The organism is Rhodopseudomonas parapalustris, from assembly GCF_053772255.1.
Genome location: NZ_JAMKBZ010000003.1, coordinates 168,999 through 225,775, shown reverse-complemented (window position 1 = coordinate 225,775; position 56,777 = coordinate 168,999). Strand labels below are relative to the sequence as shown.

51 protein-coding genes (2 of these 51 cut by a window edge) are annotated in these 56,777 nt (G+C 65.6%); 28 read left to right on the top strand and 23 right to left on the bottom strand.

All coding sequences use genetic code 11. The annotated features are described in order from the left end of the window. On the bottom strand, positions 1-1,201 hold the 5' portion of the coding sequence (locus M9H71_RS04535; RefSeq protein ID WP_455403894.1) for an FUSC family protein. Its footprint begins 812 nt before the window's first position; only the first 1,201 of its 2,013 coding nucleotides appear in the window; its start codon is at positions 1,199-1,201; the stop codon falls past the left edge of the window. Positions 1,202-1,365: 164 nt separating this feature from the next. Here M9H71_RS04535 and M9H71_RS04530 point away from each other — a divergent pair, with 164 nt between their 5' ends. After that, positions 1,366-2,052: a TetR/AcrR family transcriptional regulator gene (locus M9H71_RS04530; RefSeq protein WP_455403893.1), complete on the top strand. Its 687-nt coding sequence runs from the start codon at positions 1,366-1,368 to the stop codon at positions 2,050-2,052. Positions 2,053-2,322: 270 nt separating this feature from the next. On the opposite strand, the gene M9H71_RS04525 is transcribed toward M9H71_RS04530, so the two are convergent. The 4 genes from M9H71_RS04525 to M9H71_RS04510 form a co-directional block, all read right to left on the bottom strand. Continuing rightward, positions 2,323-3,432, bottom strand: coding sequence for an S-(hydroxymethyl)glutathione dehydrogenase/class III alcohol dehydrogenase (locus M9H71_RS04525; protein WP_455403892.1), 1,110 nt, complete (start codon positions 3,430-3,432; stop codon positions 2,323-2,325). A gap of 98 nt (positions 3,433-3,530) precedes the next feature. Continuing rightward, a complete protein-coding gene (locus M9H71_RS04520) occupies positions 3,531-5,054 on the bottom strand; it encodes a helicase HerA domain-containing protein (protein WP_455403891.1) in 1,524 nt (507 codons plus the stop codon). Between the two features lie 126 nt (positions 5,055-5,180). After that, positions 5,181-6,197 (bottom strand): LLM class flavin-dependent oxidoreductase, encoded by a 1,017-nt coding sequence (locus M9H71_RS04515; RefSeq protein WP_455403890.1) that lies wholly within the window; start codon positions 6,195-6,197, stop codon positions 5,181-5,183. Between the two features lie 104 nt (positions 6,198-6,301). Further along, positions 6,302-6,925: a TetR/AcrR family transcriptional regulator gene (locus M9H71_RS04510; protein WP_455403889.1), complete on the bottom strand. Its 624-nt coding sequence runs from the start codon at positions 6,923-6,925 to the stop codon at positions 6,302-6,304. Between the two features lie 78 nt (positions 6,926-7,003). On the opposite strand from M9H71_RS04510, the gene M9H71_RS04505 reads away from it, so the two are divergent. The 6 genes from M9H71_RS04505 to M9H71_RS04480 are packed head-to-tail and all read left to right on the top strand — an operon-like array spanning position 7,004 to position 14,325. Beyond that, positions 7,004-8,092 (top strand): efflux RND transporter periplasmic adaptor subunit, encoded by a 1,089-nt coding sequence (locus tag M9H71_RS04505; protein ID WP_455403888.1) that lies wholly within the window; start codon positions 7,004-7,006, stop codon positions 8,090-8,092. Further along, positions 8,089-9,162: an efflux RND transporter periplasmic adaptor subunit gene (locus M9H71_RS04500; protein WP_455403887.1), complete on the top strand. Its 1,074-nt coding sequence runs from the start codon at positions 8,089-8,091 to the stop codon at positions 9,160-9,162. The genes M9H71_RS04505 and M9H71_RS04500 overlap by 4 nt, the downstream gene beginning before the upstream one ends. Then, a complete protein-coding gene (locus M9H71_RS04495; RefSeq protein WP_455403886.1) occupies positions 9,159-12,209 on the top strand; it encodes an efflux RND transporter permease subunit in 3,051 nt (1,016 codons plus the stop codon). The genes M9H71_RS04500 and M9H71_RS04495 overlap by 4 nt, the downstream gene beginning before the upstream one ends. A 1-nt stretch (position 12,210) precedes the next feature. Further along, a complete protein-coding gene (locus tag M9H71_RS04490; protein WP_455403885.1) occupies positions 12,211-12,492 on the top strand; it encodes a hypothetical protein in 282 nt (93 codons plus the stop codon). Between the two features lie 31 nt (positions 12,493-12,523). After that, positions 12,524-13,720 (top strand): patatin-like phospholipase family protein, encoded by a 1,197-nt coding sequence (locus M9H71_RS04485; protein WP_455403884.1) that lies wholly within the window; start codon positions 12,524-12,526, stop codon positions 13,718-13,720. 47 nt (positions 13,721-13,767) lie between these two features. Then, complete coding sequence (locus tag M9H71_RS04480) at positions 13,768-14,325, top strand: PepSY domain-containing protein (protein ID WP_455403883.1); 558 nt, start codon at positions 13,768-13,770, stop codon at positions 14,323-14,325. 19 nt (positions 14,326-14,344) lie between these two features. On the opposite strand, the gene M9H71_RS04475 is transcribed toward M9H71_RS04480, so the two are convergent. Beyond that, the gene (locus tag M9H71_RS04475; RefSeq protein ID WP_455403882.1) at positions 14,345-16,333 is read right to left on the bottom strand and encodes an adenylate/guanylate cyclase domain-containing protein; all 1,989 of its coding nucleotides are present in this window, start codon (positions 16,331-16,333) and stop codon (positions 14,345-14,347) included. A gap of 316 nt (positions 16,334-16,649) precedes the next feature. Between M9H71_RS04475 and dusA the strand changes: the two genes are divergently transcribed. Then, positions 16,650-17,642, top strand: a complete 993-nt coding sequence (gene dusA, locus M9H71_RS04470; RefSeq protein WP_455403881.1) for a tRNA dihydrouridine(20/20a) synthase DusA — start codon at positions 16,650-16,652, stop codon at positions 17,640-17,642. A gap of 22 nt (positions 17,643-17,664) precedes the next feature. Here the strand turns inward: dusA and M9H71_RS04465 are convergent, their stop codons facing one another. The 6 genes from M9H71_RS04465 to M9H71_RS04440 form a co-directional block, all read right to left on the bottom strand. Further along, entirely contained in the window at positions 17,665-17,991 is a 327-nt protein-coding gene (locus tag M9H71_RS04465) for a helix-turn-helix domain-containing protein (RefSeq protein WP_455403880.1), read from the bottom strand. Further along, a complete protein-coding gene (locus M9H71_RS04460) occupies positions 17,988-18,362 on the bottom strand; it encodes a type II toxin-antitoxin system RelE/ParE family toxin (protein ID WP_455403879.1) in 375 nt (124 codons plus the stop codon). Before M9H71_RS04460 ends, M9H71_RS04465 begins: the two co-directional genes overlap by 4 nt. A 189-nt stretch (positions 18,363-18,551) precedes the next feature. Continuing rightward, positions 18,552-19,088: a TIGR02281 family clan AA aspartic protease gene (locus M9H71_RS04455; protein WP_455403878.1), complete on the bottom strand. Its 537-nt coding sequence runs from the start codon at positions 19,086-19,088 to the stop codon at positions 18,552-18,554. Positions 19,089-19,110: 22 nt separating this feature from the next. Continuing rightward, positions 19,111-19,335, bottom strand: a complete 225-nt coding sequence (locus M9H71_RS04450; RefSeq protein WP_455403877.1) for a DUF1289 domain-containing protein — start codon at positions 19,333-19,335, stop codon at positions 19,111-19,113. Between the two features lie 44 nt (positions 19,336-19,379). After that, positions 19,380-20,975 (bottom strand): sensor histidine kinase, encoded by a 1,596-nt coding sequence (locus M9H71_RS04445; RefSeq protein WP_455403876.1) that lies wholly within the window; start codon positions 20,973-20,975, stop codon positions 19,380-19,382. Positions 20,976-21,141: 166 nt separating this feature from the next. Then, positions 21,142-22,011 carry an NAD(P)-dependent oxidoreductase gene (locus M9H71_RS04440; RefSeq protein ID WP_455403875.1) on the bottom strand — a complete coding sequence of 290 codons (870 nt, stop codon included), beginning with the start codon at positions 22,009-22,011 and terminating at the stop codon, positions 21,142-21,144. A 297-nt stretch (positions 22,012-22,308) separates the two neighbouring features. Between M9H71_RS04440 and M9H71_RS04435 the strand changes: the two genes are divergently transcribed. Continuing rightward, the gene (locus tag M9H71_RS04435) at positions 22,309-23,424 is read left to right on the top strand and encodes a P-loop NTPase (protein ID WP_455403874.1); all 1,116 of its coding nucleotides are present in this window, start codon (positions 22,309-22,311) and stop codon (positions 23,422-23,424) included. Positions 23,425-23,669: 245 nt separating this feature from the next. Then, on the top strand, positions 23,670-24,761 hold the full coding sequence (locus tag M9H71_RS04430) for a TRAP transporter substrate-binding protein (protein WP_455403873.1): 1,092 nt from the start codon (positions 23,670-23,672) through the stop codon (positions 24,759-24,761). 176 nt (positions 24,762-24,937) lie between these two features. On the opposite strand, the gene M9H71_RS04425 is transcribed toward M9H71_RS04430, so the two are convergent. From M9H71_RS04425 to M9H71_RS04405, 5 genes are all read right to left on the bottom strand, one after another. Then, the gene (locus M9H71_RS04425) at positions 24,938-26,779 is read right to left on the bottom strand and encodes a TRAP transporter large permease (RefSeq protein ID WP_455403872.1); all 1,842 of its coding nucleotides are present in this window, start codon (positions 26,777-26,779) and stop codon (positions 24,938-24,940) included. A 37-nt stretch (positions 26,780-26,816) separates the two neighbouring features. Beyond that, positions 26,817-27,413, bottom strand: coding sequence for a TRAP transporter small permease subunit (locus M9H71_RS04420; RefSeq protein ID WP_455403871.1), 597 nt, complete (start codon positions 27,411-27,413; stop codon positions 26,817-26,819). Between the two features lie 173 nt (positions 27,414-27,586). Then, positions 27,587-28,621 (bottom strand): GTP 3',8-cyclase MoaA, encoded by a 1,035-nt coding sequence (moaA, locus tag M9H71_RS04415; protein WP_455403870.1) that lies wholly within the window; start codon positions 28,619-28,621, stop codon positions 27,587-27,589. Between the two features lie 105 nt (positions 28,622-28,726). Continuing rightward, complete coding sequence (locus M9H71_RS04410) at positions 28,727-29,173, bottom strand: hypothetical protein (RefSeq protein WP_455403869.1); 447 nt, start codon at positions 29,171-29,173, stop codon at positions 28,727-28,729. A 161-nt stretch (positions 29,174-29,334) separates the two neighbouring features. Continuing rightward, positions 29,335-30,012 (bottom strand): HAD-IA family hydrolase, encoded by a 678-nt coding sequence (locus M9H71_RS04405; RefSeq protein WP_455403868.1) that lies wholly within the window; start codon positions 30,010-30,012, stop codon positions 29,335-29,337. A gap of 150 nt (positions 30,013-30,162) precedes the next feature. Here M9H71_RS04405 and rpiA point away from each other — a divergent pair, with 150 nt between their 5' ends. The 6 genes from rpiA (at position 30,163) to M9H71_RS04375 (ending at position 36,669) form a co-directional block, all read left to right on the top strand. After that, a complete protein-coding gene (gene rpiA / locus M9H71_RS04400) occupies positions 30,163-30,861 on the top strand; it encodes a ribose-5-phosphate isomerase RpiA (protein WP_455403867.1) in 699 nt (232 codons plus the stop codon). A 32-nt stretch (positions 30,862-30,893) separates the two neighbouring features. Next, a complete protein-coding gene (locus tag M9H71_RS04395) occupies positions 30,894-31,403 on the top strand; it encodes a DUF2059 domain-containing protein (RefSeq protein WP_455403866.1) in 510 nt (169 codons plus the stop codon). A 17-nt stretch (positions 31,404-31,420) separates the two neighbouring features. Then, positions 31,421-32,806, top strand: coding sequence for a glutathione-disulfide reductase (gene gor, locus M9H71_RS04390; RefSeq protein WP_455403865.1), 1,386 nt, complete (start codon positions 31,421-31,423; stop codon positions 32,804-32,806). 186 nt (positions 32,807-32,992) lie between these two features. Beyond that, positions 32,993-34,381: a class II 3-deoxy-7-phosphoheptulonate synthase gene (locus M9H71_RS04385; protein ID WP_110785306.1), complete on the top strand. Its 1,389-nt coding sequence runs from the start codon at positions 32,993-32,995 to the stop codon at positions 34,379-34,381. Positions 34,382-34,511: 130 nt separating this feature from the next. Then, the gene (locus M9H71_RS04380) at positions 34,512-34,865 is read left to right on the top strand and encodes a diacylglycerol kinase (RefSeq protein WP_455403864.1); all 354 of its coding nucleotides are present in this window, start codon (positions 34,512-34,514) and stop codon (positions 34,863-34,865) included. A 46-nt stretch (positions 34,866-34,911) separates the two neighbouring features. Further along, positions 34,912-36,669, top strand: coding sequence for an NAD+ synthase (locus tag M9H71_RS04375; RefSeq protein ID WP_455403863.1), 1,758 nt, complete (start codon positions 34,912-34,914; stop codon positions 36,667-36,669). 139 nt (positions 36,670-36,808) lie between these two features. Here the strand turns inward: M9H71_RS04375 and M9H71_RS04370 are convergent, their stop codons facing one another. Next, on the bottom strand, positions 36,809-37,450 hold the full coding sequence (locus M9H71_RS04370; protein ID WP_455403862.1) for an HD domain-containing protein: 642 nt from the start codon (positions 37,448-37,450) through the stop codon (positions 36,809-36,811). 308 nt (positions 37,451-37,758) lie between these two features. Here M9H71_RS04370 and M9H71_RS04365 point away from each other — a divergent pair, with 308 nt between their 5' ends. Beyond that, positions 37,759-38,499: a helix-turn-helix transcriptional regulator gene (locus tag M9H71_RS04365; RefSeq protein ID WP_455403861.1), complete on the top strand. Its 741-nt coding sequence runs from the start codon at positions 37,759-37,761 to the stop codon at positions 38,497-38,499. 24 nt (positions 38,500-38,523) lie between these two features. On the opposite strand, the gene M9H71_RS04360 is transcribed toward M9H71_RS04365, so the two are convergent. The 3 genes from M9H71_RS04360 to M9H71_RS04350 all read right to left on the bottom strand — a co-directional run bounded on the left by M9H71_RS04360 (position 38,524) and on the right by M9H71_RS04350 (position 41,642). After that, positions 38,524-39,858, bottom strand: coding sequence for an FAD-dependent oxidoreductase (locus M9H71_RS04360; RefSeq protein ID WP_455403860.1), 1,335 nt, complete (start codon positions 39,856-39,858; stop codon positions 38,524-38,526). Between the two features lie 97 nt (positions 39,859-39,955). Next, positions 39,956-41,137, bottom strand: a complete 1,182-nt coding sequence (locus M9H71_RS04355; RefSeq protein WP_455403859.1) for a DUF2865 domain-containing protein — start codon at positions 41,135-41,137, stop codon at positions 39,956-39,958. A gap of 196 nt (positions 41,138-41,333) precedes the next feature. Further along, positions 41,334-41,642 (bottom strand): hypothetical protein, encoded by a 309-nt coding sequence (locus tag M9H71_RS04350; RefSeq protein ID WP_455403858.1) that lies wholly within the window; start codon positions 41,640-41,642, stop codon positions 41,334-41,336. Positions 41,643-41,945: 303 nt separating this feature from the next. Here M9H71_RS04350 and cysS point away from each other — a divergent pair, with 303 nt between their 5' ends. The 6 genes from cysS (at position 41,946) to M9H71_RS04320 (ending at position 48,895) form a co-directional block, all read left to right on the top strand. Beyond that, positions 41,946-43,337 carry a cysteine--tRNA ligase gene (cysS, locus tag M9H71_RS04345; protein ID WP_455403857.1) on the top strand — a complete coding sequence of 464 codons (1,392 nt, stop codon included), beginning with the start codon at positions 41,946-41,948 and terminating at the stop codon, positions 43,335-43,337. Between the two features lie 163 nt (positions 43,338-43,500). Further along, a complete protein-coding gene (locus M9H71_RS04340; protein WP_455403856.1) occupies positions 43,501-43,632 on the top strand; it encodes a hypothetical protein in 132 nt (43 codons plus the stop codon). Next, entirely contained in the window at positions 43,632-44,141 is a 510-nt protein-coding gene (locus M9H71_RS04335; RefSeq protein ID WP_455403855.1) for a GNAT family N-acetyltransferase, read from the top strand. The genes M9H71_RS04340 and M9H71_RS04335 overlap by 1 nt, the downstream gene beginning before the upstream one ends. Next, complete coding sequence (cimA, locus tag M9H71_RS04330; RefSeq protein WP_455403854.1) at positions 44,138-45,736, top strand: citramalate synthase; 1,599 nt, start codon at positions 44,138-44,140, stop codon at positions 45,734-45,736. The genes M9H71_RS04335 and cimA overlap by 4 nt, the downstream gene beginning before the upstream one ends. Before the next feature lie 181 nt (positions 45,737-45,917). Further along, positions 45,918-47,474, top strand: a complete 1,557-nt coding sequence (locus M9H71_RS04325; protein ID WP_455403853.1) for an acetolactate synthase large subunit — start codon at positions 45,918-45,920, stop codon at positions 47,472-47,474. Positions 47,475-47,485: 11 nt separating this feature from the next. Continuing rightward, complete coding sequence (locus M9H71_RS04320) at positions 47,486-48,895, top strand: FAD-binding oxidoreductase (RefSeq protein WP_455403852.1); 1,410 nt, start codon at positions 47,486-47,488, stop codon at positions 48,893-48,895. A gap of 22 nt (positions 48,896-48,917) precedes the next feature. Here the strand turns inward: M9H71_RS04320 and M9H71_RS04315 are convergent, their stop codons facing one another. Together M9H71_RS04315 and M9H71_RS04310 are read right to left on the bottom strand one after the other, a co-directional pair. Beyond that, positions 48,918-50,987, bottom strand: a complete 2,070-nt coding sequence (locus M9H71_RS04315) for a c-type cytochrome (protein ID WP_455403851.1) — start codon at positions 50,985-50,987, stop codon at positions 48,918-48,920. Between the two features lie 188 nt (positions 50,988-51,175). After that, positions 51,176-51,775, bottom strand: coding sequence for an LOG family protein (locus tag M9H71_RS04310; protein ID WP_455403964.1), 600 nt, complete (start codon positions 51,773-51,775; stop codon positions 51,176-51,178). A gap of 194 nt (positions 51,776-51,969) precedes the next feature. Between M9H71_RS04310 and M9H71_RS04305 the strand changes: the two genes are divergently transcribed. From M9H71_RS04305 to M9H71_RS04285, 5 genes are all read left to right on the top strand, one after another. Continuing rightward, entirely contained in the window at positions 51,970-53,967 is a 1,998-nt protein-coding gene (locus M9H71_RS04305; protein ID WP_455403850.1) for an ABCB family ABC transporter ATP-binding protein/permease, read from the top strand. Positions 53,968-54,016: 49 nt separating this feature from the next. Then, the gene (locus tag M9H71_RS04300; RefSeq protein WP_455403849.1) at positions 54,017-54,715 is read left to right on the top strand and encodes a phosphatidylserine decarboxylase; all 699 of its coding nucleotides are present in this window, start codon (positions 54,017-54,019) and stop codon (positions 54,713-54,715) included. Positions 54,716-54,789: 74 nt separating this feature from the next. Further along, positions 54,790-55,659 carry a CDP-diacylglycerol--serine O-phosphatidyltransferase gene (gene pssA, locus M9H71_RS04295; RefSeq protein WP_455403848.1) on the top strand — a complete coding sequence of 290 codons (870 nt, stop codon included), beginning with the start codon at positions 54,790-54,792 and terminating at the stop codon, positions 55,657-55,659. Positions 55,660-55,973: 314 nt separating this feature from the next. Further along, positions 55,974-56,747 (top strand): motility protein A, encoded by a 774-nt coding sequence (locus M9H71_RS04290; protein ID WP_114358274.1) that lies wholly within the window; start codon positions 55,974-55,976, stop codon positions 56,745-56,747. Between the two features lie 29 nt (positions 56,748-56,776). Further along, position 56,777, top strand: a 1-nt sliver of a protein-coding gene (locus M9H71_RS04285) for an OmpA/MotB family protein (RefSeq protein ID WP_455403847.1). Its footprint extends 821 nt past the window's final position; just 1 of its 822 coding nucleotides falls inside the window; its start codon straddles the right edge of the window (only 1 of its three bases is visible, at position 56,777); its stop codon lies off the right edge, out of view.

Genomic DNA, 56,777 nt, shown 5'->3' with positions numbered 1-56,777 from the left:
GGCTGGTGCCGATCGTCGCCATCATCGCCGCGATGCCGCCCGACGGCCAGGCACTGACGATCCAGAAGCTGCAGCACAGGATAACCGTGAACAGCGTGACGAACGCCGCGAGCAGGGCCATCCCGTGATCCTGATGCCTGACCACGGCGACGTGCTGTTCGATCGGGTAGTGCAGCGGCGCGTCGAGCGTGGTCACGTTGCCGGTGGTCGCTGCGGCGAGTGCGATGCAGTCGGACTGGATGTTGAGCAGGTCGCGCAGCCGCATCAGCAATCCGAGTTCGACGAGGTTGCGCCAAGCGGCGCGATGCGGCTGCCGATCGATCGCGGCCTGAACGTCGGTCAGCAGCGCGTCGCGGACCGCCGCATCGCCGGGCTCGTCGCCCTCCAGCCACACGCGGGTTCGCTCGACCAGCGCTGCCACCGGCGCCGACGGGCCGCCCAGCGGCTGGAGTTCGTCGAGGCGATCGGCGACCGACGACATCACCGGCAGCAGGAGCAGCATCCGTGGATGCAATTGCTTGATCCAACGCGTCGCGCTCTGGTCGAGATTGGTGTCGTAGCTGAGGAAGGTGACGAGGTTTTCGATGTCGGCGGAGTCGGCGGCGAGCTGCAGGCGGTGCGTCTCGGCGGCCGGGCTCTTGTTCAGGCTGACGGCGTCGCGGACGCTGGCATGGGCATGCTTGAACCAGGCCTTGACCCGCTGCGCCGCGAGCGGGCCGACCGAGCGCGGAAACACCACGCTGGAGACCACGGCCGCGCAGGTGATGCCGAGCACGATCTCCTCGGTTCGCGCCAGCGCGATGTCGAAGATCTGGTTCGGCGTATCGACGGTCGGAAAGCCGATCAGCGCGGTGGTGTAGCCTGCCAGCATTGCCACGTAGCTGCGCGGCGAACGGTCGAGCACCGAGACGTAGATGCACAGTGCCGACCACAGCGCGATCGTCAGTACCAGCAGCGGCGGCGCGCCAGCGAGATTGGGCACGATCGCCACCGCGACGCAGGCGCCGATCAGCGTGCCGATGACGCGGAACACCGCCTTCGACCGCGTCGTGCCGGAGAGCGGATGCGAGGTGATGTAGACCGTCGCCACCGCCCAATACGGCCGCGGCAGATCGAGCCACAGCCCGATCGCCATCGCCAGCATCGCAGCGGCGAACGTCTTGAACGCAAACAGCCATTGCTGCTCGTCGGGCAGCGACATCGGCGAAAAATCCCAAGATCCGGGTGAGGAGGGGCGTGCGGAGCCTTCCTGAAAGAGAAGGCTGGTGTCGCACGCGACCTTTACATAAATGACCATGGGGTCATTTTATGTCAAGATGACGGCCCGCCCGACATCGTGCCGTTTCGATCGCTCAGGACACCGCTATGCGTAAGCCGAAACAGACGCCCGGAAAAATGTCGACCAGCGATGCGCCGCATCGGTCCAAGCGGACTGTTCGCCCGCGCGGGCCGAGCCCGGACAAGACCGCGCAAACCAAAGCGAGCATCGTGCGGGCGGCACTCGCCGAGTTCCTCGATAAGGGCTTTGCCGATGCCACCATCGCGAGCGTGGCGCAGCGCGCCGGCGTCGCCAAGGGCACGCCATATCGTTACTTCGCGACCAAGGAAGAGCTGTTTGCCGGTGTGGTGCAGCAGGAGCTGGTCGGTGCGCTCGGCGATGTACTGGAGGAACGGCGTGGGCGGGACGAGAGCGTGCAGGCGTTCCTGCGCCGCACGCTGCTGATCGCGCTCGGCGAGATCGAACGCAAGGGTCGGGCGGCGATCGCGCGGCTGGTGATCGTCGAGGGCGTGCGGTTTCCGGCGCTGGTGGAGATCTATCGCCGTGAGATGTTCGATCCGGTGCTCGACCAGATCAAGCGCTTGGCGCCGGTGGCGCGCCGTCGCGGCGAGCTGCCCGACGATCGCCTGATCCGCCACCCGCATCTGCTGATCGCGCCGGTGTGGATGGGCATTCTCAATAACCAACTGATCGATCGCGAGCACCCGATCGACATTGCCGGACTGTTCGAGGCGCAGCTCGAACTGATGTTCTCGGGCAAGGCAGGGCGGTGAGGGGCGAACAGGACTTTGGCCGCTTTCGTCCCGCGAAAGCCAGCCGTCGTGAGTTCGGGCTGGCGGCAGGACAATGGCTCCGTCATTGCGAGGAGCGAAGCGACGAAGCAATCCAGCTCAGTGCATCGAGCCTCTGGATTGCTTCGCGGAGCCTGTCATCGGGCCGGCCAGAGGCCGGACCCGTTGGCTCGCAATGACTTGGAAGCGCTTCGCCCGATAACTAACTTTCGCCAGATGTGAGGGGTCGCTTCGATCGAGTGATGAACTGCTCTAGAACACCACCACCGAGCGGATCGATTTGCCTTCGTGCATCAGGTCGAAGCCCTTGTTGATGTCCTCGAGCTTCAGCACATGGGTGATCATCGGGTCGATCTCGATCTTGCCGTTCATGTACCAGTCGACGATCTTCGGCACGTCGGTGCGGCCGCGGGCGCCGCCGAACGCGCTGCCTTTCCACACCCGGCCGGTGACGAGCTGGAACGGGCGGGTCGAGATTTCTTTGCCGGCTTCCGCCACGCCGATCACCACCGAGACGCCCCAGCCGCGATGGCAGGCTTCCAGCGCCTGGCGCATCACATTGGTGTTGCCGGTGCAGTCGAAGGTGTAGTCGGCACCGCCGTCGGTGAGGCCGACGAGATGCTGGACGATGTCGCCCTCGATTTTCTTCGGGTTGACGAAATGGGTCATGCCGAAGCGACGGCCCCATTCTTCCTTGTCGTCGTTGATGTCGACGCCGACGATTCTATCGGCACCGACCATCTTGGCGCCCTGGATGACGTTGAGGCCGATGCCGCCGAGGCCGAACACCACGACGTTGGAGCCGGGCGTGACCTTGGCGGTGTTGACCACGGCGCCGACGCCGGTGGTGACGCCGCAGCCGATGTAGCAGCTCTTATCGAACGGCGCGTCGTCGCGGATCTTGGCGACCGCGATCTCCGGCAGCACGGTGAAGTTCGAGAACGTCGAGCAGCCCATGTAGTGATAGATGGTCTGGCCCTTGTAGGAAAAGCGCGAGGTGCCGTCCGGCATCAAGCCCTTGCCCTGTGTGGCGCGGATCGCGGTGCAGAGGTTGGTCTTCTGGCTCAGACAGCTTTTGCACTGCCGGCATTCCGGTGTGTACAGCGGAATGACGTGATCGCCCGGCTTCACCGAAGTCACGCCGGGGCCGACCTCGCGCACGATGCCCGCGCCTTCGTGGCCGAGGATCGAGGGGAAGATCCCTTCTGAGTCCAAGCCATCGAGCGTGTAGGCGTCGGTGTGGCAGATGCCGGTCGCCTTGATCTCGACCAGGACTTCGCCGGCCTTCGGCCCTTCGAGGTCGAGCTCGACGATTTCGAGCGGCTTCTTGGCCTCGAACGCGACGGCGGCCCGTGTCTTCATGGCGATCCTCCTGGCATCGGCAAAACTGCGATTGCCTCTCGTATCGCAAATCGGCGCGCCGACTTGAACCGTTTTCTGGCCTGACGGGGCGGCGAGGTTCACGCCGAGGCGGCGCGACGCTCTTCGTCTGCGGCCAAGTCTTCGTCCGCGTTCGGATCGCCGGGAGCGGTCGCCCAGGCGAGTTCGACCAGCGTCACGGTGCGGCGGCCGGCGCCGTCGAACTGGCAGACGATCAGGCCCTGTTCTTCGATGTAGGTCAGCAGCCGGCGGGCACGGCGCAGCGAGTGGGTGCCGTAGGCCCGCGCGATCGCGGCGTCGCCGGGGCAGGGCCAGCCTTCCTTGGCGGCGCGGGCGATGATCATGAACACGCCCTGCATATCGTCCGGCAGAGTGGAGGCGCGCAGCGTGACGTCCTGCCAGGCATCGTCCGCCGCCATCTCGGCGGTGAGGCCGGCGCGGGCGTGAGTCAGCATCCGGCGAAATTCGGTCATGTCCGGAATCGCGGTGGCGAGGCCTTCGATCCGGCAGCGGACCACGAACTCCTGATACAGCACGCCGATGGCGCGGAAGCCGGCGTCGGGTTCGGCGAGGATCGCGCGCAGGATCCGATCGAGCCGGTCGCGGCGCTCTGCGATCTGCTCGTCGCTCAGCGGCGGCGCCTCCGGCTCGGGCGCGGTCTCGATCGCGACGGACTTGGCCGCCATCAACTGGCTGAGCAAATCGGGCGCCGGCGTGCGGCGTTGCGACCGCGTGACCACGCTTTCCGGCGGTGGCGCGGCAAGGATCACGGCGCGCGCATCTTCGAGGCCCGCTTCCGGCAGCGGCATCAGGCGCGGCGTGGCGTTGCGCGGGTGCGTTTCGGTCGGCCCGATCCGCAGGCCGAGAGGACGCCGCGACAGCGCTGGTCCGAGCGCCATGAACTGGCCGCGCTCGAGATCGCGGAACGCTTCGGCTTGGCGCCGCTCCATGCCGAGCAGATCGGCGGCGCGCGCCATGTCGATATCGAGGAAGGTGCGGCCCATCAGGAAGTTCGAGGCTTCGGCCGCGACGTTCTTGGCGAGTTTGGCGAGGCGCTGGGTGGCGATGACGCCGGCGAGGCCGCGCTTGCGGCCGCGGCACATCAGATTGGTCATCGCGCCGAGCGACAGTTTGCGCGCTTCGTCGGAGACTTCGCCGGCGACCGCGGGCGCGAACAACTGTGCTTCGTCGACGACCACCAACATCGGATACCAATGGTCGCGCGCGGTGTTGAACATGCCGTCGAGATACGCCGCCGCGCGGCGCATCTGGTTCTCGGCGTCCAAGCCTTCGAGATTGAGCACCGCAGAGACGCGGTGGATGCGGGCGCGCTCGCCGGCGACCTGCAGGCCGCGCTCGGTGTGGTCCTCGGCATCGATCACGAGATGGCCGAAGCGTTCGGCCAGCGTGACGAAGTCGCCTTCCGGATCGATGATCGCCTGCTGCACCCACGGCGCGCTCTGCTCCAGCAGACGCCGCAGCAGATGCGACTTGCCCGAGCCGGAATTGCCCTGCACCAACAGCCGCGTCGCCAGCAGTTCCTCGAGATCGAGAGCCGCGGTTGCGCCTGAATTGGTTTGCCCCATTTCGATCGCAACGGTCATGGCTCGGCCCGAGGTCTCCTTTCGCGAGCAGGGGGCTTAACAACCTGGGCGCGCCGCGTCGAGCACCCGCGGCGGTTCCGTTCGGTGTTATGCACGCAGATCAGCGTTGCGGGCGCACTGTGCGAATCAGCGCCAGCCGAGCGCCGGCGCGATGTGGGTGAGGATGGCCTCGATCACATGGGCGTTGTAATCGACGCCGAGCTGATTGGGGATCGTCAGCAATAGCGTGTCGGCTTCGGCGATTGCCTCGTCCGCCTTGAGCTGTTCGATCAGCGCAGCCGGCTCGGCGGCGTAAGAGCGGCCGAAAATCGCGCGGGTCTGTTCGTCGAGATAGCCGATCTGATCCTGCTGCTCGCTCTCGCGGCCGAAATAGGCGCGGTCGCGGTCGTCGACCAGCGGGAAGATGCTGCGGCTGACTGAGACGCGCGGCGTCCGGGTGTGACCGGCTTCTTTCCAGGCTTCGCGATAGGCGCGGATCTGCGTCGCCTGCTGAACGTGAAATGGCTCGCCGGTCTCGTCGTTCTTCAGCGTCGAACTCTGCAGGTTCATGCCGAGCTTGGCGGCCCACACCGCGGTGGCGTTGGAGCCGGCGCCCCACCAGATCCGGTCGCGCAAGCCTTCCGAATACGGCTCGAGCCGCAACAGGCCCGGCGGATTGGGAAACATCGGCCGCGGGTTGGGTTGCGCGAAGCCCTGGCCGCGCAGCACGTCGAGCAGCACCTCGGCGTGGCGTCGGCCCATATCCGCATCGCTCTCGCCATCGGCGGGCTGATAGCCGAAATAGCGCCAGCCATCGATCACCTGCTCCGGCGAGCCGCGGCTGATGCCGAGCTGCAGCCGGCCGCCGGCGATCAGATCGGCGGCGCCGGCGTCCTCGGCCATGTACAGCGGATTCTCGTAGCGCATGTCGATCACGGCGGTGCCGATCTCGATGCGCTTGGTCCTGGCGCCGATCGCGGCGAGCAGCGGGAAGGGCGAGGCGAGTTGCCGGGCGAAATGATGCACGCGGACGTAAGCGCCGTCGGCGCCGAGCTGTTCGGCGGCTTGCGCCAGATCGATGGTCTCGAGCAGCGCATCGGCGGCCGAACGCGTGCGTGACTGCGGCGACCAATGGCCGAACGAAAGGAAACCGATCTTCTTCATGGAGGACAGCCTTGGGGATGTGAAGGCTGTAGATAGTGCATCCCGCGCCTCAGAAAAGCCTCGCGAGGCGCCAGAGTGTCAGCACGCGCGTCGCGGGTGGCGCGTCAGGGTTTCGCAAGACCGCGCAGCAGCAGATCGACGCTGGCTTCGGTGAAGGCGGCGAAATCGACTTCCTTGCGTGTACCGAACAGGAGCGACCACAGGCTGAGCAACACTGCCGGACTCATCACGATCTCGGTGAAGCCGGTCGCGGGCGCATCGCGGAATTCGCCAGCGGCGACGCCTTGTTCGATGACTTCCCTGAACTGATCGATGATCGGCGCCACAAATTCGTCGTGGTGGCGATCGACCAAGTCGGGGAAGCGGCCGCCCTCGGCGATCAGGAAGCGCAGGATTTCGCGCGACTCGCGGTTCTCCGCAATGTGGCCATAGGTGAAGGCGATCAGGCTGCGCAGCCGTTCGGTGGCCGAGCCGGGGAGGGTGAGTGCGTAGTCCTTCAGGCCCGGCAAGAACGATTGTGATTTGTGCCGGACCATTTCTTCGAACACCCGCTCCTTGGTGTCGAAATAGAAATAGATCGTGCCTTTAGTAACACCGGCACGCGCCGCGACGTCCTCGAGGCGGGTGGCCGCGTAGCCGTGCACGACGAACTCCTCGAACGCAGCGTCGAGGATTTCCGAGGGGCGCTCGGCCTTGCGGCGCGAGCGTTTGGTGGCGGCAAGGGACATGGGCGAACTCCGATCACGTAGTTTTACTATTGACTTTCGAGTCAGTCAATAATATTGTGCTGCAATGCGCTTGATCCAATGGGCGAATTTTTGATGCTTCGGCTGAGAACCGTGGTGCTGCTGCTAGTTGCTGCTTCCCTTGCCGGATGCGGCGAAGAGGCTCGGCGGGAACGCCCTGTCACGCTCGTGAAGACGGAGGTCGTTCACACCGAGCCCCGCCGCACGGTCATTCGGTTGACCGGCGACGTTCAGGCGCGCGTTTCGACTGAATTGTCGTTCCGGGTGAGCGGCCGGGTGGTCGAGCGGCTGGTGGACGTCGGGGCCCACGTCAAGGCGGGCGATATCTTGGCCCGGCTCGATCCGACCGAACAGCGCGCCGATCTGGTGGGCGCGCAGGCGGCGCTGACTGCCGCCGAGGCCCAGCTCCGTCTCTCCACCGCCACCTTCGAGCGCCAGAAGTCGCTGATGGCGTCGGGCTTCACCACCCGGGTCGCGTTCGATCAGGCGCAGGAGGGGCTGCGCGCGGCGGAAGGCTCGCTCGATACAGCCAAAGCTCAGCTCGGCATCGCCAAGGACGCGCTCGGCTACACCGAGCTGCGCGCCAGCGCTGCAGGGATCATCACGGCGCGCAACATCGAGGTCGGGCAGGTCGCGCAATCGGCGCAGGCCGCCTACACGCTCGCCGAAGACGGCGCGCGCGACGCGGTATTCGATGTTTACGAGGCGATTTTTCTGATTCCGGTCAGCAGCGATATGATCAAGGTGTGGCTGGTTTCCAATCCGGCGGTGAAAGCGGAGGCGAAGCTTCGCGAGGTTTCGCCGACCGTCGATCCGAAGACCGGCTCGGTCCGGGTCAAGCTGTCGATCGAGAATCCGCCCCCCGAGATGACGCTTGGCAGCGCGCTGGTCGGCGAGGGCTACAGCCGTGCCGTCGACAAGATCGTGCTGCCGTGGAGCGCGCTGACCGCCGACCAAAGCGGCGCCGCGGTTTGGTTGGTCGACCCCAATACCCATGAGGTGTCGCTGAAAAGCGTGGCGATCGAAAGCTACGAGACCGACTCGGTGGTGATCGGTGGCGGCCTAGCGGTCGGTGACCGCGTCGTGATCGACGGCGGTAAGATGCTGCGACCCGGCCAGATCGTCGCCGAAGCAGGAGGCGCCGCATGACCGCGCCACGGTTCCTTGCGGTGATCGCGGCGGCGCTCCTGGTCGCCGGCTGCGACGACAAGTCCGAAACCAAGCCGGTGGTCCGGCCGGTGCTGTCGATGGTGGTGGCGCCGCTGCAGGCGACCAATCTGGCGGTGGTCGGCACCGTCGAACCTCGGTTCAAGACCGACTACGGCTTTCGCATGCTCGGCCGCCTGATTGCGCGCCCGGTGAATGTCGGCGATCTGGTGGAGAAGGGCCAGACTTTGGCTGCGGTCGACCCATTCGCAGCCGAGCTGGCGGTGCGTTCGGCCCAGGCGGATCTTGCCACCGCGCAAGCCCAATTGGTCAATGCCAGCGGCACCGCCAACCGGCAGCGCACGCTGATCGAAACCGGTGCCACGACCAAGGCGACGCTGGACAGCGCCGAGCAAGGCGACGCGGCCGCGCAAGCCGCCGTGGTGCGGGCGCAGTCGGCGCTGACCAAGGCGCGCGAGCAGCTGAGCTACACCCAGGTCGAAGCGCAATATGCCGGCGTCGTCACGGCGGTCGGGGCGCAGGTCGGTCAGGTCGTCAATCCCGGCCAGATGGTCGCCACCGTTGCCCGGCCGGACGTCCGTGAGGCGGTGATCGACGTCGCCGAGGATCTGGTCGGCGTGCTGAAGATCGGCACGCCGCTGACCGTCGCGTTGCAGCTCGATCCGCGCGTGCGGGTCGAGGGCAAGGTGCGCGAGATTGCTCCGCAGGCAGACCAGGTGACGCGCGCGCGGCGGGTCCGCATCACGCTGGAGAATCCGCCCGAGACGTTCCGCCTGGGCACCACTATCGCCACGCTGATTCCGAACAAGCCGGGCCGTGGCTTCCGCCTGCCGTCAACCGCGATCCTGCGCCAGGGCGACCAGGCGAGCGTCTGGGTGATCGACACCGCCAAAGGTTCGGTCAGCAAGCGCAACGTGCAGATCGCGCCGGGCGACGACGGCATGGTTCAGGTCACCGACGGTCTCGAGGCCGGCATGCGGATTGTCACGGCCGGAGTTCATCATCTGCAGGAAGGCCAAATGGTCCGGTTCGAACGGGAAGTTACGCCGTGAAGTCGTTCAATCTCTCCGACTGGGCGCTGCAGCACCGTTCGCTGGTCTGGTACTTCATGATCGCCTTCATGGCGGCCGGGCTGTTCTCGTATCTCGACCTCGGGCGCGAGGAAGACCCCGCCTTCACCATCAAGACCATGGTGATCCAGGCGAAGTGGCCCGGCGCCTCGGCCGAGGAGACCACCCGGCAGGTCACCGACCGGATCGAGAAGAAGCTCGAGGAGCTGGAGTCGCTCGACTACACCAAGAGCATCACCACCGCCGGCGAGACGACGGTGTTCGTCAATTTGCGCGACACTACCAAGGCCCGCGACGTGCAGCCCACCTGGGTGCGGGTCCGCAACATGATCAACGACATCAAGGGCGACTTCCCGCAAGGTGTGGTCGGTCCGGCCTTCAACGACCGCTTCGGAGACGTGTTCGGCAACATCTACGCCTTCACCAGCGACGGCCTGACGCAGCGGCAGTTGCGCGACAAAGTGGAGGAAGTCCGCGCCAAGGTGCTGCAGGTGCCCAATGTCGGCCGGGTCGACATCGTCGGCGCGCAGGACGAGGTGATCTATCTCGAATTCTCGACCCGCAAGGTCGCCGCACTCGGCCTCGATCAGCGGACCATCGTCAGCTCGCTGCAGGCGCAGAACGCGATTACGCCATCGGGCGTGCTGCAGGCCGGACCAGAGCGGATCGCCGTCCGGGTCAGCGGCCAATTCACGTCGGAGGAGAGCCTCAAGGCGATCAATCTGCGCGTCAATGATCGCTTTTTCCCGCTGACCGAGGTCGCTACCATCCGCCGTGGCTATGTCGATCCACCGACCTCGCTATTCCGCTTCAACGGCGAACCGGCGATCGCGCTCACCATCGGCATGAAGGCCGGCGCCAATCTGTTGCAGTTCGGCGAGGCGCTGAAGGAGGAGATGAAGCGCATCTCCGCCGATCTGCCGGTCGGCGCCGAAGTGCATCTGGTGTCGGACCAGCCGCAGATCGTCGACGAGGCAGTGTCGGGCTTCACCCGGGCGCTGTTCGAGGCGGTGGCGATCGTGCTGGTGATCAGCTTCATCAGCCTCGGCATGCGCGCCGGCCTGGTGGTGGCGATTTCGATCCCGCTGGTGCTGGCGATCACCTTTATGGTGATGTCGTATTCGGGAATCTCGCTGCAGCGGATTTCACTGGGCGCGCTGATCATCGCGCTCGGCCTGCTGGTCGACGACGCGATGATTGCGGTCGAGATGATGGTGGCGCGGCTGGAGGTCGGCGACTCGCTCTCCAAAGCGGCGACCCACGTCTATACCTCCACCGCATTTCCGATGCTGACCGGAACGCTGGTGACGGTGGCCGGCTTCATCCCGATCGGCCTCAACAACAGCGCCGCCGGCGAATTCACCTTCACGCTGTTCGTGGTGATCGCGGTGTCGCTGCTGACGTCCTGGATTGTCGCGGTGCTGTTCACGCCGCTGCTCGGCGTCACCATCCTGCCCGACAAGATGGAGCACCATCACGAGACCAAGGGGCGGTTCGGCACGATGTTCAGTCGGACGCTCGGCTTCTGTATGCAGCATCGCTGGCTGACGATCGGCCTGACGCTGGCGGCATTCGCGCTGTCGCTGGTCGGCATGGGCTTCGTGCAGCAGCAGTTCTTCCCGAATTCCGATCGCAAGGAACTGATCGTCGATTGGAATTTGCCGCAGAACAGTTCGATCGCCGAGACCAATGCGCAGATGGCGCAATTCGAGCGTGAGGCGCTGGCGGGGCGGCCGGGGATCGATCACTGGTCGACCTATGTGGGGCAGGGCGCGCCGCGCTTCGTGCTGTCGTTCGATGTCGAGCCCTCCACCGCGACCTTCGGTCAGATGGTGATCGTGACCAAGAGTCTGGAAGACCGCGACCGGCTGCGGCCGGAGCTGCAGGCTTACTTGCGCAAAACCTTCCCGGGCACCGACGCGCTGGTGAAATTGCTCGATATCGGGCCTCCCGTGGGACGGCCGGTTCAATACCGCGTCAGCGGGCCGGACATCGCCAAAGTGCGCGGCTTCGCGCAGCAGCTCGCCGGCGTGGTCGCGGCCAATCCGCATCTCGGCGAGGTGGTGTTCGACTGGATGGAGCCGGCGCGGGTGATCAAGGTCGACGTGCTGCAAGACAAGGCCCGGCAGCTCGGCGTCACTTCCGAAGACATCGCCTCGACCCTCAACAGCATCCTCGACGGCGGAACCATCACCCAGGTGCGCGACGACATCTATCTGATCAATGTGGTCGGCCGGGCCAACGACGCCGAGCGCGGCTCGATCGAAACGCTGCGCAATCTGCAATTGTCCGGAGGCGGTGGTCAGACGGTGCCGCTCGCCGCGGTCGCAACGTTCCATTACGAGCTCGAACAGCCGACGATCTGGCGCCGGTCGCGTCTGCCGACCGTGACGGTGAAAGCCAGCCTCAACGACGAAGTCCAGCCGGCGACGGTGGTGGAGCAGCTGAAGCATTCGGTCGGCGAGTTCACCGCCAAGCTGCCGGTCGGCTATTCGGTCACCGTCGGCGGCGCGGTCGAAGAGAGCGGCAAGTCCCAGGCGCCGATCGTCGCGGTGGTGCCGATCATGCTGTTCGTGATGGCCACCGTGCTGATGATCCAGCTCCAGAGCTTCCAGCGGCTGTTCCTGGTGTTCGCGGTGGCGCCGCTGGCGCTGATCGGTGTTGTCGCCGCACTGCTCCCGAGCCGCGCGCCGCTCGGCTTTGTCGCCATCCTCGGCGTGCTGGCGCTGATCGGCATTCTGATCCGGAACTCTGTGATCCTGATCGTGCAGATCGAGCAGTTGCGCAGCGAGGGACGGCCACCTTGGGATGCGGTGGTGGAGGCGACCGAGCACCGGATGCGGCCGATCATGCTGACGGCGGCGGCGGCGAGCCTGGCGCTGATACCGATCGCACGAGAAGTGTTCTGGGGACCGATGGCTTATGCAATGATGGGCGGCATCATCGTCGGCACCGTGCTGACGTTGTTGTTCCTGCCCGCGCTCTACATCGCTTGGTTCCGGATCAAGGAGCCGACACAAGGGGCTTAGAATGGCGAGTTCGAGAAGCACAGTTCCAGACCAGTCGTTGTGTCGCGGCGCCCGCGTCCGGATGAGCGCGCGCGGCCGTGAGCGGCATCCGCGCTATGGAACCCGCGAAGGCGTGATCGTCGGGCAGGGTTCGCCGAGTAGTTGGCGGGTGAAATTCGACGATCGCAAAACCGTCCAGGCGATTCATCAGGACTATCTCGAGCGCGTTCTGGCGCCGGGTCACCGTTTCGAGACCGCCGATGCGCGGAGCAGTTCGCCGGCCGACTCTCCGTCGGCTCCATGAGTTCAAGTTCCTCGTTCTGGCGGGTGGCGTGATGCCTCGTTTGCTGCGTTCCTTCATGGTGCTGTGTGTGTTGGCGTCGAGCTGCTGGCTCGCCGGCTGTGCCAGCCTGCCCCGCGTGCCCTACACGGCCGCGGAAGCCGCCCAGGCAAGGGTACTCGATCGCGACGACCTGCGACGCTACGCCGACGATCCTCCGTCCGCATTTGGTGAAGAGCAACTGAGTGGCGGCCCGCGGAACTACCTGGCGTTGTCGGGTGGCGGTGCCGACGGGGCTTATGGCGCGGGAGTCTTGGCGGGGTGGAGCGCGGCCGGCAACCGCCCGTCGTTCTCGATCGTCTCGGGTGTCAGCACCGGCGCGCTGATCGCACCGTTCGCGTTTCTCGGCCCGAGCTACGATGAGACGCTGCGGCAACTCTACACCAGCGGGGTCGCCGAGACTCTGCTCGACGATCCGAATCCGCTCAACGCGATCTTCGGCTCCGGGTTGTTCGGAAATCAGCGGCTGCGCGAGATGGTGGCACGCTACATCGACGCGCGGTTCGTCTCGGACGTGGCGGACGAATACGCCAAGGGGCGACTGCTGTTCGTGGTCACCACCAATCTCGACTCGCAGCGCTCGGTGATCTGGAACATGGGCCGGATCGCATCGCTGCGGACGCCCGCCAGCCTCGAGCTGTTCCGCAACGTGGTGGCGGCCTCGGCCAGCATCCCGGCGGTGTTCCCGCCGATGCTGGTCACCGCCGAGGCGGCCAACGGTGCCACGTTTCAGGAGATGCACGTCGATGGCGGCGTGATGTCGCCCGTGCTGACGTTGCCGGAAGCCTATCTGATGCGCAGCGCCTCCGGGGCCAAAGCGTTGAACCTGCAGCTCTACATTCTGATGAACAACAAGATCGAGCCGGAATTCCAGGTGGTGCGCGACCGGGCTCTCGATATCGCCGCGCGCGCGTCGTCGACGATGATCAAGGCGCAGACCCGATCGATCCTCTACAGCACCTACTCGGTGGCCCGGCGCAACAAATACGGCTTCCACCTGAGCTATATCGAGAGCGACCGTCCGCCGTCGCCGGCCGGCTTCGATACCGCCTACATGCGGGCATTGTATCAATACGGTTACGATCGTGCCCGCAGCGGCCATGCCTGGTCCAGTGCGCCGCCATCGGACGATACGACGCCGGCATCGGTCGCGGCGCAGACTTCGGCGCGGCGCGTGGCCGGTGCCCGCTGACGAGGCGCTCTCGATCGCAGAGCTGGCACTGGGTGGGTGAGACGACGATGCCGGCAATCCGGTTCGCGACGGCGGTGTTGGCGGCCGTGATGCTGCTGTGCCCGGTGACGGCGGCGTTGTCCGATCGCGGCGGCGAGACGGCCGCCCGGCCGCCGACGGCGAAGCCCGGCGACGCGCCGACTGGTTCAGTGACCATCGCGCCCGGCAGCGGCGCGGATTTGATCCGGCTGGTGGAGAAGAAGCTCCCCGGTGCGCGCGTCTACGACCTCAACCTGAGCGACGACGGGGCGGCTCCTTACTTCGAGGTCAAGGCGGATCGCGGCGGTGAGGTGTGGACCGCGATCATCGATGCCGCCACCCGGACGATTCTGCGCGCGCAGGCCGAGATGTCTATCTCCGAGCTGTCCCCCGAGGTTCAGCGCGAACTCGCCGGCTTTCGGCGGGCCCGGATGAGGCTCTCGGAAGCCGTGGTGATCGCCGAGAAGCTCGGCCGCGGCCGCGCAATCAGCGCGGGACTGCATCTGAACGACCAGAAGCTGGTGTTCGTCGTGGTGGTGGTGTCGGACGGCGAGCTCAAGGAGATCACCGTGGCGCCAGACAGGTAGCGACCGAGGGCCGGCGACCTCAGCTCTTGTCGAGGTCCTCGACCACCTGCACGAGCGTCTGCTTCACCTCGGTGCGGTCCGCCGTTCCGGTGTCGATGAACAGCCGCATGCCCGGCAGCTCCTTGCGGATCACGTCGGTCGATGCTGCGGCTTTCAAGCCGCGCACCGCATAGGCACGCACCGGCTCGGTGAAACCCTTCACGGTGAGGGCGGGGCGCTCTTCGGCGTCGATCAGGTCGTTCACCAGCGACCAGGTGACGTGCGAGATCAGGATCGACCCGGGCTCGCAGTTCTGCTCCAGGCGCGAAGTGAGATTCACCGCGCCGCCGACGATGGTGTAGTCCATCCGATCGGGGCTGCCGAAATTGCCGACGGTGCAGAAGCCGGTGTTGATGCCGATGCGGACGCGGAATGGACGCTCGGCGCCGGCGTCGATCCACTCCATTTCGAGCTGCCGCAGCTTCTCCTGCATTTCGATCGCCATCATCACGCAGGCGACCGCGTCCTCCTTGACGCCGCGGCTCTCCGGATCGCCGAAGAAGGCGAGCACGGCGTCGCCGACATATTTGTCGATGGTGGCGCCGTGCTTGAGCGCGATCTGCGCCATCTCGGCGAGATAGCGGTTGAGCATCGCGGTGAGATCTTCCGATTCCAACTTGTCGGTGGTGGCGGTGAAGTTGGCGATGTCGGACAGGAAGATCGTCAGCTTCTTGCGCTTGGAAGCGATCTCCGCGTCCTGATGACCGCTGAAGATCGAGGAGTAGACCTGCGGGGACAGATATTTCGACAGCGCCGCCGACAGCCCTTCGAGGCTGCGGTTGCGAGTCTCCAACTCCTCGGTACGCAGCTTGACCATCGAGTCGAGATGTTCTTCGCGCGCGGCGACTTGTCCGGCCATGCCGGTGAACACCCGTGCCAGTTGGCCGAGCTCGTCGCGGCGTTGCGCGACAGGGGTGAGCAGTGCCGGATCGAATTTCTGCGTTTCCAGAGCGGCTGCGGCGCGGGTGATCTGGCGCAGCGGCGCCGACTGATAGCGCGCGACACCGATCGACAGCAGGATGCCGAGCGCGGCGATCGCAGACGCCGTCACGGCGGCGATTTCAGCCTGACTCTGCACCGTGGCCCATACGCGGTTCATCGGCAAGCGCACCAGCGCGGCGCCGACGATCTCCTTCTGGTCGTTGCGCACCGGCGCGATCACGCTCAGGTTCTGGCGGCTCTCGACGTGTCGGGTCTGGCCATCGGCAATCACCAGCCGCACCGGGCCCAGCTCTTTTTCATTGGGACCGTCGCGGCGATCCGCGCCGTACACGCCGGGGCCGACGAGCGCGTCGAGCTTGCGGTCGAACACCCACACCGCGTCGATGTCGCCGTCGGCGAGCAGATTCTCGACCGTGCGCGGCAGGCCGATCTTCATCGTCAGTTGCTGGAGGAATTTGGCGCTGCGTCCGACCTGGATGATCCGCGGCTTGTCGATGCCGCCGACGCCGACATATTTGAAATGCTGATTGTCGATGTCGCGCTTGCGGGCGTCCTGATTGACCACCTTCTTCTTGCCGGAGAGCAGATCATAGAAGGCGTAGGCCTGCGGCTGCAGTTGCGGCGAGTTGCTGAAGGTGAAATCGACGTCCGGCAGGCTGTGCAGATAGGCGTGGCCCTTCTCGTCGGTGATCCAGATCTCGTCGAGTGTTGTTTGGTCCGCGATCGACTTGAGCCGGCGATTGATTTCATCCGGCGTCATCCGGGCGCGTTCGGCCGCTTCGACGAAATGTCCGAGTAGAACGCCTTCCGCGGTCATCTCTTCGGCGATGATGCCTTCGACCTCGGTCGGGATCGAGGCGGCGAGGCTGGCGCTGCGCGCCAGCAGCCGCGCCACCTTTTCACCTGACGCCTCCGCCTCGGTGATGATCGCGCGCCGTGTGGTCCAGGTCAGCAGCGCGGCGGTCACGAGCGTGGCGCCGACCGTCAGCACCGTGACCAGCAGGACCAATCGTGTGGTGAATTTCATGGAAGAACCTGTGCTTGCCGTCGCCCGCGTGGGCGTCGCCGGCAGAGTCGCGCGAGGCGCAGCGAAGACCGTGCAGCCGAGCCCCGCGCTGCATCCGGCGAACTATCCACGCGGACGGACCGCACTGTCAAATCCAGCCGGCAGCGCGCCGAGCACCGCGGGCGAGGGGCTCATTATGATGCTGATATCGTAGCAAAGCCTGCCGCGCGGCGGCATTGTGGCCGGTCAATCCGCCCGTCGCATTTGAATCGAACGCGACGGAGGCGCGCGCGCCGGGCTCTTGACGCCGCCGGCCAATCCGCCGACATACTGAAATATGCAGCTCCATCAGCCACATCGCTTCTCCGTCGCACCGATGATGGAATGGACCGACAGTCATTGTCGCGTCTTCCATCGGCTGCTGACCGGGCGCGCGTTGCTCTACACCGAGATGGTCACCACCGGAGCGGTGATCCACGGTGACCGGCAGCGGCTGCTCGGCTTCGATCCGAGCGAACATCCGGTGGCGCTGCAGCTCGGCGGCTCCAACCCGGGCGATCTCGCCACCTCGGCCAAAATCGGCGAGGACTTCGGCTACGACGAGATCAACATCAATGTCGGTTGCCCGTCCGATCGGGTGAAGGAGGGGCGGTTCGGCGCCTGCCTGATGGCGGAGCCGGAGCTGGTCGCCGAAGGCGTTGCCGCGATGAAGCGCGCGGTCGCCGTGCCGGTGACGGTGAAGTGCCGGATCGGCATCGACGATCAGGACCCGGAAGTTGCGCTCGATGCGCTGGCGCGGGCGGTGGTCGCCGCCGGTGCCGATGCGCTGATCGTGCATGCCCGCAAGGCCTGGCTGAACGGGCTGTCGCCGAAGGAGAACCGCCATATCCCGCCGCTCGATTACGATCGGGTGTATCGGCTGAAGCAGGCGATGCCGCAGGTGCCGATCATCATCAACGGCGGCATCGGCAGCATCGCAGAAGCCAAACGGCATCTCGATCACGTCGACGGCGTGATGCTTGGCCGCGCAGCCTATCAGGAGCCGTGGCGGCTGCTGGACGTCGATCCCGAATTGTTCGGCGAGCCTGCGCAATATCCCTCGATGAAGGACGCGCTCGAAGCGCTGATCCCGTATATCGAGCGGCATCTCGCGCAGGGCCTGCGTCTGCACGCCATCACTCGCCACGTCATCGGCGCGTATCAGGGCGTGCCCGGCGCGCGCGCGTTCCGGCGCTATCTATCAGAGTTCGGTGTCAAGCCCGACGCCGATGCCAACGTCTTGCTGAAGGCAATGGTGGCGGTGACGGAGCGGGCGACCGAAGCGGCTTGAGCCGCGGCCCGCGAGGTGTGTACTACGCGATAGCGCTCAGACCTTTGGCTTTGACGAGGTTGAGCAGTTTCAGTGATGGGCCGTCGGGCCGTTTTTCGCCGCGTTCCCACTTGCTCACCGCGTCTTTGCGCACATTGAGATAGCGCGCGAAAACCGGTTGCGAGACCTGCTCGCGTTCCCGCAATGCCTTGATCTCGTCGGGCGCCATCGGATCGACCGGCGTCAGGCACAGTTCGTCGAACTCACGCATCGTCGCTTTGTCGATGATTTTCGCGCGGGCGAGGCCAGCGGCGGTCTTGTGGACCGTTGCGAGGATGGCGCTCTCACGTTTGCTGGTCGGCTTCGTCATGGTCGTCCCGTTACTTCTGATATCTCACCCGCCGCAATGGCGGTCTCGAGGGCCTCGACATCGAGTGCGAGCAAGACGGTGGCCAGCTTCTTCAGCGCATCCAGTTCTTTGGCCGAGATGTTGGCCTTCTGGTTCTTGGCGAAGCCATGAACGAAGAAACTGTGCGCTCCCATCCTGCAAACGATGATCGTGCGGAAGCCGCCGGACTTGCCACCACCTTTGCGGCCGATCCGCTGCTTGAAAACACCGCCGCCGAGATTCGCATCCCATCGTCCCTCGGCAACATCCGCGGCCGCTACGAGCAAATCAGCACTTTCAACTTTCGCCTTTCTCGCGAACTTGGCGAATTCCTTGGTCTGGTAGACGCCCATGCTGCCACGCGTCTGGTTAAGTATAGTCCTAAGAGCTATATATCTCAAGGCGTTTGCCGTGTCGGCAAGCCGTTGCTGCATCTTCGCGGGTGTTGGCTTTTCGCGCATTGATGCTTGCCGTGTCCGAGCGTTGCCGTGGTTCCAACCACCGCAGCGACCAAGGATGTCGGTAAGTTTGGAGCGGTCGGGCTACGGATACCCGCGCAGCCGGAGCTGATCGGCGCGGACTTCCCAGCTTTCCATCCGGTCGAGGAAACTCATCCCGAGCAGATTGGTTTTCATCTGGCCGCGCGGCACCACCAGCGCCGGCACCGAGCGCTCGACCAGTTTGCCGATCGCCAGACTGTCGAGCGACAGCCGCGCGGCGCGGGTGTGGCCTCCGGCGGTTTCCAGTTCGACATTGAAGGTCAGCAGCTCCAGCGGCAGCCCTGCGGCCTTGGCGGTCTCGTAGGTCAGCACCACCGAGGTCGCGCCGGTGTCGATCACCATCGGAGCGTTGACGCCGTTGACCTTGGCCACCACCGTGAACTCGCCGCCGGTTCCGCGTGGAATATCGACCATCCGGGCTTTGGCGGCTTCGGCTGCCGCGGTGGCGGCGGCGACGCGCTTCTTCAGCATCGTCGACATCGCGTCGCCGGCCGCCGAGATCCGCTTCGGATCGCCATAGGCGACCACCGCGCCGGCGGTGCCGAGCAACACCAGAAGCACCAGCAGCACGCGGCTCATGGTGCACCTGATGCCGGCGCGGCTACGACGCCGTGTCGGTCCTGGAAGCGCGCTTCTGCCGGGGCTTCGGCACTTCGAGGCCGGCTTCGGCCATGCGCTGAGGCAGCCCGGCCATGATGGCGAGCCGTTCGGCACTGGCCATCCGCGGCCAGCGCGCGATCTCCGGCATGGTGCGGCCGCAGCCGTAGCAGAGGTTGGTCTGCGGATCGATCAGGCAGACCGCGATGCAGGGCGTTTCGATGCTCATGTCGGATGGTGGCTGACATTGGTCGCCTCCCGCAAGTCCCGATCTCACAATCCGGTGCCGGCGTTCATGATCGGCTGCCGGCGTACCCGTGCCGTGGTGGTGGTCTCCATGACGTCGGGCTGCAGCGGCGGCGCCTCGTCGGCGACCGGTGCGAGGGCCGACATCACCCGCTCGGGCGGGAAGGTGACGATCACCTCGGTGCCGATCCGCAGCTTCGATTTCAGCGTGAAGGTGCCGCCGTGCATGTCGATCAGGCTCTTGGCGATCGGCAGCCCGAGGCCGGCGCCCTGTTCGGCGGACTTGATCGAATTCGAGCCCTGGCCGAACGAGGCCAGCACGATCGGAATTTCCTCTTCCGGAATCCCGGAGCCGGTGTCCTTGACGCTGAGATACTGACCGCCCGACGCGGTCCAGCCGGCCTTGAGCCAGATCTCGCCGCCCTGCGGCGTGAACTTGATCGCGTTCGACAGCAGATTGAGTACCACCTGGCGCACCGCGCGCTCGTCGCACCAGATCCGCGGCATGCCTTGTTCGAACACTTCGTGGATGGTGATGCCGCGGCTGGTGGCCCGCAGCTTCAGCAGATGATGACAATCGCTGACCACATGCACGAGCGAGATCGCCTCTTCGTTCAGCTCGTAGCGGCCGGCTTCGATCCGCGACAGATCGAGGATCTCGTTGATCAGATTCAGCAGGTGCACGCCGGAATTGTGAATGTCGGCGGAGTAGTCCTTGTAGGCCGGCACCGCGTGCGCGCCGAAAATCTCGCTCTTCATCACTTCCGAGAAGCCGAGAATGGCGTTGAGCGGCGTGCGCAGCTCGTGGCTCATCTGCGCCAGAAAGCGCGATTTGGCGACGTTGGCGGCTTCGGCGCGATGCCTCGCTTCGTCGGAGATCGCCTTCGATTGCTCGAGTTCGGCGATCAGCACGTCCTTCTCGGCGCGGGCCTCCAGCGTCGCCAGCGTGGTCGAATGCAGCCGGTGTGCGAGCAGCGCGAAGTAGATCTCGGAGGCGATCGTCAGCGCGGCGAGGACGTATTTTTCGAACGAGCCGCTGAGCGCGAAGTTGACCGCGATCGTTGCGGTCACCGGCACGGTTGCGGCCAGGGCCGCGACCGGAAGGCTCGCCGCCAGCATCGACGACACCGCCACCACCAGCAGCATCAGGAACATCAACAGCGTGCTCGACACTACGCTGAGGCCGGTCGGATGAATGAGGATGGCGGCCCAGGCGAGGCCGTACAGCAGATCGAGCAGCACGAAGCGCCGCCGCCATGTGCGGGTGCGCGGCAGCGAGGGGGCTTCCTTGAGGAAGCGGCTGCAGTTGCGGATTACCACGGCGTGGATGCTGAGCATCCCGACCGTCCAGACGCCGGCCGCCAGCGGATCCATCCACACGCCGAACAGCACGCCGGTGACCACCACCAGCAGCATTACCACATAAGAGGCGGACAGCCGGGTTTCGGCGTATTGGCGGACGAGTTCGTGATCGAAGGCGGGGCGCGTTCCGCTGGTCGAGGTCAGGCGGTCGCGAGCCTCGCGGACCCGCTGAGCCGCCGCCCGCCGGTTGCGCGCCGGCGCGGCCACCGGTGGTTCAGCCGGAAGCTGGAAAACTTCGGGCTTTTCGGCGGACTCACTCATCAACCAACACAATTGCTGCGCGCGACCGCGCGCGGTTTCCCCAGCCTATATCTGGCCACAAATCCTTAAGAGCAGCCTTAGAGGGAAAATTATTCCGGTTAACAGGTGGCTAACAATCGCGGTGAACGGCTCGTGAAAACCGCGATTGCCTCACCGGTCCGTGCGATCAGCGTTCCAGCCGCGCGAGCAGGCTGGAGGTGTCCCAGCGCCGGCCGCCCATTTTCTCGACCTCGGCATAGAACGTGTCGACCAATGCGGTCACCGGCAGGCTGGCGCCGTTGCGGCGCGCTTCGGCGAGGCAGATCGACAGGTCCTTGCGCATCCATTCGACGGCGAAGCCGAAATCGTATTTGCCGTCGATCATGGTCTTGTGGCGGTTCTCCATCTGCCACGACTGCGCCGCGCCCTTGGAGATGGTGTCGATTACTGCACCCACGTCGAGCCCGGCCTTCTTGGCGAAGTGGATGCCCTCGGACAGCCCTTCGACCAGGCCGGCGATGCAGATCTGGTTGACCATCTTGGTGAGCTGGCCGCTGCCGGCAGGGCCGAGCAGCTTGCACATCCGTGAATAGGCGGTGATCACCGGCTCGGCCTTGGCGAAGTCCTCCGGGCGGCCGCCGCACATCACCGTCAGCACGCCGTTCTCGGCGCCGGCCTGACCGCCCGACACCGGCGCGTCGATGAAATGGAAGCCGGCGGCCTGCGCGGCGGCGTCGAGTTCGCGCGCGACCTCAGCCGAGGCGGTGGTGTGGTCGACGAAAATCGCGCCCTTGGTCATCGCCGCGAAGGCGCCATTGGCCCCGATGGTGACCGCGCGGAGGTCGTCGTCGTTGCCGACGCAGGCCATCACAAAATCCTGACCCGCAGCGGCCTCGGCCGGCGTCGGCGCGGTGCGCCCGCCGAACTTGTCGGCCCAGGCCTGCGCCTTGGCGGCCGTGCGGTTGTACACCGTCACGTCATGGCCACCTTTCGTCACGAGATGTCCGGCCATTGGAAACCCCATGACGCCGAGACCGAGGAAAGCGACTTTGGCCATGTTTGGACCCTTCAAATTTGCGACGCGCACCGGGCTGCGCCTGATCGAGTTGAGGTGAGGGCGGCCCGATTGCAGGCGCGCGAGGAGGAGCCGTCAGCATACGGCGCGAGCCTTCCGGAGCAAGGCCTCGCGGCCGGCGTGAAGCGGAGCGCGTCTTGCACTGCAGCATGGTTCCGACGATACATCGCTTCAGCGCCGCTGGCGGTCGATACGGCCCCGCGGGCGACGAACCATTTCCTGGCTTGAACCGATCGTTCGCATGTGGTCGGTGGACGCAACGCCGGCAGGAGACCTCCATTGAGCGTGACCCAGCAACAGATCCTCGACAGCTTGGCCAAAGTGACGACACCGCGCGGCGTGCCGCTGACAAAGGCTGGTGTGCTGTCGGAGATCGCCGTGACGGGCGGCAAGGTGTACTTCTCGATCAATGTCGATGCCGCCGAGGCTCGCGCCTGGGAGAGCGTCCGCAGCGACGCCGAAGCTGCGGTGCGCGGTACGCCGGGCGTGGCGAGCGCGCTGGTCGCGCTGACCGCGGAGCGTAAGCCCGGCAGCGCGCCGGCGGCGCAGCGGCCCGGCGTGGCTCCGGTGTCGTCCCACCGCCCCGCTGGCGCACCGGGAGCTGGACTCCCGAAGCAGGCGGAGATCCCCGGCGTCGGCGCGATCATCGCGGTCGCCTCGGGCAAGGGCGGCGTCGGCAAATCGACCACCGCGCTCAATCTCGCGCTCGGCCTGCGTGACCTCGGCCTCAAGGTCGGACTGCTCGATGCCGATATCTACGGCCCGTCGGTGCCGCGGCTCACCGGCATCCAGGAGAAGCCGCAGCTCGACGACAGCCGCCGGATGATTCCGATCGCACGCTTCGGCCTGTCGATCATGTCGATCGGCTTTCTGGTCGACGAAGAAGCACCGATGATCTGGCGTGGGCCGATGGTGATGTCGGCGATCACGCAGATGCTGCGCGACGTCGACTGGGGCAAGCTCGACGTGCTGGTGGTCGATATGCCGCCGGGCACTGGCGATGCGCAGTTGACGCTCGCCCAGACCGTGCCGCTGAAGGGGGCGGTCATCGTGTCGACGCCGCAGGATCTGGCGCTGATCGACGCCCGCCGTGGCCTCGCGATGTTCACCAAGGTCAACGTGCCGCTACTCGGCATCATCGAGAACATGAGCTACTTCCTGTGTCCGGAATGCGGCACCCGGTCCGACGTGTTCGGTCATGGAGGGGCCCGCCACGAAGCCGAACGACTCGGTGTGCCGTTCCTCGGCGAAATTCCGCTGCACATGGAAATCCGCGCGACCTCGGACGCCGGTCGGCCTGTGGTGGAAAGCGAACCGAATGGCCCACACGCGACGATCTATCGCTCGATTGCCGCCAAAGTGCGCGACAGGCTGCAGGCGCTCTCGACGAATTGATGCACTGCGAAGCGACAGGCTGACGCGGTCGTCGTCGCCTGTCGCAATCTCGCCGAAGCGGTGCGGCAGCGCTGGAATTTCGATCTTCGACTTTGGTTGAATCTCAGTTATCTACTTGGTCGCGACGTTTTCCGCGGATGACCATCCGTGTTAGAGACGCTTCGCCACCAACGGCTCCGCGGTTCGCCATTTCGAGTCGGACGCGCATGGAATCCGGAAAAACGCCGGCAACAAGGAGATGCCTTATGAAACGTCGTGACTTTCTGAAAGTGTCAGCTACCGGCGCTGCTGCAACCGCAGCGGTGGCTTCACCGGCGATCGCGCAGTCGTCGCCCGAGGTGAAGTGGCGGCTGACCTCCAGCTTCCCGAAGTCGCTCGACACCATCTATGGCGGCGCTGAATATCTCGCCAAGCAAGTCGCCGAGATGACGGACAACAAATTCCAGATCCAGGTGTTCGCGGCGGGCGAAGTCGTCCCCGGCCTGCAGGCGCTGGACGCCACTTCCAACGGCACCGTCGAGATGTGCCACACCGTGTCGTACTACTATGTCGGCAAGGATCCGACCTTCGCGGTTTTCGCCTCGGTGCCGTTCGGCCTCAACGCCCGTCAGCAGAACTCCTGGCTGTACCAGGGCGGCGGCAACGAACTCGCCAACGAATTCTACAAGAAGTACGGCCTGGTCGGCTTCCCCTGCGGCAACACCGGCACCCAGATGGGCGGCTGGTTCCGCAAGGAGATCAAGACCGTCGCCGATATGAGCGGCCTGAAGATGCGGATCGGCGGCATCGCCGGTCAGGTACTGCAGAAGGTCGGCGTGGTGCCGCAGCAGATCGCCGGCGGCGACATCTACCCGGCGCTGGAGAAGGGCACCATCGACGCCGCCGAGTGGGTCGGCCCGTATGACGACGAGAAGCTCGGCTTCCAGAAGGTCGCGAAGTACTACTACTACCCGGGCTTCTGGGAAGGCGGCCCGACCGTGCACGCCTTCACCAACCTCGAGAAGTTCAACGCGCTGCCGAAGACCTATCAGTCGATCCTCGCCAACGCCGCGGTGAACACCAACACCTGGATGAACGCCCGCTACGACATGCTCAATCCGACCGCGCTCAAGCGTCTGGTCGCGAGCGGCACGCAGCTCCGTCCGTTCTCCAACGAAATCCTCGACGCCTGCCTCAAGGCCACCAACGAGCTGTGGGCCGAGCTTTCCGCGAAGAACCCCGACTTCAAGAAGGCGATCGACGCGATGCAGGCCTATCGCTCGGACGAATATCTGTGGTGGCAGGTCGCCGAATACACCTACGACAGCTTCATGATCCGCTCGCGCACCCGCGGCTGATCCAGCAAGCATCGCAGAAAACAATCAGCCCGGCCTCCGCAAGGAGGCCGGGCTTTTTTGTTGTCTGCTGCTTCGATCAAGACGTCATTGCGAGCGGAGCGAAGCAATCAAGCTCAGTGCACTGAACTGGATTGCTTCGTCGCTGCGCTCCTCGCAATGACGGAAATTGTACTTGATCAGAATTTCGGCGGGCCGAAGTCGAGCTGCGGCATCTCGATCTGCGGGATCTCGATCTTCACCTTGGAGGGGTCGACGGTCGAGGCCGCGCCTTTGTAGTGCATCACCATCGCCGGGAAGGCGATCACCAGCGCCACCATGATGAGCTGGATGATCACGAACGGGACCGAGCCCCAATAGATCTGCGCGGTGGTGACCGGTGCCATCTGCTTGCCGCTGATCCGGTCGATATAGGGCAGCTTCGGCGCCACCGAGCGCAGATAGAACAGCGCGAATCCGAACGGTGGATGCATGAACGAGGTCTGCATGTTCACCCCGAGGATCACGCCGAACCAGATCAGGTCGATGCCGAGCTTCTCCGCCGGCGGACCGAGCAACGGGATGACGATGAAGGCGAGCTCGAAGAAGTCGAGGAAGAACGCCAGCACGAACACGAAGATGTTGACGAAGATCAGGAAGCCAAGCTGGCCGCCGGGCAGCGACACCAGCATCTCCTCGACCCAGCGATGGCCGTCGACGCCGTAGAAGGTCAGCGAAAACACGCGGGCGCCGACCAGGATCATCACCACGAACGCCGTCAGCTTGGCGGTCGATTCAGTGGCCTGGCGAGTGATGTCGAAGGTGAGGCGACGCTTGGCGAGCGCCAGCAGAATGGCGCCCGTCGCGCCCATCGCGCCGCCTTCGGTCGGCGTCGCGACGCCGATGAAGATGGTGCCGAGCACCAGGAAGATCAGGCCGAGCGGCGGCACCATCACGAACACGACCTGCTCGGCGAGCTTGGACAGCAGCTTCAATCGGAGCAGCCGGTTCAGCACGGCGATCACGAACGACAGCGCCACGGTGACCGACATCGTCAGCACGATGTAGTCGGCGCCGGACTTCACCTCGGTGAAGCCCATCGCGAAGATGCCGACCGCCGTCGAGGCGACGATCACCAGATACAGCGACATCGTCATGGTGCGGATGATGCCGATGAACGGGCGGAACAGCACCGCCGTCAGGATCACGAACCAGAAGCCCTGCATCACCAGCTTCGACAGGCCGACCTTGTCGAAGGCCGGCATGCTCCAGTCGAACAGGCCCCAATGCACGGTCAGCAGATACGCCACGCCGCCGGCCGAGAGGGCGGCAAGCGGCATGATCAGCGGATGCCGCGCGGTCTCGGGCTCGCGCAAGGTCTGCGCCTCCAGCGGCAGGCCGGGCGCCGCCTTTGGCGCGAACACCGTCACCAGGAAGATGTAGCTCGCATAGAGCAGCGACAGCACGATGCCCGGGATGAAGGCGCCTTCGTACATGTCGCCGACCGAGCGGCCGAGCTGGTCGGCCATCACGATCAGCACCAGCGACGGCGGGATGATCTGGGCCAGCGTGCCGGAGGCGGCGATGATACCGGTGGCGACGCGGCGGTCGTAGCCGTAGCGCAGCATGATCGGCAGGGAGATCAGTCCCATCGAGATCACCGAGGCTGCCACCACGCCGGTGGTGGCGGCGAGCAGGGCGCCGACGAACACCACCGCATACGCGATGCCGCCGCGGATCGAGCCGAACAATTGCCCGATGGTCTCGAGCAGATCCTCGGCCATGCCGGATCTCTCCAGCACCAGCCCCATGAATGTGAAGAACGGAATCGCCAGCAGCGTTTCGTTGTTCATCACTCCGTAGACGCGATCGGGCAGCGCCTGCAGGAAGTCGGGACGGAACAGGCCGAGTTCGATCCCGAGGAAGGCGAACATCAGGCCGTTGGCGGCGAGCGAAAACGCCACCGGATATCCCAGCAGCAGAAAGACCACCAATGACGCGAACATGATCGGCGCCATGTAGTGGATCAACAGTGCGGTCATGCGGACCGGCCCCCCAATGCGATGACCACGAAGCGACTTATTTTGTATCGCCGTTGACGTTGATGAGCAGTCGTTCGGCTTCCATCTCGGCCGAACTGTGCGCGCTTTGTGCGGATGCGTTGCTGTCCGGAATGGCGCCGACCATCATCGCGAAGCGCTTGATGATCTCCGAGATGCCCTGAATGATCAGCAGCACGCACATGATCATGATCAGCGATTTCGCCGGCCATTGCGGCAGGCCGCCGGCGCTGAACGACTGTTCGTTCTGCTGCCAGGAGACCAGGAAGAACGGGATCGACCACCACAGCAGAATGATCGCGAACGGCATGAGGAAAAAGACGTGTCCGATCATGTCGATCCAGCCGCGCAGCTTGAGCGGGAGGTTGTGATTGATGATGTCGATGCGGATGTGCTCGTTGCTGAGCAGAGTCCAGGGCGAGCACAGCATGAACACCACGCTGAACAGCACCCACTGCAGTTCCAGAAACGAGTTGGACGACATGTCGAACAGCTTGCGGACGACGGCGTTGGTCGCAGAAATCAGAACCGCCACCACGATCAGCCACGACAGCCAACGGCCGACCACCGTATTGAAGGCGTCGATAGTCCTGCTCAGTCCAAGCAATGCTCGCAACGCTCGGTCTCCTCCCGTTTCGCCAGGCCTGCGTAAAGACGACGCGAAGCGGCTTTTGCAGCCGAGGGCCCGCGAAGCGAGGGCACCAAATCAGTGCATTATCGTTCCGTCAATTGGAAAATAGAAGTCAGGAGCGGTCTTCAGCATAATGATTAGTCAGCAGGCGGAAGCTCTCAGCCGCCGGTAACGCTCATGTGCCGGCTGACGCTCGGCCGGTTATGACGGCGGTCGATGATGAAGTCGTGCCCCTTCGGCTTGGTGCCGATCGCCCGATCGATTGCGTCGCTGAGCAGGGCGTCGTCCGCCGAGGCGCGTAGTGGCCGCCGCAGGTCGGAAGCGTCCTCGTGGCCGAGGCAGGTGTGGATGGTCCCGGTGCAGGTGATCCGCACCCGATTGCAGGATTCGCAGAAATTGTGCGTCAGCGGAGTGATGAAGCCGAGCTTGCCGCCGGTCTCCTCGACTCGGACGTAGCGCGCGGGGCCGCCGGTACGATCGGGCAGATCGGTCAGCGTGTAGTTGGCCGCCAGCCTGGCGCGGACCAGCGACAGCGGCACGTACTGATCAATCCGGCCTTCGCCAATTTCGCCGAGCGGCATGACTTCGATCAGCGTCAGCCCCATGCCGAGGCCGTGGGCCCATCGCATCAGGGACGGGATCTCGTCCTCGTTGGCGCCCTTCAGCACCACGGTATTGATCTTCACCGCAAGGCCAGCGGCGCGGGCAGCGTCGATCCCCGCCAGTACCCGGTCGAGATCGCCCCAGCGGGTGATCCGGCGGAACTCGTCCGGGTCGAGCGTGTCGAGCGAGACGTTGACGCGGCGGACGCCGCAATCGGCGAGCTCTGCGGCGAAGCGGGCGAGCTGCGAGCCGTTGGTGGTGAGGGTGAGTTCGTCGAGCGCGCCGCTTTTCAGGTGCCGGGACAGCGACCGGACCAGCGACATCATGTTGCGACGGACAAGCGGCTCGCCGCCGGTGAGCCGGAGCTTGCGCACACCCTTGGCGATGAACGCCGAACACAACCGGTCGAGCTCTTCCAGCGTCAGCAGGTCGGCGCGGGGCAGGAAGGTCATGTCTTCCGCCATGCAGTACACACAGCGGAAGTCGCAGCGGTCGGTGATCGAAACACGCAGATAGTCGATCGTCCGCCCGAACGGATCGGTCATCGGCCGATTCAGTTCGGTCGGCGCAGTGATCGCGGCGCTGGTCATATGGCGTGCCCTGTCGCGGTCGCCGCCCGTCGCTGCAAGCGGCAACCATTATCTAGGCACGATCAACGCTGCGCACAATCGCGTAGCGTGATGCGCTGCAATATCTCAGCGCGCCGCCGGCGCGGGGAACGGCGAGGCCGCCGCCGGGGCTTCGCTTGCGGGCGCTGCGGCTGCCGGCTTCGGCTTGCGCTTGCTCGCATGACGCGCCCTGCGGGCCGGCTTCGCCGGCTGCAGCTCTGCGGTGACCGGGTTCGGTGTCACCGTCGTGGTGCCTTCGGACATGAAGCTGCCGGGCGTGACCACGACCTGAACCGGAACCGTCGCCGTCTGGAACTTGTCCATCGTGAAGGTCACGTTGAAGTCGGCCGGCGGCACTTTGACCGAGCAGGGGGTCTTACAGCTTTGGCCGGTGGAGGCCATGGCATCGGCACCCGGCGGAACCGAGTCGAGCTGTACCGTAACGTCCGGCGGCGTTGACTTGAATGCGTCGGACATCGACGCGCAACCGCCCAGCGAGAGCCCAGCCAGGGCGATGACAACCAGGTGACGCATGTTATCCCATCCGTTATTGCGGCGATCAGCCACAGTCCCGGGCGGACCATAGGAGCCTGCCGCAACGCTGGCAACCGCGCCCCTGACAAACTTAAGAGTTAGTTAACGCGATCTGATGGTGAACTGAATTTCGCCACAATTTCAACGGTATCAGCCGCGGATCAGCGCCGCGGCAGCAGCCGTCCGACGGCCTGTGGAAGCTCGCGCATATGGCCGACCAAAAGGTCGGGTTCCAGCTCCGCAATCGGGACTTCGGTGTAGCCGAACTCCACCCCGATCACCGGCACGCCGGCGCGCCGCGCCACGCCGACATCCGGCCCGGCATCCCCCACCATCACCGTCATGGACAGGTCGCCGCCGGCCTTGGCGACGGTTTCGCGCAGGATCGCGGGGTCGGGCTTGGCCACGCCGAACGTGTCGGCGCCGCAGATCGCCGCAAAGCGCGGGCTGAGCCCGAGCCGGTCCAGCAGCAGCTTCGACAACCATTCCAGCTTGTTGGTGCAGACCGCGAAGCGGTAGCCGCTCTCAGACAGCTCGTCGAGGGTCGCTTCCAGCCCTTCGAACGGGCGCGACTCGTCGGCGATGTGAGCGGCGTAATAGTCGATGAAATCGACCGTCAGCCGGTTGACGTCGTCCTGGGCGATGGTGCGGCCGTCGAGTTCGAGGCCGCGCTCGAGCAGGCGCCGTGCGCCTTGCCCGATCATGTTTCGCGCGACGGCCATCGGCACGGCCGGCATGCCCTCGCGGACCAGGATGAAATTCAGGGCGTTGATCAGGTCGGGCGCGGTATCGATCAGCGTGCCGTCGAGATCGAAGACAACAATGGGAGATGTGGTCATGGTTGATCGCTAGCGTTCTCTGCGTCTTTCTGCAACCGCTCACAACGTCCTGGCCACCGGAATCGGTGCTGTTCGAGGCGCGCAAACGCCGCTAGATATGCCTGCGCCGCGCCAGGGACGATTTGCAGGCGGGAAACGGGTGGCCAGGTCATGGACAAGGAAGAGTTGAAGCGCCGTGCTGCGGCTCAGGCTATGGAGCATGTGCGCGACGGCATGAAGCTCGGGCTCGGGACCGGGTCGACCGCCAAGCATTTCGTGGAGCTGCTGGGCGAACGCGTCCGCGCCGGCCTCAATGTGGTGGGCGTGCCGACGTCGGAAGCGACTCGGGCCGATGCCGAGCGCTGCGGTATCAAACTGACGACACTCGACGAGATCGACCACCTCGACATCACCGTTGACGGTGCCGACGAGGTCGATGCGCATCTCGATCTGATCAAAGGCGGCGGCGGGGCGCTGCTGCGGGAGAAGATCGTCGCGGCCGCCTCGGATCGCATGATCGTGATCGCGGACGAATCCAAGCTGGTAGACAGCCTCGGCCGCTTTCCGCTGCCGATCGAAGTGATTCCGTTCGGTCTGGCGGCGACCCGCCGGGCGCTGCTGCAGGTCTTCGCTGCGGCTGGTTGTACCGGCGAATTAAAGCTCCGGTCCGGCAAGGACGGCCATGCTTTTGTCACCGATGGTGGCCACTGGATCCTCGATGCCCATCTCGGGCGGATACCCGATGCTCCTCGCTTGGCGCAGTCGTTGTGTGCCGTCCCGGGCGTAGTCGAGCACGGGCTGTTCGTCGGACTGGCGCGAACCGTCGTGCTGGCTGGGGCTGCCGGAATTCGAACCATCGAACGCGCATGAGCGCCGATAAGCTGCATCTCAGGAGAATTGGAATGAAATATCTGTCGAAGGCATTGCTGGCCGCCGCTCTGGTGTTCGGCTTGGCGATGGTCGGGCATCAGGCACAGGCGCAGGGCAAGCAGCCGTCGCCGGCCTCGATCGCCTACGCCAAGGAGATCCTGCAACTGAAGCGCGCCGGCGCGATCTACGCCCAAGCGGTGCCCAACATCATTCAGCGCACTATGGACACGCTGATGCAGAGCAACCTGAACTATCAGCAGGACCTGAAGGAGGTCGCGGTGGTGATCGCCAAGAAGATGGCGGGCCGCGAGAAGGAGATCGGCGAGGGCATGGCGAAGATCTACGCCACCGACTTCACCGAGCAGGAGCTCAAGGACCTCGTCACCTTCTACAAGTCGCCGCTCGGCCAGAAGCTGCTGACTCAGGAGCCGAAGTCGATTGCCGAAAGCATGCAGTTCATGAATCAGTGGGCGCAGAAGTTCGCCGAGGAAGTGAACGGCGAATTCCGCGGCGAGATGCGCAAGCGCGGCAAGAACATCTGATCGATCAGAGAGGCGACATGAGCGACTTCGACGCGGACCTGTTTGTTATCGGCGGTGGCTCGGGCGGCGTGAGAGCCGCACGAATCGCAGCCGGCTATGGCGCCCGCGTCGTCGTCGCCGAGGAGTATCGGTTCGGCGGCACCTGCGTGATCCGCGGCTGCGTGCCGAAGAAGCTGATGGTCTACGCCTCTCAGGTCCACGAGGAGATCCGCGATGCGGCCGGCTTCGGCTGGACGATTCCGACCGCCGAGTTCGACTGGGCGACGCTGATCGCCAACAAGGACAAGGAAATCGCGCGGCTCGAACAGATCTATGCCAGCAATGTCGAGAAGGCGGGCGCCCGCACCGTCAAGGCGCGCGCGGTGTTCGAGGACCCGCATACGCTGTTGCTGTCGACCGGCGAAAAGGTGCGGGCCAAGACCATCCTGATTGCGACCGGCGGCGCGCCCAATCACGGCAAAGCGATTCCCGGCATCGAGCATGTGATCTCCTCCAACGAGGTGTTTCACCTCGAAAAGCAGCCGAAGCGCATCCTGATCCAGGGTGGCGGCTACATCGCACTCGAATTCGCCTGCATCTTCGCCGGCCTCGGCTCGGACGTCACGGTCGTCTACCGCGGCGACAATATTTTGCGCGGCTTCGACGAGGACGTGCGCGCCCATGTCCGCACCGAGATGGAGCGGGCGGGCATCACCATCATCACCGGCTGCACCGTGACGGCTGTCGAGAAGCTCGGCGAGGAATACACCTCGCATCTGTCGAGCGGCTCCAGCATCGCGTCGGATCAGGTGATGTTCGCGATCGGCCGGCATCCGGCGGTCGCCAATCTCGGCCTCGAAAAGGCCGGCGTCGCGATCAATCCGGACAATGGCGGCATCGCCGTCGACGACCACTGCCGCACCTCGGTGCCGCACATCTATGCGGTCGGCGACGTGACCCATCGCACCAATCTGACCCCGGTGGCGATCCGCGAGGGCCATGCCTTCGCCGACAATGTGTTCGGCGGCAAAGAGATCCTGGTCGACTATGCCTGCGTTCCGACCGCGGTGTTCTCGCAGCCGCAGGTCGGCACGGTCGGGCTCTCCGAAGCCCAGGCACGGGCGCTGTACAACGTCGTCGACATCTACAAGACCGATTTCCGCCCGATGAAGGGGACGATCTCGGGCAGCCAGTCGCGCGTGCTGATGAAGCTGATCGTCGACGGCACCACCGACCGCTTGCTCGGCTGCCATATCGTCGGCCCTGACGCCGCCGAGATGGTTCAGGTGGTGGCGGTCGCGATGAAGCTGAAGGCCACCAAGGCCGACTTCGACGGCACCATGGCGCTGCACCCGACCGCCGCCGAAGAGCTGGTGACGATGCGCACCCGCAGCGCGCGCTACCTCCGCGAAGCCGCGGAATAGCCGCTGCCGGGGCCGGGCGGTCTGCCGACATTTCAGGCGAGCCGCCCCCGACAACAAAATAGGCTTTTCCCGCAAGGGGTTGTATCCTTGGGCGGATTTCCAACTAGCGGTTGGCTGGGCGGCTGTGTATAACGCGGCCGCCGCGACCCATTTTTAACTGGCGGCTTGTTTCTTCAGGAGTGGCCTATGTCCGAACGCTGGACACCCGATAGCTGGCGCGCCAAGCCGGTGCAGCAGATGCCGCAATATCCCGACGCGAAGGCGCTTGCGGATGTCGAGGCGCAGCTCACGAGCTTTCCGCCGCTGGTGTTTGCGGGCGAGGCGCGCAACCTGAAGAAGGCACTGGCGACCGTCGCGGCCGGCGACGCCTTCCTGCTCCAGGGCGGCGACTGCGCCGAAAGCTTCGCCGAGCACGGCGCCAACAACATCCGCGACCTGTTCCGCGTCTTCCTGCAGATGGCGATCGTGCTGACCTATGCGGGCGCCTCGCCGGTGGTGAAGGTCGGCCGCATCGCCGGCCAGTTCGCCAAGCCGCGTTCGGCTCCGGTCGAGAAGCGCGACGGCGTCGAGCTGCCGAGCTATCGCGGCGACATCATCAACGACGTCGCCTTCACCGAAGAAGCCCGCGTGCCCGATCCGCGCCGGCAGATCGAAGCCTACCGGCAGTCGGCTGCGACGCTGAACCTGCTGCGCGCCTTCGCCAAGGGCGGCTACGCCAGCGTCGAGAACGTGCATAGCTGGATGCTGCAGTCGGTCAGCGACAGTCCGCAGTCGAAGGCCTATGCGGATCTCGCCGATCGCGTCTCCGGTGCGCTCGATTTCATGCGCGCCTGCGGTCTGACCTTCGCGGTCGATTCCTCGCTCGGCACCACCGATTTCTACACCAGCCACGAAGCGCTGCTGCTCGGCTACGAGCAGGCGATGACCCGCGTCGACTCGACCACCGGCGACTGGTACGCGACCAGCGGCCACATGCTGTGGATCGGCGACCGCACCCGTCAGCTCGACCACGCCCATGTCGAGTATTTCCGCGGTATCAAGAATCCGATCGGCCTGAAGTGTGGTCCGTCGCTGAAGACCGACGAACTGCTCAAGCTGATCGACATCCTCAATCCCGACAACGAACCGGGCCGGCTGACGCTGATCGGCCGTTTCGGCCATGAGAAGATCGGCGAGCACCTCCCGGCGATGGTCCGCGCCGTCAAGCGCGAGGGCCGGACCGTGGTGTGGTCGTGCGATCCGATGCACGGCAACACCATCACGTCGAACTCCGGCTACAAGACCCGCCCGTTCGACCGTATCCTGTCGGAAGTGCGCTCGTTCTTCGCGGTCCATGCCGCGGAGGGGACGCATGCAGGCGGCGTGCATCTGGAGATGACCGGCCAGAACGTCACCGAGTGCCTCGGCGGCGCCCGCGCCATCACCGACGAAGACCTCAACAACCGCTATCACACCGCCTGCGATCCGCGGCTCAACGCCGAACAGTCGATCGACATGGCGTTCCTGATCGCGGATCTGCTCAAGCAGGGCCGCGCCGGCAAAGCCAGCCCGCTGCAGGCGGCGGCCGGGCTCTGATCGGCGCCGCGATCACGATCCGCTAAGCGATGGCCGGGCTCGTCCCGGCCATTCGCATGTTCGAGCTTCCCTGAACGAGGCTGCCCGCGGCCGGCGTGGGAGTGACGACGGAGATCAGAGGCGTGAACCCGTGCTGAGGTTCTGGCGGGCGACCATCAATTCGTGGCGCGGACTGAAATTCGCGATCCGCTCCGAGCAGGCGATCCGCGAGGAGCTGGTTGCGCTCGTGCTCGCCGTTCCGGCCGCCTGGCTGATCGGCGCCACGGCGGCGCGGCGCGTCGAACTGGTCGCTGTGGTGGCGCTGGTGCTCACGGTCGAGCTGCTCAACACCGCGATCGAAAAGCTCGCCGACCGGCTCACCACCGAACACGACCCGCAGATCGGCCGGGTCAAGGATATGGGCTCGGCCGCGGTCGGCGTTGCGCTGGCGATCGCCGGCTTGTTCTGGCTGTTCGCGCTGGCTGAGCGGCTGGGGCTGCTCTGACGCAGCGCCGATTGCGGAGGCCGCGGCCTGCGGCTACATCTCGGCCATGACCGAAAATGCCGCCCGCCTGACGATCTCGCTCGCCCAGCTCAACCCGACGGTCGGCGACATCGCCGGCAATGCCGACAAGGCCCGCGCCGCGCGTCGCCAGGCCGCCGCCGATGGCGCCGACCTGATCGTCTATCCGGAATTGTTTATCGCCGGCTACCCGCCGGAAGATCTGGTGCTGAAGCCGGCGTTCCAGGCAGCCTGCCGCGCCGCCATCGAGGAGCTGGCGCGCGAGACCGCCGACGGCGGCCCGGCGATGCTGATCGGCTCGCCCTGGGTGGACGGCGGCAAGCTCTACAACGCCTGCGCGCTGCTCGACGGCGGCCGGATCGCGGCGATCCGCCATAAGGTCAATCTGCCGAACTACGGCGTGTTCGACGAGAAGCGAGTGTTTTCCCGCGGCCCCGTCTCCGGCCCGATGACGATCCGCGGAGTGCGGATCGGCGTGCCGATCTGCGAGGACACCTGGCTGGAGGAATCCGACGAGTACGAGAACGTCGTCGAGTGTCTGGCCGAGACCGGCGCCGAAATCCTGATCGTGCCGAACGGCTCGCCTTACGCAGGCGGCAAGACCGACATGCGGATGTCGGTGTCGGTGGCGCGCGTCACCGAGAGCGATCTGCCGCTGGTCTACGTCAATCAGGTCGGCGGCCAGGACGAATTGGTGTTCGACGGCGCCTCGTTCGTGCTCAACGCCGATCGCACGCTGGCCGCTCAGTTGCCCGGCTTCGTCGAGAGCGTCACCACGCTGAGCTTCGTGCGGGGCGCGGCGGGCTGGCGCTGCGACGGACCGGTCGCGCCGTTGCTCGAAGGCGACGAGGCGGACTACGCCGCCTGCGTGCTGGGCCTGCGCGACTACGTCCGCAAGAACGGCTTTCCCGGCGTGCTGCTCGGCATCTCCGGCGGCATCGACTCGGCGCTGTGCGCGGCGATCGCGGTCGATGCGCTCGGCGCCGACAAGGTTCGCGGCGTGATGCTGCCGTTCCGCTACACCGCGCAGGTGTCGCTCGACGACGCCGGCCGCCTCGCGGGCGCGCTCGGCTTCGGCTACGAGGTGCTGCCGATCGCGCAAGCCGTCGAAGGCTTCGAGGCGATCCTGGCGAAGCCGTTCGCGGGGCTCGAACGCGACATCACCGAAGAGAATTTGCAGGCGCGCACCCGCGGCACGCTGCTGATGGCGATCTCCAACAAGACCGGCGCGATGGTGGTGACAACCGGCAACAAATCGGAGATGAGCGTCGGCTACGCCACGCTGTACGGCGACATGAACGGCGGCTTCAACCCGATCAAGGACATCTACAAGACGCAGGTGTTCCGGCTGTCGTCGTTGCGCAACCGCTGGAAGCCGGACGACGCGCTCGGTCCGGACGGCGAGGTGATCCCCGAAAGCATCATCATTCGCCCGCCGACCGCGGAGCTGCGCGAAAACCAGACCGACCAGGATTCGCTGCCGCCTTACGACGTGCTCGACGCCATCCTGCAGCGGCTGGTCGAACGCGAGGAGCCGCTCGCCAGCATCGTCGCCGAAGGCTTCGACAAGGACACCGTCGTCCGCATCGACCGCCTGCTCAACATCGCCGAATACAAGCGCCGCCAAGCGGCCCCAGGCGTCAAGGTCACCCGCAAAAACTTCGGCCGCGACCGCCGCTACCCGATCACCAACCGTTTTCGCGATAAGGCGGAAGCGCTGCCGGTGCCGGACGAGACGCTGGTGGCGAAGGCTGGGCGGGCGTCGAGCGAGGCGTTCGAGGGGTAGGGACGGCGGATGAAGGACGACGGCGTCTTATAGCTGCCGCTCGCGCTCTCCATTTGTCTGCGCAAGTCTAACCTCGCATCCGACAAGTTCGGATGAACCGAAAGCGAAAAGCGCGGGAGCAGATCTTCAAAACGATGGGTTAGCCCAGCTCGTCTAGAATGCCTTGGTAAAACTCTTCAAGTTTGGCGGATCGCTGTGCCGCCATTTCGCGCCCCGTAGCAGTGCAGAAATTTTTCCCCAGCCCGAGCAACTTGGTCTGGAAGTGGTCCAGGGCATAAGAGGCATCGTCGAGCTGCCTTCGTGCAGCTGTCGGATCCTCAAAGTCGTAGATTCGGGCTCTGCGAGTTCCCGCGAGATAGAAGCAGCGCGCCACGCCGATCCAACCCATGGCGTCCAAGCGGTCCGCGTCCTGGAGAATCTTTGCTTCGAGGCTGACCGGATCAATTCCGGCGGAGAAGCTGTGTGCTTCAATGGCGTGGCAAACTCGGTCTCTACGGTCACGTGACCATCCCTGTGCGGACAGAACTCGATCCGCCTGCTCCGCCGCGAAGCGCGACGCCCTTTTTCGCTCTGGTGAACCCTTATCGATCCATACGCAGTCGTGAAGGATCGTTGCAGCGACTAATATCTCGGTATCACCGCCTTCGTGACTCGTGATCTTCGCGACATTGCGCCAGACGCGCAGCAAATGAGCTTCATCATGAGCCCCTTCACGGACATCAAATGCGTGCGGGAGCAGAGATTGAGCCAGCGCGGGGTGAGGGAATTGGTCGTACAACATCCGCTATCCACAAAATTGGACGGTTCATGTCCTGCTTATGATTTGCTCCCGGTTGCCGGTGCTTGGATCGCGGCGGATGAAAACTTGGGCGCCTGCGAAATGAAAGGCTTCCGGCAGCTCGTCGTGATTCTGGCTATCCGAGACGTCATGGCGGCCTCGTGCGCGTGATGAGCCAATTATATACTGCCTACGGAAACCCGTCGTTGCCCTTGCCGATTTCGCCGTCCCGCTATTTGATAGGCTGACGAGGCAGCGCAGCCGCCGCTCAGCGATCGGCATTGCGTCGCCGTGGATCCTAGCGAGCGCCGATGTCGATTCCTGATCCCGCCGCCGCCTCCGATCTGTCGCGCCCCGCCACGCCTGCGGGGTTCGCGCAAGCCGCGATGCTGTCGCTGCGGCCGGTGTTCGGGGCGTCGCGTGCGGTGCTCGCCGATCGACGGCGCGGGCGGCCGGGCGACATGCACTTCGTCAACTGGCCGGCCTGGTGCAAGGCGCATTATTGCGCCGAGGTGAGGGCGCGCGATCCGATCCGGGATTGGCTCGATCGGGAGGCGTCGGACAATGGCGTGGTGCGTTTGTCGGAGTTGCTGCCGGCAGCCCGCCGCGCAACCCTGCCGCGCGAGCCGCTGTTGGCGGGCAGCGGCGCCGGCTTTGTGCTGATCCTGGCGCTGCGCGAGCAGAACCGCATCGTCGGCGCGCTCAGTCTGGTGCGCGACGCCGGGCACGGCGATTTCGACGAACGTGACCGCGGGCTGGCGCTGGCGCTGCTTCCGTTATTGGAGATGGCGTATCACGGCGTCATCGCGAGCGGCGCGGCGACGGTGCCGCTCTGTGCCGGCAACGATCCGCCGCCGTCGCTCTCCCCACGCGAGCGCGAGGTCGCGGCGCTTGCTTCGGCCGGCCATTCCAACAAATCGATCGCCCGGATGCTGGCCACCAGCCCGTGGACGATCAAGAACCAGATGCGCGCGGTGCTGCACAAGGCCGGCGTGCGAAATCGCACCGAGCTGAGCGCGCTGTGGAATGCGCGGTCCGGTGAGCCGCGCTGATCGCCGCGCGCTGCGAGCGTTCACTCAGATCCGCGCCATCAGCTCCTGTGCGGCCGTCAATCCCGACCAGTGCGCCTGGCCGACCGTGCTGTTGGTGAGATAGTCGCCGCAGAACGCCACCCGCGGCAGTGGCCCGAGATCGAGGAACCGGCGGAGCTTGCCGATGTAGCCCTTCGGCCGCTTGCAGATCGCGTCGGGCTGCTGGGAGATGAAGCTGTCGATCACGCGGGTGTCGGCAAGCTGCGGCAGCGCCTCGACCACGTCGGCCCAGGCGATCGTCAGCAGCTCGGCGGTGCCGGCGCCGGCGTGCTGGCGGCAGCCCCAATCCTTCCACTGCGAATGCGCAAAAGTGGTGCCGTTACCCATGTCGGTGAAGCGCAGATTGCCGGTGCGGCGGAAGCCGTCGGCGGCGGGCAGCACGTAGGTGTCGAGCAGATCGCCTTTGGGGCGGTCGAGCAGGTAGTACACGATGTGATGGCCCGCATAGTCGATCGCGTCGAAGAACGTGCGCCGCTCGGCGTCCAGAGTCAGCATCAGCGCCGCCACCTTGTTGCCGGGCACCGCCATCACCACCGCATCGCCGCGGATAGTCTCGGCGCGGCCTTCGGCGACGATGTCGACCTCGACACCGCTTGCGTGATGCCGGACCTCGGCGGCGGCGCAGCCGAGCCGGACCTCGACCCTGGGATCGGCGGCGAGGCTGCGGCCGAGCTCGTAGGTGATCCGCCCGGCGCCGCGTTCCTTGAAGCTCCAGATCTGGTCGCCGGACCAGGACAGCCGCCCGGCGGTGCTCCACGCCGTCCAGGCGAGCGAGTAATCGTCCGCGCCGTAGCCGCAGAACATCGCCACGCAGGGCTCCAGGAAGTAATCGACGAAGGTCGGCGAGAACTTGCGGAAATACTCGCAGGCGTTGACGTCGTCGAGCGCCGCGGCGGTGGTGATGTCGCGTGGATCGCCGGTGACCGCGACCTGCGCCAGCTTCGGCAGCGTCGCCAGCAGCTTGGCTTTCTCGACCAGTGGGATGGCGGGATGCCTGGCGGCGCTGACGAGATCGAACGCGCCGAAGCCGACGGTGCGGCTGCGCTCGACCAGCACGTTCCAGCGATGAGCGGCGGTGAGATCGGCGATCGCATCCGGCTGGTAGATGCCGAGCTTGCGGGCAAGATCGATCAGATTGGTCTCGGCGCCGAGGAAGGCGAACGCGCCGGTGACGGCCCAGACGCCGTGCCATTGCACCGAGCGGCAGCGGCCGCCGGCCTCGGCGTCCTGTTCGATGAGGACGATGTCGTGGCCGGCTTCGCGCAGCCGATCCGCCGCGCCCATGCCGGCGATGCCGCCGCCCACCACGATGATCCGCATCTGTCCTCCGAAGCCGTCACGCGATGCGAAAGGCTAGGGGAGGACAGTCGGAGCGGGCTATAGCTCCGATGGGCTATTTGATGGCGCCGATCGCTGCTTACTGGGCGGTCGGCGGGGTCTGGTAGAATTTCGGACCGACGGTGCGGATCTTGCTCGGATCGGTCGCGGGCGCGCCGGGGTCCGGCTGATTGGACGCGGTGGCGGGCGCGGCCTTGCCGCCGTTCTTCGCGGAGGTGCGCTGCGCCGGCGGCGACGACAGCTTCTTGGCGCTCTCTTCGGTGACGATGATGTCGCCATGCTCGGCGGCGGAGCGATCGTCGACGCCCTTCATGGCGTCGGCCCAGGTCTGGTTCGCCGGCTTGCAGCTGCAGGACGGGTTGAACGACTGGCGATAGCGGAAGGCGTTCGGCAGCGAGGTGTAGGGCTGGCCGCTGATCGAGACCGCCTGGTTCATGTCCTGCCCGGGATTGCGATAGGCGTACAGCGACGCCTCCGAGGCGGGGCACAGGCTCTTGCAGGTGCGCTCGTCGTCGGCGAACCGGCTCGGCACGGTGGCGAACGAGATCGGGAAGTAGTAGCCGTCGCAGCTGCGGACGCAGACGGTGCGGAAGGTGCCGCCCTCGGCGTTGCCGTAGTCGCCGCCCGGCATGCCGAACCCCGGCGCCGGGCTGCTGTTGCCGCCGTTGAACAGATTGTTGAACAGGCCGCCGCCCTGCTGCTGGGCGGCTGCAGCGTATTGCGGGCCGCAATTGTTCTGCGCCAGCGACTGGATCACCGAGCGGCGCTGATTTTCGCGGTCGTTGCCGCCGGGGCCGCCGCTGCGCAGCCGCTCCAGCGAGGAATTCATCTGGTCGAGATTGCCGCGCATCTGCTGGATCTGGTTGTTGATCGGGCCGCATTGCGCCGACTGGCCGCTGAACAGCGAGAAGAAGCCGGAGCTTTCGCAGCCCATCCGCTTGGCCTGCATGCTGACGCGGTCGAGCTCGGCCTGCTGGCGGTTGGCGGCATCTTCGAAACGACGGATCTGGTCGGCGCGGCCCTGGTCCATGCCGCCGCGGTCGATCGAGGCGAGCTGCGCTTCCAGCCGCGGGCAGATCGGGTTGACCTGGCCGCCCTGCGCGCCGGCGGGCGGCGCCTGCTGATAGCCCGGCGAGTTGTAGCCGGGCGAGGGCGGATAGCCTTGCTGGGCAATCGCGGCCGAAGACAGGGTCGATGCGGCGAGTGCGACAGCGCCGGCGAACATGCGGAAACGAGTCGCGGAGTCGAACATGTCGGGCATTCAGCAATCCGAACGGGGGATGACGTCGGCGATCCGCCGAATCACCTCGACAAATTCGCACGATCGGGCCGCGGAAAGCTCCCGTTGAGCCCGCGGCGACGCCCGGTTCTTAGCCGCTTCTTTCGGCAGGGTCACGTCGTTTCCGGGGCGTCTCTGTGGCGAAGCCGCCACCGGTGGCCGGCCGGTCGGGATGCCGTCAGCGCTGGCAGGTGATGGCGACGTACTCGCTGCAGCCGCCATGGGCACAGGCCGGATTGGTCGATTTCGGCACCGCGCCGGTGATTTCGTCCGGATCGACCCGCCGATAGGCCACCGCCTGGGCGAATTCGCGGGACTGGCAGTAGGCCGCGGCTGCCGGGGCACCGCATTTCTCGCTGCGGGCGAGGCACAGGTCGACGCCGTAACCGTCGGGCTGATTGGCGACGATGAAGACCCGGCTATCGGCAAAGGCCGCCGACGCTGCAACCAGCGCTGCACCGGCGAGGAGGGCGGGAATCAGTTTCATGGCGCACCAGGAACGAGGGGATGACCTCCATCCGATACCCTTAGAAGGGTTAAGAATCGTTAACCATGCGGCGGAACCTGGGGCGGAATCGTGCGCCGGTCGCGACGAAAATCGGGGGGCGCCCGGCGCTTCGGGCGATCGACGGGCTTGACGACGGATGGGGCGCTCGCCATGGTGCGGCGATGAACGGTTTCCTCGCCATTTGCATTCGCTGCGAGATTATTAGCTAGCTGACACGCTGGCTGAGGCCGTCTTTTCTCCTATCGAGAGCTCTGGACGCCCGGCCGCAGGGGACGGGTATCCATGGAATTGCGCCTTTACGACACGCTGACGAAGGAGAAGCGCCGCTTCGCGCCGCTCGATCCGGCCAACGTGCGGATGTATGTCTGCGGCCCGACGGTCTACGACTTCGCCCATATCGGCAACGCCCGGCCGGTGATCGTGTTCGACGTGCTGTTTCGGCTGCTGCGCCATCTCTACGGCGAGGCCCACGTCAAATACGTCCGCAACATCACCGACGTCGACGACAAGATCAACGACCGCGCCGCGCGCGACTATCCCGGCCTGCCGCTGAACGAGGCGATCCGCAAGGTCACCGAGCAGACCGAACGGCAATTCCACGACGACGTCGATGCGCTAGGCTGCCTGCGGCCGACCGTCGAGCCGCGCGCCACCGAGCATATCGGCGAGATGCGCAGCATCATCGAAAAGCTGGTCGCCGGCGGCTTCGGCTATGTCGAGCAGGACCATGTGCTGTTCTCGCCCGGAGCGATGAATGCAGCCAACGGCGTGCTGCCGCGCTACGGATCGCTCGCCAACCGCTCGCTCGACGAGATGATCGCCGGCGCCCGCGTCGATGTCGCGCCCTATAAGCGCGACGCCACCGACTTCGTGCTGTGGAAGCCGTCGAAGCCCGGCGAGCCGTCGTGGCCGTCGCCGGCCGGCATCGCCACGCCGGGCCGTCCGGGCTGGCACATCGAGTGCTCGGCGATGTCGTGGAAGCACCTGGGCGAGACCTTCGACATCCACGGCGGCGGCATCGATCTGGTCTTCCCGCACCACGAGAACGAAGTCGCGCAAAGCTGCTGCGCCTTCCACACCTCGCGCATGGCGCAGACCTGGATGCACAACGGCTTCCTGCAGGTCGAAGGCGAGAAGATGTCGAAAAGCCTCGGCAATTTCATCACCATCCGCGAGCTTTTGGCGACCGACAAGTTCGGCGGCAGGTCGTGGGACGGCGCGACGCTGCGGCTCGCAATGCTGAAGACGAATTATCGGCAGCCGATCGACTGGACCGTGGACGCGCTGCACGAGGCGGAAAAGGCGATCTTCGACTGGTCGGACTTCACCAAGGATGCGACGCCCGCGCGCTGCGACGAAGTCATCGCCGCGCTGACCGACGACCTCAATACGCCGAAGATGATCGCCGAACTTCACGCGCTGCGCCGTGCCGGCAAGGCCGACGAGCTTTGCGGCGCCATGCAGCTTCTGGGCATCGCGCCGGTCGTCCGCGCTCCGGTCGATCTCGATGCGACCGCGAAATCGCTGATCGACGCCCGCGCCGCCGCTCGCGCCAACAAGGACTGGAAAGAGTCCGACCGCATCCGCGATGAACTCGCCGCGATGGGCGTGGTGCTGAAGGATGGCAAGGACGCCGACGGCAAGCCGGTGACGACGTGGGAGTTGGCGCGGTGAGTGGCCGGCCTCACCCCGTCATTCCGGGGCGCCCGCGCAGCGGGCGAACCCGGAATCTCGTCGCTACAATCTCGGGATTCCGGGTCTGCGCTGCTGGCGCAGCGCATCCCGGAATGACGAGCGTGACTGCAGTCGCAGCAAGACTATCAACGGAGATCGCGCGATGACCGAGCAGAAGCCGACCGGGCGGCCCGATACGCCGTTTCCGAAGCTCTGGCTGTACTACATCGCGCTGAAGATCGTGCTGCTGGCCGGCGCCACCGCGCTGGTGCTGAAGCTGTACGGGTTCTGGTGATGAGCACGATCGCCAAACCCGCCTTGCGGCCATATCTGCCCGAGGATGCGGCGGTCACTGCCGCGATCTTCGTGGCGGCGATCGAGCAGCTCACCGCCGACGACTACAGCGAGGAGCAGCAGGAAGCCTGGGCCTCGGCGGCGGACGACGATGCCAAATTCGCCGCGCGTCTCGCCGGCCAGCTCACGCTGATCGCGACGCTGCAGGGCGTGCCGGTCGGCTTCGCCTCGCTGAAAGGGCCCGACCACATCGACATGCTCTACGTGCATCCGGATTACGTCGGCCGCGGAGTCGGTGCCACGCTGATCGATGCGCTGGAAAAGCTCGCCGGCGCACGCGGCACGCTCGTGCTCACCGTCGATGCCAGCGACAACGCCGCTGAGTTCTTCGCCAAGCGCGGCTACACAGCCAAGCAGCGCAATACCGTTTCGATCAATGGCGAATGGCTCGCCAACACCACGATGACAAAGTCGCTGGCGGATTCCGCCGCGCCCGGAGCCTCCTCATGAGCCGCGAACGTCTCTATCTCTACGACACCACGCTGCGCGACGGCGCCCAGACCAACGGCGTCGATTTCACCCTGCACGACAAGAAGCTGATCGCCTCGCTGCTCGACGATCTCGGCATCGATTACGTCGAGGGCGGCTATCCGGGCGCCAATCCGCTCGATACCGAATTCTTCGGCACGGAGCAGAACCTCGAACGCGCCACCTTTGCCGCCTTCGGCATGACGCGCCGGCCGGGCCGCTCGGCGTCGAACGATCCCGGCATCGCGATGCTGATCGACGCCAAGGCGGATGCGATCTGCTTCGTCGCGAAATCGTCGGAGTATCAGGTCCGGGTTGCGCTCGAGACTACCAACGAGGAGAACATCGCCTCGATCCGTGACAGCGTCTCGCTCGCCAAGGACAGGGGGCGCGAGGTGCTGGTCGATTGCGAGCACTTCTTCGACGGCTACAAGGCCAATCCGGAGTTCGCGCTGCAATGCGCCAAGGCGGCGTATGAATCCGGCGCGCGCTGGGTGGTGCTGTGCGATACCAACGGCGGCACCATGCCGGACGAGGTCGAGGCCATCGTCGGCGAAGTGGTCAAGCACATCCCCGGCGCGCATGTCGGCATCCACGCCCACAACGACACCGAGCAGGCGGTGGCGAATTCGTTCGCCGCGGTGCGGGCCGGCGCGCGGCAGATCCAGGGCACGCTGAACGGCCTGGGCGAGCGCTGCGGCAACGCCAATCTGTGCTCGATGATCCCGACGCTGAAGCTGAAGAAGGAGTTCGCCGACAAGTTCGAGATCGGCGTCTCCGACGACAAGCTGGCGAGCCTGGTGCAGGTGTCGCGCGCGCTCGACAACATCCTCGACCGTGCGCCCAATCCGCACGCGCCTTATGTCGGCGGCAGCGCCTTCGTCACCAAGACCGGCATTCATGCGTCGGCGGTGCTGAAGGATCCGCAGACCTATGAGCATGTACCGCCGGAGTCGATCGGCAATCATCGCAAGGTGCTGGTGTCGGATCAGGCCGGCAAGTCCAACGTGCTGGCCGAGCTGGCGCGGACCAACATCCAGTTCGATCGCGACGATCCGCGGCTGTCGCGTCTGGTCGAGAAGCTGAAGGAACGTGAGGCCGCCGGCTACGCTTACGAGTCGGCCAACGCTTCGTTCGATCTGCTCGCGCGCGGCACGCTCGGCACCGTGCCGGAGTTCTTCCGGGTCGATAAGTTCGACGTCAATGTCGAGCAGCGCTACAACTCGCACGGCGAGCGCGTCACGGTGGCGATGGCGGTGATCAAGGTCGAGGTCGCTGGTGAGACGCTGATCTCGGCGGCGGAAGGCAACGGCCCGGTCAACGCGCTCGACGTCGCGCTGCGCAAGGATCTCGGCAAGTATCAGAAGTACATCGAGGGCCTGAAGCTGGTCGATTACCGCGTCCGTATCCTCAATGGCGGTACCGAGGCCGTGACTCGGGTGTTGATCGAGAGCGAGGACGAGGACGGCCGGCGCTGGACCACGATCGGCGTGTCGCCGAACATCATCGACGCCTCGTTCGAGGCGCTGATGGATTCGGTCGTCTACAAGCTGGTGCAGTCGAACGCGCCGGTGTGAGCGGCCGGCGCCACGCGCCTTTTCCCGATCTGACGTTTCTGCGTAAGGGCGTACCGCCGAGATCCGGCGGTGCGCCCTTTGTTTGTGCGGCGGTTGTCAATGTGCCGAGACGCTGACAACATGCACGTCAACCGAATAAAAGCCGCGGCGCAGTCCGCCGGCGGGGCAGGGAGAACGCGTGGTGGGTGACGGGATCAACGGCGCGCAGTCGGTCGTTCAGACGCTGGTGAATTGCGGCGTCGAGGTGTGTTTCGCCAATCCGGGCACCTCGGAAATGCACTTCGTCGCGGCGCTGGATTCGGTCAGCGGGATGCGGCCTGTGCTGTGCCTGTTCGAGGGCGTGGTCACCGGCGCCGCCGATGGCTACGGCCGGATCGCCGGCAAGCCGGCGGTGAACCTCTTACATCTCGGCCCCGGCCTCGCCAACGGTCTCGCCAATCTGCACAACGCCCGCCGCGCCGCGACGCCGATCGTCAACATCGTCGGCGACCACGCGACCTATCATCTGCAATACGACGCGCCGCTCACCTCCGACATCGCCGGCTTCGCCCGGCCGGTGTCGAGCTGGATCCATGAATCCAAGAGCGCCGGCGCGGTGGCGAGCGATACGGCGCGCGCCGTGCAGGCGGCCCGCGCGGCACCGGGCGGCATCGCCACGCTGATCATGCCGGCGGACGTCGCCTGGAATCCGGCCGTGCGCGGAGCGCACAAGCTGCCGGAGATCGGTCCGGCCAAGGTTGCGGCCGAGACCGTCGAGGCGATTGCCAAGCTGCTCGCGAACGGCAAGAAATCGGCGCTGCTGCTGCGCGGATCGGCGCTGCTCGGCGAGGCGCTGGAAGCGGCCGGACGGGTCGCAGCCAAGACCGGCGTGCGGCTGTTGTGCGACACCTTCGCGCCGCAGACCGAACTCGGTGCCGGCCGCGTGCCGCTCGAACGCATCCCGTATTTCTCGGAACAGATCACCGCCTTCCTCAAAGACGTCGAGCAACTGATCCTGGTCGGCGCCAAGCCGCCGGTGTCGTTCTTCGCCTATCCCGGCAAGCCGAGCTGGGGCGCGCCGGAAGGTTGCCTGATCGATTATCTGGCGCAGCCGCACGAGGATGGCGCGCAGGCGGTGAAGGACCTCGCCGCCGCGCTCGACGCGCCGGCCGAGCCTGCCGCACGCACTCAGCTCGTGTTGCCGGAGCTGCCGAAGGGCAAGCTCAATTCGCTCGGCGTCGCGCAGGCGATCGCGCATCTGACGCCCGACCACGCGATCTATGCCGAGGAGGCCAACACCTCCGGCCTGCCGTTGCAGATGATCCTGCCGAAGGCGCGGCCGCACACCCATCTGCCGCTGACCGGCGGCTCGATCGGGCAGGGGCTGCCGCTCGCGATCGGCGCGGCGATCGCGGCGCCTGACCGCAAGGTGGTGTGTCCGCACGGCGACGGCGGTGCCGCCTATACGATGCAGGCGCTGTGGACGATGGCGCGCGAGCAGCTCGACGTCACCGTGGTGATCTACGCCAACCGCTCCTACGCGATCCTCAACATCGAGCTGCAGCGCGTCGGTGCCTCGGGCGCGGGCGCCAATGCGCTGTCGATGCTCGATCTGCACAATCCGGAAATGAACTGGATGAAGATCGCCGATGGTCTCGGCGTCGAAGCCAGCCGCGCCACCACCGCCGAGGAATTCTCCGCGCAATATGCTTCGGCGATGAGCCAGCGCGGCCCGCGGCTGATCGAAGCCTTGATCTGAGGGGGCGGCCGATGAGCCTGGACATCGTCGGCGCACTCCGGACCATCGTCGGCGACAGCGGCGTGCTGGATGCCGCCGAGCTGTCGAAGCGCTCCGCCGGCACCTATCGCTTCGATACGCTGAAAGCTGCGGCGCTGGTACGCCCCACCTCGACCCAGCAGGTCTCCGAAATCCTGCGCTGGTGCCATGCGAGCGGCGTTCACGTCGTCACCCATGGCGGGCTTACCGGCCTCGTTCACGGCGCCGATGCCGAACCCAGCGAAGTGATCCTGTCGCTGGAGCGGATGCGGACGATCGAGGAGATCGACCCGAAGCAGCGGACTGCGGTGGTGCAAGCCGGCGTGCCGCTGCAGGCGCTGCAGGAAGAGGTGGACAAGCACGACCTGGCGTTTCCGCTCGATCTCGGCTCGCGCGGCACAGCCACGCTTGGCGGCAACGCCGCCACCAATGCCGGCGGCAACCGCGTGATCCGCTACGGCATGACGCGCGAGATGATCCTCGGCCTCGAAGTCGTGCTCGCCGACGGTACCGTGCTGTCGTCGCTCAACCATCTGATCAAGAACAACGCCGGCTACGATCTCAAGCAGCTGTTCATCGGCTCGGAAGGCACGCTCGGCGTGATCACGCGGCTGGTGCTGCGGCTGCGCGAAAAGCCGCTCGCCACGAACATGGCGTTCGTCGGTCTCGACAGTTTCGATGCGGTGGCGAAGTTCTTGAAGCACTGCGATCGCGCGCTCGGCGGCACGCTGTCGGCCTATGAGGTGATGTGGCAGTCGTTCTACCGGCTGATCACCACCCCGCCCGCCAAGGGGAGGCCGCCGATCGGGCAGAAACATGCTTACTACGTGCTGGCCGAAAGCCAGGGCTCGGACCTCGAACTCCACGGCCAGCGCTTCACCGCGGCGATGGAGACGGCTCTGGAATCCGGCCTGATCGCCGATGCGGCGATCGCGCAGTCCGAAGAAGACTGCCGCTCGTTCTGGGCGCTACGCGACGACGTCGGCCAGGTGCTGCAGGGTGGGCTGCCGATCGTGTTCGACGTCTCGCTGCCGATCGCCGCGATGGAAGGCTATGCCGAGACGTTGCGGGAGACGCTGGAAAGCGAAATCGGCGAACACCGGCTGTGGATCTTCGGCCATCTCGGCGACGGCAATCTGCACGTCGTCGTGCAGGTCAAGCCGATGGAGTATCTGGCGCTGCGGCCCAAGGTCGAAGCGCTGGTGTACCGGCCGCTCGCCGCCTGCAACGGCTCTGTTTCGGCGGAGCACGGCGTCGGCCTGGAGAAGAAGCCGTATCTCTATGTCAGCCGCAGCGCCAACGAGATCGCCCTGATGCGGACGCTGAAACAGGCGCTCGATCCCAAGGGCATTCTCAACCCCGGCAAGATCTTCGACCCCGGGCAGACGCTCGGGGGCCGTTGATGCAGGGACGCCGCTGCCGCGATCAGTAGCGCGCGTCCTTCGGCTTCGGGTCCTTCGGCCAATCCTTGACCTTGCCGGGGAAGTCCGGCCGCTCCATGTGGCTGAAATAGGCGGCGACGTCGATCGCCTCCTGGTCGGTCAGTTCGCCCTGACCGAGCGGGAATTTGTCGTGGCTGGCGATCGGCATGTTGCGCTTGACGAAGGCGGCGGCGGTGTAGGTCCGGGCCATGCCGGCGCCGATGTTGAACGAGCGCGGTCCCCACAGCGGCGGATACACCACGCGGCCGGCGGCGTCCTTCAGCCCTTCGCCGTCGTTGCCGTGACACACCGCGCAGCGCGCAACGTAGATTTCCTTGCCGTTGTCGAGATTGGGCAACAGCGACCGATCGACCTTGCCGACGCCGCGGCCCGGCACCTTGTCTTGCGGCTTGGTAGAGCCCTGCATCCAGTCGAAATAGGCGACCATCGCTTTCATGTCGGGGCCGTCGACCGGCAGCGGTTTGCCGTTCATCGAGCGCTGGAAGCAGCCGTTGATGCGGTCCTCCAACGTGATGACGCGGCCGGCGCGTGGCGCGTAGCTCGGGAAGAACGCCGCGACACCGACATACGGGCTGCCGTCGGCGACGGTGCCGGCGTTGAGATGGCACGACGCGCAATTGAGATCGTTGCCGACATTGTCCGGCAGCAGGGTGTGAGTCTCGGCGTTCAGCCGCATGCCGCGCACCAGTTGTTCGGCGTTCGGTTGCGACAGGATCTCGGCGATCCGCGGCGTCTCGAACCGCGAGGTGTCGATCTTCGGATCGAGCGCGGCGCGAGCGGCGGCGATCTGCTCGGCCGTGACAGCACTGGCGTTGCCGCCCCAATTGGCCCGGACGAAGCTCAGGATGTCGGCGATCTCGCGATCGTTCAGGCGGGCGAACGACGGCATCGTCCACACCCGCGGATGCGCGGCGGTCGCTGTCGTCTTCCAGCCGGTGAGGGTGATGTGGACCAGCGTCGCCGGATCCTGGGCGGCGATCGTCGGATTGCCGGCGAGCGGCGGGAATACGCCCGGCACGCCGGCGCCGTTGCCGCGGTGGCAATCCGCGCAGAACTGCGTGTAGCCGAGCCCGCCGGGCGTGGTGTAGGTCGACGCCGGCACTTCAGCCACGGTGGCCGCGGGCGCCGGCCGATCGGTCGGCAGCGCCTTCAGATAGGTGGCGATCGCGGTGAGATCCTGATCGGTCATGTGCTGGGTCGAGTGCCGGATCACATCGGTCATGCCGCCGGCCGCGGTGGCGAAACGGTTCTGGCCGGTCTTCAGCATCTGCACGGTGTCAGGCACCGTCCACAGTCCGCGCAGGTTCAGCGCATTCCAGTTTTCGACCTTGGCGCCCGCGAGATAGTCGCGGCCGTGTGGTCCGGCATCGCTCATCGCCTTTTCCTGGAAGGCGATGCCGCGCGGGGTATGGCAGGCGCCGCAATGACCGAGGCCCTGCACCAGATAGGCGCCGCGATTCCATACCGCGTCCTGGTTCTGCTCCGGCTTGAACGGCGACGCATCGAGGAAAGCGACGTTCCAGAACGCCAGCCCGATCCGCATGTTGAACGGGAAGCTCATCTCTGGTGCGCGATTGGCCTGCGCGACAGGTGCGAGGCCCTGGGTCAGATACGCCCACAGGGCGGCCATGTCGTCGCCGCTGATCTTGGCGTAAGACGGATACGGCATCGCGGGATAGAGGTTGTGGCCGTCCGCCGCGACGCCCTTGCGCATTGCACGGTCGAACTCGCCGAACGACCAACTACCGATTCCGGTGGCGCGATCGGGCGTGATGTTGGTCGACCACAGGCTACCGAATGGCGTGTCGAGCTTCAGACCGCCGGCCATCGGCGTGCCGCCGGAGGCGGTGTGACAGGCGACGCAGTCGCCCGCCTGCGCGATGTACGTGCCGCGTTTGATCAGATCGGAATCGACCTTGATATCGACAGCTTTGAGCTTGGGGTCGAGAGCCGGCGGCTGGATGATCCACAGCGCCGCGCCTCCGATCACGACCAGCGCTGAGGCGGCGAGAAAAGCGAGGGCTTTGGCTGAGCGGCCACGGGCTTGGGACATATCGGACTCGATTCGAGGTTTGTTGCGGTGCGACGCTAGGCGCGCCGTCAGGTCGCCTCAACTCGGGCCGAGTCCTTAGATCGCAACGGTTGGCCGGCGCGTAAGAGGTATCTTGTTACGAGCGGTTCGGTATTCGGCCCAGCCGATATGGTCAGCAGCCTCTCAACAGCGAGATGCTGCGCAGGCGCTCACAGCCGCTCGGCAATCTCTGGAGGCATCGCCCGCTCGGACACAGGAGCGGCAGCGGCCCGCAGCTTCGGCAGGATGTCCGCGACCTTCTCGGCCCTCAGCACCTCGACCGCGAGGGTGGGGCGGATGAAGGCGGTGGCGCGCATGTGCGACAGCAATTCGAGCAGCGGCTGCCAGAAGCCGTCGATGTCGGCGATCAGGATCGGCTTGGTGTGACGGCCGAGCTGCTGCCAGGTCATCTGTTCGACGAGTTCTTCGAGCGTGCCGATCCCGCCCGGGAGCGCGACGAAGGCGTCGGAGCGCTCGAACATCAGCCGCTTGCGCTCGTGCATGTCCTCGGTGACGATCAGCTCGGAGACGCGGCTGAGCGCAATCTCCTTGGCGCTGAGAAAGCCCGGAATGATCCCGGTGACCGCGCCGCCATGGTCGAGCACCGCGTTGGCCACCGCGCCCATCAGCCCGACAGCCCCGCCGCCGTACACTAAGCCAATGCCGTTGTCGGCGAGTTCCTTGCCGAACGCAGTGGCTGCTTCGAGGAAAAGCGGATTACTCCCAGCTCCGGAGCCGCAATAGACGCAGACAGTCTTGATCTCGCTCATGGTGGCGGATGTGGCACCGCGGGATGACAGCGTCAAGACAGGCGCTGCCATGCCCCTGCAACAGTCGTTATGACGCAAAGAATCCTCGCCTCAGGGTGCACGGCGAAGGTGAAACACTATATGAAGACCAACCCGGCGTGCGATTTCGATCGCGAGGTCGGTTTCGGCCCACGGACTCTCTCAGGCACCTGTTGATGGCTCACCCTCACTCGCATTCGAGCAGCGGCTCTCCCGTCGCGATTCCGGAAGACGCGACCGCGCAGAAGGCGACGCTCGGCGGCACGCTCGTGCATCTGTGGCCGTACATCTGGCCCGGAGACCGGGCCGACCTGAAGATGCGGGTAGTGTGGGCGATCGTGCTGCTGATCGCCGCCAAGGCGGCCACGCTGGTCGTGCCGTTCACCTTCAAATGGGCGACCGACGCGCTGACCGGGGCCGACACCGCACCGTTCGAGCCGTCGAACTGGACGCTGTGGCTGATCGCGTCGCCGCTGGCGCTGACCGCGAGCTACGGCCTGATCCGCGCGCTGATGGCTGTGCTGACGCAATGGCGCGACGGCGTGTTCGCCAAGGTGGCGATGCACGCGGTGCGCAAGCTGGCGTATCGCACGTTCGTGCACATGCACGACCTGTCGCTGCGGTTTCATCTCGAGCGCAAGACCGGCGGCCTGACGCGGGTGCTGGAGCGCGGCCGGCTCGGCATCGAAGTGATCGTCAGGATGGTGATCCTGCAACTGGTGCCGACCATCATCGAGCTGTCGCTGGTGATGGCGGTGCTGCTGTGGCAGTTCGACTGGCGCTACGTCGCGGCCGTGATGGTCACCGTGGTGTTCTATATGCTGTACACCTACAAGGCGACCGAATGGCGGATCGGCATCCGCCGCCGCATGAACGATTCCGACAGCGACGCCAACCAGAAGGCGATCGACTCGCTGCTGAACTACGAGACGGTGAAGTATTTCGGCGCCGAGGAGCGCGAGGCGAAGCGCTACGACAAGTCGATGCAGCGCTACGAAGAGGCCAGCGTTTCGACCTATACCTCGCTGGCGGTTCTCAATGCCGGGCAGGCGGTGGTCTTCACCTTCGGCCTGACCGCGACGATGCTGATGTGCGCCTCCGGCGTGCGCAACGGCACCAACACGGTCGGCGATTTCGTGATGATCAACGCGATGATGATTCAGCTCTATCAGCCGCTGAACTTCATGGGCATGGTGTATCGCGAGATCAAGCAGGCGATCATCGACATCGAGAAGATGTTCGCGGTGCTGTCGCGCAAGCCGGAGGTCGAGGATCGCGCCGGCGCCAAGCCGCTGGTGGTCAGCGCCGGCACCGTCCGGTTCGAGGACGTGCGGTTCGCCTATGATCCGTCGCGGCCGATCCTGAAAGGGCTCAGCTTCGAAGTCCCCGCCGGTAAGACGGTGGCGATCGTCGGTCCTTCGGGCGCCGGCAAGTCGACGATCTCGCGGCTCCTGTTCCGGCTGTACGACGTCTCCAGCGGCCGGATCCTGATCGACGGCCAGGACATCCGGCACGTCACCCAGACGTCGCTGCGCTCGGCGATCGGAATGGTGCCGCAGGATACCGTGCTGTTCAACGACACTATCCGCTACAACATCCGCTACGGCCGCTGGGACGCGACCGATGCCGAGGTGGAGGAGGCGGCCAAGACCGCGCAGATCGACGCCTTCATCAAGGCCTCCCCGAGAGGCTACGAGACCGAGGTCGGCGAGCGGGGCCTGAAGCTCTCCGGCGGCGAGAAGCAACGCGTCGCCATTGCGCGAACGGTTCTCAAAGCGCCGCCGATTCTGGTGCTGGACGAAGCGACGTCGGCGCTCGACAGCCACACCGAGCACGAGATTCAGGGCGCGCTGGAGCGTGTGGCACAAAACCGCACCTCGCTGGTGATCGCACACCGGCTGTCGACCATCGTCGGGGCTGACGAGATCATCGTGCTGGCGCAGGGCCTGATCGCCGAACGCGGCACCCATGCGCAGTTGCTTGCGGCCGGGGGGCTCTACGCCAGCATGTGGAACAGGCAGCGCGAGGCCGAAGAGGCGCGTGAGCGGCTGGCGCTGATGGGCGAAGAGGAACCGCCGATTCGTCAACAGGACGCGTCGGATCTTGCTTCCGATGCGCCCGCCAGGCAGGCCAAGCCCGACGATGATCTGGCAACTTCGGCGGCGGCGGAGTAATCGTTGTTGCAGCGCCCTGCAATAGGCTTTCGAAGTTAGGGGACTCCCGATGTCCATCGTCAATTCCGTCCGCGCCCAGATCCCGCCGATTCATCGGGAGGGCTATCCGTTCGTCGGCGGCTTTGCGCTGGCGACGCTGATCCTGTTCTGGATCTGGTCGCCGCTCGGCTGGATCGGCACCGTGCTGACGATCTGGTGCGCCTATTTCTTCCGCAATCCGCCGCGCACCACGCCGGTCCGCGAAGGGCTGGTGGTATCACCGGCCGACGGCCGGGTGTCGATGGTGGTCGACATCATTCCGCCGCCCGAGTTGGGCCTTGGTGCCAATCCGCTGCCGCGGGTCTCGATTTTCATGAGCGTGTTCAACTGCCATGTGAATCGCAGCCCGGTGGCCGGCCGGATCGAGCGGATCGTGTATTCGCCCGGCAAGTTCGTGAATGCGGAGCTCGACAAGGCGAGCGAAGACAACGAACGAAGCTCGATGGTGCTGTCGACCGAGCACGGCCAGATCGGCGTGATCCAGATCGCCGGCCTGATCGCGCGGCGGATCGTGTCGTTCGTCCGTGAGGGCCAGCCTCTGGTCGCCGGCGAGCGCTTCGGCCTGATCCGGTTCGGCTCGCGGCTCGACGTCTATCTGCCCGAGGGCACCAAACCGCTGGTTGCCGAAGGGCAGACCGCGATCGCCGGCGAGACGGTGCTGGCCGACCTCAAGGGCAACGACACTGGACGGACCTACCGGACCGATTAACATCGGCACGGGTCGGCCCGAAGGTTGCCATGATGGCCGCGCAGGATGGTGGTTCCGAGACGAGAGCGAGACAGATGCCTTTCGATCTGAATTCCCCTGAGACGCCGCGTCGCCGGTTCGGGCCGATCCCGGTACGTTTGCTGGTGCCGAACGTCATCACCCTACTGGCGATCTGCGCCGGCCTGACCGCCATCCGGCTGTCGACCGAGGGGCGGATGGAGCTGGCGGTCGCCGCGATCGTGTTCGCGGCGGTGCTCGATGGCATCGACGGCCGGGTCGCCCGGATGATCAAGGGGCAGTCGAAGTTCGGCGCCGAGCTCGACAGTCTGGCGGATTTCGTCAATTTCGGCGTCGCGCCGGGCCTGATCCTGTATTTCTGGCAGCTTCACGATCTGAACAACGTCGGCTGGATCGCCGCGATGGTGTTCGCGATCAGCGGCGGCCTCCGGCTGGCGCGGTTCAACGCCACCATGGACGATCCCAACAAGCCGGCTTTCGCCGCCAATTTCTTCACCGGCGTGCCGGCGCCAGCCGGCGCGATCACCGTGCTGCTGCCGGTCTATATGGGCTTTCTGGGCGCACCGACGCCCCCGGCGGTACTGACCGCGGTCTACACGCTGCTGATCGCGTTTCTGATGGTGTCGCGGCTGCCGGTGTTCTCCGGCAAGACGGTGAAGATGCGGGTGGCGCCGGAAATGGTGCTGCCGCTGTTCGTTTCGGTGGTGTTGTTCATCGCGCTGCTGATCGGCTACCCGTGGCACATTCTGTCGGCCTGCTCGGTGCTGTATCTGCTCAGCTTGCCGGTCGGCTGGCGGTCGTATCGCGACCATCAGCGCACCGCGGCGGCGCAAAAGACCGCCGGAAATGCGCCCGGCCAGAAGCCGACGCTGGTCGTGACCGACCCGATTCCGCACGACGACGACCGTCCGGCGCGGCTCAACTGAGGCGCTTGCCGCGGTTTTGCGATCTGCCCGCAGACCGGAATTTTGCTGCTCCACGGCTCTGATCGTTGCTGTGGCCCCTCGCAGACCGATGCCGTTTGCTGCTTGCCTGAACCTCGGACATTCCCGAGGGGCGGCGGCAAAAAGTGAATAGTTTGTTGCTTCGTGATGGTTAGCGGCACCGCATTCCCGCCAGCCCCCGGTTAACTTTACGCGTCTTTAATGGCACGCCGCTTACGGTGGGACCGCGCAGCGCAGAATGTGCCGCGCCGCCGCCAGCGCTGGCTGGCGCGTGCCTGTGCGTGTCGGAGTACAAGATGGATCTCGCCACACTCCTGGGCCTGGTCGCGGGCGCCGCGGTTGTGTCTTCGCTCATCCTGATGGGCGGCAATTTCGGGATGTTCTACGACATCCATGCGGTCATCGTGATCTTCGGTGGTTCGTTCGCAGCGACGCTGATCCGGTTTCCGCTTTCGGCGATGTTGCACGGCCTTCCGCTCGGCGCGAAATTCGCTTTCACGATGAGCAATCTGTCGGCGCGCGACCTGGTCGACGAACTCGCCAACATCGCCGAGATCGCCCGCAAGTCCGGCCCGGTCGGTCTTGAAAAAGTCGAAGCCGACGATCCGTTCCTGGCCAAGGGTATCCGCTACGTCGCCGACGGCTACGACATCGAGTTCATTCGCGACAATCTCGAGCGCGACCGGGACAATTTTCTGCTGCACCTCAACGAGGGCTCCAAGATCTACCGGGCGATCGGCGACTGCGCGCCGGCATTCGGCATGATCGGCACGCTGCTCGGCATGGTGCAGATGTTCTCCAACATGTCCGACCCTTCAAAACTCGGGCCGTTCATGGCTGTGGCGCTGCTGGCCACGCTGTACGGCGCGGTGGTGGCGAACCTGATCTGTCTGCCGATCGCCGACAAGCTGCACGGCAAGCTGGTTGACGAGGAGACCAATCGGACGCTGATCATCGACGGCATTCTGATGATCCGCGACTCCAAGAGTCCGACGCTGGTCAGAGAGATGCTGCTCGCCTATCTCCCGGAAAAGCACCGCCACGAAGAGAACGAGAGCGTCCCGGCCTGATCGCCTAGGGACATCTTGGAAAGCGAGCGA

Excerpts from the sequence above, each read along its gene's own strand:
- M9H71_RS04530 (WP_455403893.1), top strand. The coding sequence starts at position 1,366 with ATGCGTAAGCCGAAACAGACGCCCGGAAAAATGTCGACCAGCGATGCG.
- M9H71_RS04525 (WP_455403892.1), bottom strand. The coding sequence starts at position 3,432 with ATGAAGACACGGGCCGCCGTCGCGTTCGAGGCCAAGAAGCCGCTCGAA.
- M9H71_RS04520 (WP_455403891.1), bottom strand. The coding sequence starts at position 5,054 with ATGACCGTTGCGATCGAAATGGGGCAAACCAATTCAGGCGCAACCGCG.
- M9H71_RS04515 (WP_455403890.1), bottom strand. The coding sequence starts at position 6,197 with ATGAAGAAGATCGGTTTCCTTTCGTTCGGCCATTGGTCGCCGCAGTCA.
- M9H71_RS04510 (WP_455403889.1), bottom strand. The coding sequence starts at position 6,925 with ATGTCCCTTGCCGCCACCAAACGCTCGCGCCGCAAGGCCGAGCGCCCC.
- M9H71_RS04505 (WP_455403888.1), top strand. The coding sequence starts at position 7,004 with ATGGGCGAATTTTTGATGCTTCGGCTGAGAACCGTGGTGCTGCTGCTA.
- M9H71_RS04500 (WP_455403887.1), top strand. The coding sequence starts at position 8,089 with ATGACCGCGCCACGGTTCCTTGCGGTGATCGCGGCGGCGCTCCTGGTC.
- M9H71_RS04490 (WP_455403885.1), top strand. The coding sequence starts at position 12,211 with ATGGCGAGTTCGAGAAGCACAGTTCCAGACCAGTCGTTGTGTCGCGGC.
- M9H71_RS04485 (WP_455403884.1), top strand. The coding sequence starts at position 12,524 with ATGCCTCGTTTGCTGCGTTCCTTCATGGTGCTGTGTGTGTTGGCGTCG.
- M9H71_RS04480 (WP_455403883.1), top strand. The coding sequence starts at position 13,768 with ATGCCGGCAATCCGGTTCGCGACGGCGGTGTTGGCGGCCGTGATGCTG.
- M9H71_RS04475 (WP_455403882.1), bottom strand. The coding sequence starts at position 16,333 with ATGAAATTCACCACACGATTGGTCCTGCTGGTCACGGTGCTGACGGTC.
- dusA (WP_455403881.1), top strand. The coding sequence starts at position 16,650 with ATGCAGCTCCATCAGCCACATCGCTTCTCCGTCGCACCGATGATGGAA.
- M9H71_RS04465 (WP_455403880.1), bottom strand. The coding sequence starts at position 17,991 with ATGACGAAGCCGACCAGCAAACGTGAGAGCGCCATCCTCGCAACGGTC.
- M9H71_RS04460 (WP_455403879.1), bottom strand. The coding sequence starts at position 18,362 with ATGGGCGTCTACCAGACCAAGGAATTCGCCAAGTTCGCGAGAAAGGCG.
- M9H71_RS04455 (WP_455403878.1), bottom strand. The coding sequence starts at position 19,088 with ATGAGCCGCGTGCTGCTGGTGCTTCTGGTGTTGCTCGGCACCGCCGGC.
- M9H71_RS04450 (WP_455403877.1), bottom strand. The coding sequence starts at position 19,335 with ATGAGCATCGAAACGCCCTGCATCGCGGTCTGCCTGATCGATCCGCAG.
- M9H71_RS04445 (WP_455403876.1), bottom strand. The coding sequence starts at position 20,975 with ATGAGTGAGTCCGCCGAAAAGCCCGAAGTTTTCCAGCTTCCGGCTGAA.
- M9H71_RS04440 (WP_455403875.1), bottom strand. The coding sequence starts at position 22,011 with ATGGCCAAAGTCGCTTTCCTCGGTCTCGGCGTCATGGGGTTTCCAATG.
- M9H71_RS04430 (WP_455403873.1), top strand. The coding sequence starts at position 23,670 with ATGAAACGTCGTGACTTTCTGAAAGTGTCAGCTACCGGCGCTGCTGCA.
- M9H71_RS04425 (WP_455403872.1), bottom strand. The coding sequence starts at position 26,779 with ATGACCGCACTGTTGATCCACTACATGGCGCCGATCATGTTCGCGTCA.
- moaA (WP_455403870.1), bottom strand. The coding sequence starts at position 28,621 with ATGACCAGCGCCGCGATCACTGCGCCGACCGAACTGAATCGGCCGATG.
- M9H71_RS04410 (WP_455403869.1), bottom strand. The coding sequence starts at position 29,173 with ATGCGTCACCTGGTTGTCATCGCCCTGGCTGGGCTCTCGCTGGGCGGT.
- M9H71_RS04405 (WP_455403868.1), bottom strand. The coding sequence starts at position 30,012 with ATGACCACATCTCCCATTGTTGTCTTCGATCTCGACGGCACGCTGATC.
- rpiA (WP_455403867.1), top strand. The coding sequence starts at position 30,163 with ATGGACAAGGAAGAGTTGAAGCGCCGTGCTGCGGCTCAGGCTATGGAG.
- M9H71_RS04395 (WP_455403866.1), top strand. The coding sequence starts at position 30,894 with ATGAAATATCTGTCGAAGGCATTGCTGGCCGCCGCTCTGGTGTTCGGC.
- gor (WP_455403865.1), top strand. The coding sequence starts at position 31,421 with ATGAGCGACTTCGACGCGGACCTGTTTGTTATCGGCGGTGGCTCGGGC.
- M9H71_RS04385 (WP_110785306.1), top strand. The coding sequence starts at position 32,993 with ATGTCCGAACGCTGGACACCCGATAGCTGGCGCGCCAAGCCGGTGCAG.
- M9H71_RS04375 (WP_455403863.1), top strand. The coding sequence starts at position 34,912 with ATGACCGAAAATGCCGCCCGCCTGACGATCTCGCTCGCCCAGCTCAAC.
- M9H71_RS04370 (WP_455403862.1), bottom strand. The coding sequence starts at position 37,450 with ATGTTGTACGACCAATTCCCTCACCCCGCGCTGGCTCAATCTCTGCTC.
- M9H71_RS04365 (WP_455403861.1), top strand. The coding sequence starts at position 37,759 with ATGTCGATTCCTGATCCCGCCGCCGCCTCCGATCTGTCGCGCCCCGCC.
- M9H71_RS04360 (WP_455403860.1), bottom strand. The coding sequence starts at position 39,858 with ATGCGGATCATCGTGGTGGGCGGCGGCATCGCCGGCATGGGCGCGGCG.
- M9H71_RS04355 (WP_455403859.1), bottom strand. The coding sequence starts at position 41,137 with ATGCCCGACATGTTCGACTCCGCGACTCGTTTCCGCATGTTCGCCGGC.
- M9H71_RS04350 (WP_455403858.1), bottom strand. The coding sequence starts at position 41,642 with ATGAAACTGATTCCCGCCCTCCTCGCCGGTGCAGCGCTGGTTGCAGCG.
- cysS (WP_455403857.1), top strand. The coding sequence starts at position 41,946 with ATGGAATTGCGCCTTTACGACACGCTGACGAAGGAGAAGCGCCGCTTC.
- M9H71_RS04340 (WP_455403856.1), top strand. The coding sequence starts at position 43,501 with ATGACCGAGCAGAAGCCGACCGGGCGGCCCGATACGCCGTTTCCGAAG.
- M9H71_RS04335 (WP_455403855.1), top strand. The coding sequence starts at position 43,632 with ATGAGCACGATCGCCAAACCCGCCTTGCGGCCATATCTGCCCGAGGAT.
- cimA (WP_455403854.1), top strand. The coding sequence starts at position 44,138 with ATGAGCCGCGAACGTCTCTATCTCTACGACACCACGCTGCGCGACGGC.
- M9H71_RS04320 (WP_455403852.1), top strand. The coding sequence starts at position 47,486 with ATGAGCCTGGACATCGTCGGCGCACTCCGGACCATCGTCGGCGACAGC.
- M9H71_RS04315 (WP_455403851.1), bottom strand. The coding sequence starts at position 50,987 with ATGTCCCAAGCCCGTGGCCGCTCAGCCAAAGCCCTCGCTTTTCTCGCC.
- M9H71_RS04310 (WP_455403964.1), bottom strand. The coding sequence starts at position 51,775 with ATGAGCGAGATCAAGACTGTCTGCGTCTATTGCGGCTCCGGAGCTGGG.
- M9H71_RS04305 (WP_455403850.1), top strand. The coding sequence starts at position 51,970 with ATGGCTCACCCTCACTCGCATTCGAGCAGCGGCTCTCCCGTCGCGATT.
- M9H71_RS04300 (WP_455403849.1), top strand. The coding sequence starts at position 54,017 with ATGTCCATCGTCAATTCCGTCCGCGCCCAGATCCCGCCGATTCATCGG.
- pssA (WP_455403848.1), top strand. The coding sequence starts at position 54,790 with ATGCCTTTCGATCTGAATTCCCCTGAGACGCCGCGTCGCCGGTTCGGG.
- M9H71_RS04290 (WP_114358274.1), top strand. The coding sequence starts at position 55,974 with ATGGATCTCGCCACACTCCTGGGCCTGGTCGCGGGCGCCGCGGTTGTG.